Source organism: Streptomyces sp. NPDC055287 (assembly GCF_053646035.1).
This window is the reverse complement of sequence record NZ_JBSHNE010000007.1, coordinates 57,672-113,280: the sequence shown is the minus strand read 5'-3', so window position 1 is coordinate 113,280 and position 55,609 is coordinate 57,672. Positions and strand designations below refer to the sequence as shown.

The window sequence follows — 55,609 nt, the reverse complement described above, 5'->3', positions numbered from 1 at the left end:
CTCGCTCTTCCCCCGCGACACCTACAAGGGCCGGCCGAACGGCCTGCGCAAGGACCTCGCCCAGAAGATCGCCGCCCTCAAGCCCGGCTTCCTGCGCTTCCCCGGCGGCTGTCTGGTGAACACCGGCAGCCATGAGGCGTACGAGGCACCAAACTTCGAACGCCGGCGTTCCTACCAGTGGAAGGACACCCTCGGCCCGGTCGAGCATCGCCCGGTGAACGCCAACTTCTGGGGCTACAACCAGACGTACGGCCTGGGCTACTACGAATACTTCCAGTACGCCGAGGACATCGGTGCGATGGCCCTGCCCGTCGTCCCCGCCCTCGTCACCGGCTGCGGACAGAACAAGGCCACCGACGACCCGGAGCTGCTCCGACGCCACATCCAGGACACGCTCGACCTCATCGAGTTCGCCAACGGACCCGCGACCTCGACCTGGGGGAAGAAGCGGGCGGGGATGGGCCACCCCAGGCCCTTCGGCCTCACCCACCTGGAGGTCGGCAACGAGGAGAACCTCCCCGACCAGTTCTTCACGCGCTTCACCGCGTTCCGCGAGGCGATCGAGGCGAAGTACCCGGACATCACCGTCATCAGCAACTCCGGCCCCGACGACAGCGGCGCCACCTTCGACCGCGCCTGGCAGCTGAACCGCGACGCCGGGGTGGCCATGGTCGACGAGCACTACTACAACAGCCCGCAGTGGTTCCTGGAGAACAACGAGCGTTACGACGCATACGACCGCCAGGGCCCCAAGGTCTTCCTCGGCGAGTACGCGTCACTCGACAACCGCTTCGCCAACGCCCTCGCCGAAGCCGCCTACATGACCGGCCTCGAACGCAACGCGGACGTCGTCGAGCTCGCCTCGTACGCCCCGCTCCTCGCCGACACCAACGACGCGCAGTGGCGGCCGAACATGATCTGGTTCGACAACACCGCCTCGTGGGGCAGCGCCAGCTACGAGACGCAGAAGCTCTTCATGAACAACGTCGGTGACGAGGTCGTACCGAGCCGGGCGTCCGGCACCCCCGCGGTCAGCGGCCCCGTCACGGGCGCCGTCGGCCTCTCCACCTGGGCGACCGCGGCGGCGTACGACGACGTGCGCGTCACCTCGGCAAGCGGCGCGAAGCTCTTCGCCGACGACTTCTCCGGCGACGACAGCCGGTGGACCAGGGCGGCGGGTACCGGCTCCTGGTCCGTCAAGGACGGCGCGTACGTCCAGTCCGACACCGCGGCCGAGAACACGCTGGTCACCGCGGGCGACCCGGCCTGGCACGACTACGACCTCGAGCTGAAGGCCACGAAGCAGTCCGGCAAGGAGGGCTTCCTCATCGCCTTCGGGGTCAAGGACACCGGAAACTACTACTGGTGGAACCTCGGCGGCTGGAACAACACCCGTTCCGTCGTCGAGAAGGCCGTCGGTGGCGCCAAGCAGACCCTCGTGGAGCGCGGTACGACGATCGAGAGCGGCCGTACGTACGACGTCAAGGTCCAGGTACGCGGCCGGCAGGTGACGCTCCTCCTCGACGGCCAGGAATGGGGCAGTTTCACGGACGACAAGGTGGCCGAGCCCTTCCGCCAGGTCGTCACCCGTGACAAGGCCACCGATGAGCTCGTCGTCAAGGTCGTCAACGCCCAGGGCGCGCCCGCCCGTACGAAGATCGACCTCGGCCGGGACACCGGCATCGCGTCGTCCAGGGCGAGGCTGACGACGCTCGCGGGTGTCCCTGACGCGGTCAACACCCCCACCGACCAGCCGATCAGGCCCCGTAGTTCCACCTTCGACGGGGTGGCCAACACCTTCACGTACACCTTCCCCGCGCACTCCGTCACCTTCATGTGCATCAAGACGGACTGAGCGCGGACGGACACCGAAGCCCCCTGCCGCAGCCGGCAGGGGGCTTCCCTCACGTGTCGTCAGCGGGCCGAGAAGGTGTGCACCGTGGTGGAGCGGTACGTCGCTCCCGGGCGCAGCACCGTCGACGGGAACGACGGCTGGTTGGGGGAGTCGGGGAAGTGCTGCGACTCCAGGCAGAGTCCGTCGCCCTGGCGGTACAGCAGGCCCGACGTTCCGGCGAGCGTGCCGTCGAGGAAGTTGCCGCTGTAGAACTGCATGCCCGGCTCGGTCGTGTACATCTTCATCACCCGGCCCGACCCGGGGTCGGTGAGCGTGAGCGCGTACCCCGGCGCGGACGTGATGCCCTTGTCCAGCACCCAGTTGTGGTCGAGCCCCTTGCCGTACAGCACCTGCTGGTGCGGGACCCGGGCCCGCTCACCGATCGCCTTCGCCCGCCGGAAGTCGAAGGGCGTTCCCGCGACGCGCGCCAGCTCTCCGGTCGGTATGAGCGTGGCGTCGACGGGGGTGTAGCGGGCGGCGGCCAGCTCCAGCGTATGGCCGTCGACGGATCCGCTGCCCTCACCCGCGAGGTTGAAGTACGTGTGGCTGGTGAGGTTGGCGACCGTCGTCCGGTCCGTGGTGGCCTCGTAGTCGATGCGCCAGTCGCCGCGCGCGGTGAGCGTGTAGGTGACCTTCACCTTGAGCGTTCCGGGGTAGTCCATCTCGCCGTCCGGGCTGATCCGTCTGAGGACGAGCCCCCGGTCGGACCTCCGGCTGAAGGGCTCCACGTCCCACACCTGCTTGTCGAAGCCCTTGTCACCGCCGTGCAGGCTGTTCGGCCCGTCGTTCACGGGAACCTGGTACGTGCGCCCGTCGAGCGTGAACCGGCCCTTGGCGATGCGGTTGCCGTAGCGCCCGATCAGCGCGCCGAAGTACGGCGATCCGGCGACGTAGTCGTCGAGGTTGTCGAAGCCCAGCGAGACGTTCGCGGTCGCGCCGCGGCGGTCCGGGATCTCCAGGGACTGCACGATCCCGCCGTACGAGAGAACCTTCAGCCGGGTGCCGCCGTTGGCGACGGTCCAGCGGTGGACCTTCGTGCCGTCGGCCAGCCGGCCGAAGAGCTCCCGCGAAGGGGACTTGCCGGTGGGGGCGGCGAAGGCCGTCCCCGAGCCGCCCAGGCCGGCTGCTGCCGCTCCGGCCGCCGCGCCCGCCAGTACCGTGCGTCTGCTCGTGCTCATCTCTATGACTCCTTCAGGAAGTGGTGCACGGAGTTACGAACCGACCTTGCGCTTGTTCCACACGTCGAACCCGACTGCCGCGAGCAGCACCAGACCCTTGATGACCTGCTGGTAGTCGGTGCCGATGCCCACGAGCGACATGCCGTTGTTGAGTACGCCCAGCACCAGGCCGCCGATGATCGCGCCGAAGACCGTGCCGACGCCGCCGCTCATCGACGCGCCGCCGATGAACGCCGCCGCGATCGCCTCCAGTTCGAAGTTCACGCCGGCCTGCGGCACACCCGCGTTCAGCCGGGCCGCGTACACGACTCCGGCGAGGGCGGCGAGCACGCCCATGTTCACGAAGACCAGGAAGGTGACGCGCTTGTCCTTGACACCCGACAGCTTCGCCGCCGCCTGGTTGCCGCCCAGCGCGTACACATGCCGGCCGACGACCGCGTTGCGCATCACGAAACCGAAGCCGATGAGCAGCACCGCGAGCAGCAGGAGCACCACGGGCACGCCCCGGTAGCTCGCCAGCGTCAGCGTGAACGCGAGGACGGCCGCTGCCATCGCCACGCACTTCGTCAGGAACAGTGACCGCGGCAGCACGTCGAGGTCGTAACTCAGCTGCCTGCGCCGGTCGCGCACCTCCTGCGCCAGCGCGAAGACGAGCAGGAGCAGCCCCAGGAGCAGGGTGAGGTTGTGGTAGTTGGTGTCCGGGCCGAGGGACGGGAGGTACCCCGTGGAGATCTTCTGGAAGCCCTCGGGGAACGGACCGATGGAGCGCGAGCCGAGGAAGATCTGCGTACCGCCGCGGAAGAGCAGCATGCCCGCCAGCGTGACGATGAACGACGGGATGCCGACGTACGCGATCCAGAAACCCTGCCAGGCGCCGGCGACGGCCCCGATGACGAGCGCGATCACCGTCGCGAGCACCCACGGAATGTCGTGCTCGACCATCATCACCGCGCACGCGGCGGACACGAACGCGGCGAGCGAGCCGACCGACAGGTCGATGTGGCCGGAGATGATGACGATCATCATGCCGATGCCGAGGACCAGGATGTAGCTGTTCTGGAGGACCAGGTTGGTGACGTTGTTCGGCTGGAGGAGTACGCCGTCGGTCCAGATCGCGAAGAGTACGACGATCAGCGCGAGGGCGATGAGCATGCCGTACTGGCGCATGTTGCGGCGCATGGTTTCCAGCAGCAGCGTGCTGACCGCGGAACCGCGCGGGCCGGGCGGAGCGGTGTGCCGCCCCGGCTTCTCGGTGGTGACCGGGCTGCCCATCTCACTTACCTCTTGTCCATGGTCATGTGGCGCATCAGTACTTCCTGGGTCGCGTCGGCGCGCTCGATCTCGCCGGTCAGCCGGCCGGCGGCCATCGTGTAGACGCGGTCGCACATGCCGAGCAGTTCGGGGAGTTCGGAGGAGATGAAGACGACGGCCTTGCCTTCGGCGGCGAGGCGGTCGATCACGCTGTAGATCTCGAACTTGGCGCCGACGTCGATCCCGCGCGTCGGTTCGTCGAGGATCAGCACCTCGGGACCCGCGAAGATCCACTTACTGAGGACGACCTTCTGCTGGTTGCCGCCGGACAGTCGGCCGACCTGCTCGAAGACCGTCGGCGCCTTGATGTTCATGCTGCGGCGGTACGACTCGGCGACCCGGGTCTCCTCGTGCCCGTCGACGATGCCGCGCCGGGCCACCTTCGGCAGGGCGCTGAGGGTGATGTTGCGGCCGATGGTGTCGATGAGGTTGAGGCCGTAGTGCTTGCGGTCCTCGGTGACGTACGCGATGCCGTGGGCGACCGCCTCGGGGACGGTCTTCGTCCGGATCTCCTTGCCGTCCTTGAGGACGGTGCCGCTGATGTTCCGGCCGTACGACCGCCCGAAGACGCTCATCGCGAGCTCCGTACGTCCGGCCCCCATCAGCCCCGCGATGCCTACGATCTCGCCCCGCCGGACGTGGACGGATACCCCGTCGACCACCTTGCGCTGCTGATCGATGGGATGGTGGACGGTCCAGTCGCGCACTTCGAGCGCGGGGTGGGCGCCGGGGTCTCCGGCGTACGCCGTCCGCTCGGGGAAACGGTGGTCGAGATCGCGGCCGACCATGCCGCGAATGATCCGCTCCTCGGTGGTCTCCGCCGCCTTGACGTCGAGGGTCTCGATCGTCCGGCCGTCGCGGAGGATGGTGACCGAGTCGGCGACCTCCGCTATCTCGTTCAGCTTGTGCGAGATGATGATCGAGGTGATTCCCTCTTCCTTGAGTTCCAGGATCAGCTGGAGCAGCTGAGCCGAGTCGTCGTCGTTGAGCGCGGCCGTCGGCTCGTCGAGGATCAGCAGCTTCACCTCCTTGGCCAGCGCCTTCGCGATCTCCACGAGCTGCTGCTTGCCGACCCCGATGTCCGCGACCCGCGTCTGCGGATGCTCGCGGAGCCCCACCCGCCTGAGCAGCGCCGCCGCGTGCTTGAGGGTCTCGTTCCAGCTGATGACCCCCCGCCGGGCGTGCTCGTTGCCGAGGAAGATGTTCTCGGCGAGGGAGAGGTACGGCACCAGGGCGAGCTCCTGATGGATGATCACGACGCCGTGCGCCTCGCTGGCCCGGATGTCCTTGAAGGCGCAGTGCTCGCCGTCGAAGAGGATGTCCCCCTCGTAACTCCCGTGCGGATGTACGCCGCTGAGGACCTTCATCAGCGTCGACTTGCCCGCGCCGTTCTCCCCGCAGACGGCATGGACCTCGCCGCGCGCCACGGTCAGCGTCACGTCGGAGAGCGCCTTGACACCGGGGAACGTCTTGACGATCGAGCGCATCTCCAGGACGGGCGGCGGCGCTGTCGGACCCGCCATCAGAGGTCGCTCGCCTTGATGTAACCCGAGTCGACGAGAACGGACCGGTAGTTGGTCTTGTCGACACTGACCGGGTCGAGGAGGAAGGACGGCACGACCTTCTTCTCGTTGTTGTATGTCTTGGTGTCGTTGACCTCGGGCTTCTTGTCGTTCAGTACGGCGTCGGCCATCTGCACGGCCTGCTTGGCGAGCGCCCGGGTGTCCTTGTAGACGGTCTGCGTCTGCCGGCCCGCGATGATCGACTTCACCGAGGCGACCTCGGCGTCCTGACCGGTGACCACGGGGTACGGCTTGGCCGCCGTACCGTAACCGTCCGACTTGAGGGCGGACAGGATGCCGATGGATATGCCGTCGTAGGGGGAGAGGACGGCGTCCACCTCTTCGGAGCCGTACGCCTTGGTCAGCAGGTCGTCCATGCGCTTCTGGGCGGTCCCACCGTCCCAGCGCAGCGTCGTGACCTGGTCGAGCTCGGTCTGGCCGCTGCGGACGACGACCTGCTTGCTGTCGATGTACGGCTTCAGGGTCTTCCAGGCGCCCTGGAAGAAGTAGCTGGTGTTGTTGTCGTCGGGCGAGCCGGCGAACAGCTCGACGTTGAAGGGCCCCTTCTTGCCGCCGTCCTTGAGCCCGAGCTTGTCGATGATGTACGTCGCCTGGAGGACGCCGACCTTCTCGTTGTCGAAGGAGGCGTAGTAGTCGACGTTGGGGGTACCGAGGATGAGGCGGTCGTAACTGATCACCTTGACGCCCTGGTCGGCGGCCTGGCGCAGTACGTCCCCCAGGGCGCGGCCGTCGATGGCGGCGACCACCAGCACGTCGACGCCCTTGGTGATCATGTTCTCGATCTGCGAGACCTGCTGGTCGACGTCGTCCTCGCCGTACTGGAGGTCCGTCTTGTAGCCGAGCTTCTTGAACTGCTCGACCATGTTGTCGCCGTCGGCGATCCACCGCTCCGAGGATTTCGTCGGCATCGCGATGCCGATGGTGCCGTCCCCCGCGGACTTCTTCTCCTTGCTGCCGCCTTCGGCGTTCTGGCCGCAGGCGGCGAGGGCGAGGGCGAGCGCGGTGGTGGTGAGGGCGGTTGCGGCCCGGGATGTGCGACGCGTCATGACGGATCAGTCCTTTGCGGGGGTGGTGGGTGTGGCGGTGGCGGTGAGGGCGGTGGTGGTGGCCGGGAAGCGGTGGAGGGGACCGGGCAGCCGGGAGCCGAGCGGGGACATCCCGCCGGCGGCGCCGTGCCGGGCGAGCAGGTCGAGTACGAGGCGTCCGCGGCGTACGCGTTCACGGGCACCGGCCAGGGCGGTGTCGCGCAGTTGGGCGCCGTACGGATAGATGCCGGGGGACTTGGACAGCCCGAACTTGAGGTAGAGGGGCGCACCGCGCCGGATCAGCTCGGCGGTCTCGTACATGCGGATGTAGCCGCCGAGGTCGTCGGGTGCCTCCACGTAGAGGTCCATGGGGGCGCGGCTGGCCCGGCGGATCTCGGTGAAGTGGGCGAGGGTGAGGTCGGAGGGGATGTTGACGGAGTCGGCGCCGAGCCGCTCGTACACGGCGTACGAAGCCGGATTGACCGGGCCGATGAGCGCGGACACCTTGAGGGTGGTGTCGGCGGGCAGCAGCCCGTCGGCGCGCAGCCGGTGCAGCGTCCACAGCACACCCTCGTCGGCGACGAGCAGGCACCTCACCCCGAGTGAGGTGGCCCGCAGCGCGTCCTCGACGCATCCGGCGAGCGCGTCGTGCCCACGGGCACGCAGTCCGGCTCCGCCCGAATCGGTGCGGGTGGCTGCGCCGATGTCCCAGGTGCCGCGCGGGCCGGTGAACAGGCAGAGCTCGATGTCGCGTTCGGCGCAGGACTCCACCATCTCGGTGATGTCGGAGTCGGTGAGCATCCAGACGCCGCTGCCCTGGCTGATGCGGTGGACGGGGACGTCGAGGCGTGAGCTCTCCTTGAGTACGACGGCGAGCGCCTCGGGCCCTTCGACGGAGGGGATCTCGGTGCGCCAGGTGCCGCCGTCGGGGAAGGCGTGCGGGGAGGCGTCGGCGGGGTTGTCGTCCGGCGCGCGATGCCCGATGCGGGCGAGGGCTTCGGCGCCGGGGCGGCGGGGTATCGACGGGGACGGGGGTGTCACGGGACTCCTTGGGGGTGGTTCGGCAGTTCGGTGGTTCGGTATTTCGAACGAAGTTCGGGCGATTGGGTGCGGTGAGGCGCGGTCGTGGCGCGCGGGGCTGTCACCCGCCCGCCCTTCCGGAACAGGCGGGGCAGCCCTCCGGTCCCCGTATGCCTGACGGGTAGGCGACCATGGCGGGCCGGTCAACCAGGCGACGCCCAGCGGCCTTTCGCCGTACTGAAAGCCCTCTCGGGGCCAGGTCCGCCGTCCGCCGCCCCTGTCCAGGCCGTCCGGTGCCCGAGGGACGAGGTCCGGGGCGGAGCCCCGCTTCGGGTAGGGGCGGGGTGGGGAAGGCGCACGCGCCCTGGCCGGACCTACGGCCGGAGCAGCACCTTCCCGGTCTTCGGATCGCCGCCACCGACCAGCGTCACCGCATCCCCGAACCCCTCCAGCGGAAACTCGTGTGTGATCAGCGGCCCGGGGTCGATCAGTCCGGCCCGGAATGCCCGCACGGCGAACGACCAGGCCGACGACGGCGCCCCGAACACGGACCGCACACTGAGCTGGCTCAGCGACAGATGCACGGGATCGATCCCCGTCGCCCCCGGTGCGAACATGCCGGCGATGACCACCCGGCCGCCCCGGCGGGCCAGCAGGCAGGACGACGCCGCGGTGGAAGGCGCTCCGGCGGTCTCGATCACGAGGTCGTACCGTCCCGCCAGCCCCACGGCCTCCTCAGGCGCAAGGGCATCACTCGCCCCGAACTCCAGCGCCCGTACGCCTCGTTCCTCACGGGGGTCCACAACCGCCAGTTCACGAGGGCTTCCGGCGGCCAGCAGCTGCACCGCCAGCAGGCCGAGCGTGCCCGCCCCCACCACGGCCACCCGTTCGCCCGCCTCCGCCCGCCCCGCCCGCACGGCGGCGGCCACCACAGCGGCCGGCTCCAGCAGCGCGGCGGCGCGCAGATCCGCGTCCTCGGCGAGCGGGTGCAGCAGCCGGGCCGGGACGACCACATGGTCGGCGAAGGCGCCGGGCCGGGTGAAACCCGTCTCGTCGTACCCGGCCGAGCACAGCGACGTGTCACCGCACCGGCACCGCTCGCACGTGTCGCACGCCCGGAACCCCTCGGCCACGGTCCGGCGCCCGACGAGCTCCGCGCCGACCCCCTCGCCCACCCCCTCGACCGTCCCGGACCACTCGTGCCCGGGAACGACCGGATAGCGTACGTACGCCGCGTCACGATGGCCGTCGTACACCTCGCGGTCGCTCATGCAGATCCCGGCAGCGGCCACCCGCACCAGCACCTCACCGGGGCCAGGCCCGGGCGGTGGCCCCGTCACCAGCCGGTGAGCGCCGGGCCGCTCAATCACGATCGAACGGCTGCTCACTTCGGCCGCCTCTGCTCCCAGCCCTCGGCCCACAGGTCGAACCTCGCCTGCTGCTGCGGGAATTCGGCCGCCGCGTCCACGTCGAGCTCGACGCCGAGACCCGGTGCGTGGGACACCTCGAAGTACCCGTCGGCCACCTCCGGCGCCCCGCGCACCACCTTCTTGATGTCCGCGTCCGCGAAGTCGTTGAAGTGCTCGAGGATCTTGAAGTTCGGTGTACAGGCACCCAGTTGGAGGCTCGCGGCGGTCAGTACCGGGCCGCCCACGTTGTGCGGGGCGATCTGCACGTAGTGCGTCTCGGCGGTCGCGGCGAGCTTCCTGGCCTCCAGGATGCCGCCGATGTGGCCGAGGTCCGGCTGGATGATGTCGGCGGCCTGCGACTCGAACAGTTCACGGAACTCGATCCGGTCGTGGATCCGTTCCCCGGTGGCGATCGGCATGTCCACCTTGGCGGCGACCTTCTCCAGCGCCTTGAGGTTCTCCGGCGGGACGGGTTCCTCCAGCCAGGCGGGGTGGAACGGCGCCAGCTCGCGCGCGAGCCGCACCGCCGTGGCGGGGGAGAAGCGCCCGTGCATCTCCAGCATCAGCTCGGTGTCCGGGCCGATCGCGTCCCGCACGGCCTCGATCAGCGACACCGCGTAGAGGGTTCCGGCGTGGTCGAGCTCGTAGTGACCGGTCCCGAACGGGTCGATCTTCAGGGCGCCGTAGCCCCGCTCGACGACCGCCTGCGCCGCCTTGTGGTATGCCTCGGGGGTGCGCTCCGTGGTGTACCAGCCGTTGGCGTACGCCTTGACCTTGTCGGTCACCTTGCCGCCGAGCAGCTGCCAGACCGGCACTCCGAGCGCCTTGCCCTTGATGTCCCAGCAGGCCATCTCCACGACGGCGATGCCCGACATGACGATCTCGCCGGCCCGCCCGTAGTCGCCGTACTTCATCCTGCGGACGAGGTCTTCGACGGCGAACGGGTCGGATCCCGCGATGTGGTTGGCCTCGGCCTCGCGGAGGTAGCCGAGCAGCGCGTCGGTGTGGCCGAGCATTCGGGTCTCGCCGACACCGGTGAGGCCTTCGTCCGTATGGACGACGACATAGGTGAGATTGCGCCAGGGTGTCCCGACGACATGCGTGCTGATTCCCGTAATACGCAAGGCAGTTGCCCCTTGGAGGTGTTCGAGATTTCGTCACACGTTCGAAATGCTGGCGTGACCGTAATCAGCACCTCCTGGGGGTGTCAATGGCTTGCGCGGCGTGAAGCGATGCCCATTGCCGGGCGAACGGGCCTGTGGTTAGCCTGTGTTCGTCATACCGGCCAATGGTCGGAGTTTCGAACGGAAGGGGTGGGTGGCCGATCATGGGACGACTGGTCCCGGCGGTGACGAGGTCGCTGGACATACTCGAGCTGTTCCTGGAAGGGGACGGCACCCTGTCCGCGCCCGATGTCACGCGCAAGCTCCGGCTGCCGCGCACCACTGTGCACGAGCTGCTCACCACGCTCGCCGCGCGCTCCTACGTGGTGCCGGTGCCTGACCAGCCCAGCCGTTACCGGCTCGGTGTGCGCACGTACCAGCTCGGCAGCCGGTACGCGGAACAGCTCGACCTCGCGGCGGAGGGTCAGCAGGTGGCCCGCGAAGTGGCCGAGACCTGCGACGAGACCGTCCATGTCGCCATCCTCGAGGACGCCGACGTCATTTACATCGCCAAGGTCGACTCGACCCACGCGGTCCGGATGGTGTCCGCCGCCGGCCGCAGGCTGCCCGCCCACTGCACCTCCGTCGGCAAGATGCTGCTCGCCTCGCTGCCGGAGGCGGAGCTCGACGCGCGCGTCGAGGGGCGGTCCTTGACCGCCATGACGCCCAACAGCATCACCGATCCGGACCATTTGCGCACCGTCCTCGCCGAGATCCGTGAGCACGGCCTGGCCTTCGAGCACCGGGAGTCGAACCCGGACGTGAGCTGTGTGGCGGCGCCGGTGCGCGACAGTGCGGGCCGGGTGGTCGCCGCGCTCTCCATCTCGGTACCCATGATCCGGTGGAGCGAAGCGCGGGAGGCGGAGCTGGCCGAGCTGGCGGCGAAGGGGGCGGGCGACCTTTCGGTCCGCCTCGGCCACCGGGTCCGGCCGTGACACCGCAGGGCGTGCGCGTCGCGGTACGGGAACGGGCGTCGCTCGGTGAGGGGCCGACGTGGGACGCGGCGGCGGGCCGGCTGATCTGGGTGGACATCCTGTCCGCCCGCGTACACACCTACGATCCGGCGACCGGCCGCCGTACGGTCATGGCCACCGAGCAGCATGTCGGCGCGGCGAAGCCGCGGGCCGGGGGTGGCCTGGTGGTCAACCTCCGTGACGGAATCGGCCTGTACGGGCCCGACCCGGCCTTCTCCTGGCTGGTGCGCGACCCCGTGCCGGGCCGCCGGGGCAATGACGCGGCCGTCGCCGCCGACGGGGCGCTGTGGGCGGGCACCATGCGGTACGACGAAGCGCCGGGCGGCGGAAGCCTGACCCGGATCGCGCCGGACGGCACGACGGCCCGGGCGGTGACCGCCGCTGTCAGCAATGGCGCGGGCTGGAGCCCGGACGGGCGCCTCATGTACTACGCGGACTCGCCCACCCGTCGTATCGACGTCTTCGACGTGAGCGGCGAACACGTCCTGAACCGGCGCCCGTGGGTGACGATCGAGGAGGCCGCGGGCTACCCGGACGGCTTGACCGTCGACGCCGAGGGCTGTGTCTGGGTCGCGCTGTGGGACGGCGCGGCGATCCGCCGGTACACGCCGGACGGACGGCTCGACCGTACCGTCCCACTCCCGGTGCGCCGCCCCACGGCCTGCGCCTTCGGTGGCGCCGGCCTGCGCGATCTGTACGTCACCACCGCCCGCACCGGCCTCGTCCGCCCGCACCCGCTCTCCGGCTCCCTGCTGGTGCTCCCGGACGCGGGCCGGGGCCTGCCGAGTGCACCGTTCGGGGGCTGACCGGACTCGTTGTACGAAGGGCTTCGTAATTTCACGTTCTTCGTAGTACGGTGCGTGTCGTACTAGCGCGGTCGATCCAGCTGCACCAGCTGAACGGAGTCCTTCTCGTGAGCGCCCTCTTCGAGCCCTACACCCTGCGATCGCTGACCATCCCCAACCGCATCTGGATGGCGCCGATGTGCCAGTACAGCGCGGAGGTGTTCGGGCCGGACGCCGGAGTCGCGCACGACTGGCACTTCGCCCACTACGCCGCCCGCGCCACCGGCGGCACCGGCCTGATCCTGGTGGAAGCCACGGCGGTCAGCCCCGAGGGCCGGATCAGCCCTGCCGACCTCGGCATCTGGAACGACCGCCAGGCCGATGCGTTCCGCCGCATCACCGCCTTCCTGGAGAGCCAGGGCACGGTCCCGGGCATCCAGCTGGCGCACGCCGGACGCAAGGCGTCCACGGACCGCCCCTGGCGCGGCGGCGCGCCCGTCGTGGCCGGCCCCGAGGCCTGGCAGCCCGTGGCGCCGAGCCCGGTGGCGTACGGAGAGGACCACCCGGTCCCCACAGAGCTCACCACCGCGCAGATCCAGGAGGTCGTCGGCCAGTTCGCCGACGCGGCGCGGCGGGCACTCGCGGCCGGTTTCAAGGTCGCCGAGATACATGGCGCGCACGGCTACCTGATCGGCGAGTTCCTCTCCCCGCACAGCAACCGCCGCACCGACGAGTACGGCGGTTCCTTCGAGAACCGCACGCGGTTCGCCCTGGAGGTGGTGGACGCGGTGCGCGCGGTGTGGCCCGAGGAGCTGCCGCTGTTCTTCCGGATCTCCGCGACCGACTGGCTGACCGAGAACGCCGAGGACGAGCGGAACGGCTGGACCGGCGACGACACCGTCCGCTTCGCCCGCGAGCTGCGGGCGCACGGAGTGGACCTGCTCGACGTCTCTACGGGCGGGCTCGCGCCGCGCGCGCGGATCCCCGTCGGCCCCGGCTACCAGGTGCCGTTCGCCGAGCGGGTCCGTACCGAGACCGGACTGCCCGTCGCCGCGGTCGGCCTCATCGCCGACGCGGTGCACGCCGACAAGATCCTCGCCGACGGGCAGGCGGACGCAGTACTGCTCGGCCGGGAACTGCTGCGCAACCCCTCGTTCGCCCTGCATGCCGCGCGCGAACTGGGTGGCGAGGTCCGCACGCCCGACCAGTACGGATGGGCGATCTGAGCACCTCCCGCGCCGGCGGGCGCGCCGGGGCCCGCCCGCCCGCCGAATTACGATGAGCGTCGTACGAGCCGTACCATGGGCACCCCGGACGAACTGGAGACGCCGTGAACACCGCCACGAGTACGCGTGAACTCGCGCACCCCACGCGTGACGAGATCCGCCTCGAAGGGGTGCTCCACGCGCTCTCCGACCCCATGCGGCTGCTCATCGTGCGGGAGATGGCCGTGGCCGACTCCGACCTGGCCTGCTCGTACTTCACGCTTCCCATCACCAAGTCCACGACCACCCACCACTTCCGCGTACTGCGCGAGAGCGGTGTCATCCGGCAGGCCTACCGGGGCACGGCCAAGCTGAATGGCCTGCGCCGTGAGGACCTGGACGCGCTCTTCCCCGGCCTGATCGAGCGCGTACTGGAAGCGGCCGCCCTGGAGGCGGACCGGCTCGGCACCGACAGCTGACGGGGCAGGCCACGGGCCCCGCCCCCTCGGCGGCCTTCAATTGCCGCCGTGCGCGGCGGCCAGCAGTCCCGCCCAGTCGTGGAGTTTCACCGAGCGGCGGCCGAGCGAGATGCCCAGGGCCGCCTCCGCCGCCTCGATCGCGCGCCAGTCGTTCCACACCACCGGGTGGACGCCCGACTCCCGCAGTGCGGCGAGCGGGTCGTCCACGAGCGGTCGCAGGGCGAGCCCCGGCGCGTCCGCGAGGAGTGAGGCGACCGTCTCCTTGGCGCACGGCCGGTTGGTGCCGATGACGCCGGTCGGGCCCCGCTTGATCCAGCCGGCGACGTACTCGCCCGGCGACGCCACGCCGTCCCGCAGCACACGCCCGGCGGCGTGCGGAACCGTGCCGTTGCCCCGGTCGAACGGCAGCCCGGGGAGCGGAGCCCCCCGGTAGCCCACCGACCGCAGCACCAGCTGGGCGTCGATGTCCTCGTACGTCCCCGTGCCGCGCACGCCGCCGCTGCCGTCGGGCGCCGTGCGCTCGAAGCGCACCCCCGCCGCCCGCCCGTTCTCCTCCAGCACCTCCACCGGCCGCAGGAAGAACCGCACGTGGATGCGGCGCGCCCGCTCCCCTCCGGCGCCCGCCGCCCAGCCCCGCAGCACCTCCACATTGCGCCGGTTCACGGCGGGCAGTGCCATGGCGGCGGCGGACTCGGGATCGGCGTACGCGGGGTCCAGGGCGAGCTCCTCGGGCCGTACGACCACGCCCGCGTCCGGCAGCGTGCCGAGCTCCCGCAGTTCCTTGGTGGTGAACTTCGCCTGCGAGGGGCCGCGCCTGCCCACCATGTGCACATCGCGCACCTGGCTGTTGGCCAGCACGTCGAGCGCCGGCTGGGGCACATCGGTGGGCCGCAGCTCGTGGGCGCCGCGCGCCAGGATGCGGGCCACGTCCACCGCCACGTTGCCCACGCCGATGACGACGGCCGAACGCGCGGCCAGCGCGAAGCCGTTCGCGGACGCGTCCGGATGCGCGCTGTACCAGGAGACGAAATCGGTGGCCGAGTAGCTTCCCGGCAGATCCTCGCCGGGAATGCCGAGCCTGCGGTCGGTCGCGGCCCCGACGCAGTACACCACCGCGTGGTAGAGCTCCAGCAGCCGCGCGCCGGTGAGACCGGCCGCTCCCACCTCGGCATGGCCGACAAAGGTGATCCGCTCGTGCTCGAGAACGGTGCGCAGGCTGCCCTGGAGCGACTTGATCTTCTCGTGGTCCGGTGCGACGCCGTAGCGCACCAGCCCGTACGGACAGGGCAGCCGGTCCAGAACGTGCACGTGCACGTCGGGTACCGCGTCCTGTTGCACCAGGGCCTGCGCGGCGTAGACCCCGCTGGGACCTGAACCGACGACTGCGACTCGAAGCACGGCGGGGGCTCCTTCCCGCAAGGGTCTCCAGCATGGCACCGATCCGCGGGCCGGGGGAGATGCTCTGAGGGGGTTCCTTACGGCGTACCCGCGTGCGCGCCGTGGCGAGCCCCGCGCGGGCTGGGGTTACCTTCCCGCCGTGCTGGAAAGTACCTTTTTGAAGTTAATAACCATTATGAACCGAATGGGGCGGCGCCGGAACGGCCGGCCTGGTTCAATGTCCGGCTCACCTTCGCCGACGGCGCCAGGATCGACGTGCTGGCCGCGATGTCCGCGCAGCGGATCACCGTCGAGGAGGTGCGCGCGGATCTGCCGCTCGACGGCTTCGCGACGGCCGCCGAGTGGGTCGAGGGGCCGCTCGGCGGTGGCTGCCGGGTGGTCACCGAGACTCAGCGTCCGGCTGGTCCGGCCCGTCCGCCCCGTGTGGCAGCCGACGCATGTCCGAGCCGAAGCCGTCGCCCGTCAGGCGCGCCCGTCCGGCCTGGCCCGGCGGCCTGGCCGGACGGCGCATCGCGGCGGAGGCGTACCGGGCCGTCCAGCAGTCGGGACAGGGCCCGGTGCTCGCGGTGAGGTGCGCGACGGGGCGCAGCCGGCGGCGCAAGTCGCTCCGGCTGATCGCGAGCGCGCGGGACGAGGGACACCTGCCTCCCCGCCACAACCGCCGTTAGGCGCACTCCGCCGCGCTTACAGCATGTCGCGCATCCTGCCGATCTCGGCGGTCTGCTGGGCGAGCACGTCCGTCGCCATCTCCTCGACCTGGACGTTGTTCCCCTGCGCGAGGACCTCGGTCGCCATGGTGACCGCGCCCTCGTGGTGAACGGTCATCAGGTTGAGGAACAGCCGGTCGAAGTCCTTGCCCTCGGCCTCCCGCAACCGGGCGAGCTGCTTGTCCGTGGCCATCCCCGGCATCGCGGCGTGGTCGTGGCCGCCCTTGTGCTTCGTGCCGCCGTTGTTGTCGAGCCAGCCCCGCATGGCGTCGATCTCCGGGCGCTGGGCCGCCGTGATCCGCTCGGCGAGACGCTTGACCTGCGTCGACCCGGCCCGCTTCGGAGCCAGTTCCGTCATCACGAGTGCCTGGCCGTGGTGCTCGATCATCATGCGCGCGTAACGGAAGTCCGCCCCGTTGGGCGAGCCGTCGGGCAGTGCCTTCGCGGCCTCCTGGGCCGACATGGTCTTCGCGGGCTCACCCGGCTTGCCCGGCGCGACCACCGAAGGCCCCGCGACCGGCTTCGACTTCGGCGTGGTCCCGCCTCCCGCGTCGCATGCGCCGAGGCCCAGTGCGGCGGCCACGGCCAGCGTTGTCGCGACCGCCGGGCGCGCGACGGCGGGCTTGCGGGCGCGCGTGAACGGGGGGCGAATCAACACGGCGACCTCCTGGGGCACATGGGACGATTGATGTCCGTTCTTAGCACGCTTCCGCACAGCAATGATCAAAAACTTTCATTACGTCTTCGTTGCCATCTGTTGAGATGTGCATGCAAACGACGATACTGCCGGGGTGTATGAACCGTTCAACTAAGAACGGATACAAGGGAGGACGCAGTGACCTCGTTGCACATCACCCGCGTGCGGCGCAGACGCCTGGGCGTGGCAACAGCCGCGGCAGGGCTCATCGCTACGCTGCTGACGGCCGGGCCCGCGGCCGCGACCCCCGACCCGGGAGACGCGCCCGCGAAGAAGGAAGGCCTGACCACCTCACAGCAGGCCGAAGCCAGGGCCGCCATCGAGAGCGGCGAGATACCCGGCGTGGACGAGATCGTCCACAGCAAGAACATCGAGCACCTCGTGAACGTCCCCAAGGACGCCATCAAGGGCACCAATTCGGACCTTGCGTTCCAGGGCAAGTACGCCTTCTCCGGGAACTACGACGGCTTCCGCATCCTCGACATCAGCAACCCGAAGGCCCCGAAGACGGTCTCCCAGGTGCTGTGTCCCGGTTCGCAGAACGACATCTCCGTCTCCGGGGACCTGCTCTTCCTCTCCACGGACTCCTCGCGCAACGACAACTCGTGCGCGAGCACGTCGCAGCCCGCGACGGAGAAGTCCTCCTGGGAGGGCATGAAGATCTTCGACATCAGCGACAAGAGCAACCCGCAGTACGTCGCCGCTGTCGAGACCGCGTGCGGCTCGCACACCCACACCCTCGTGCCCGAGCGCCGCAACGTCTACGTCTACGTCTCCTCGTACTCGCCGAGCGACACGTTCCCCGACTGCAAGCCGCCGCACGACGGCATCTCGATCATCAAGGTGCCGCGCAGCGCCCCGGAGAAGTCCGCGATCGTCGACTTCCCGGTGCTCTTCCCGGACGGCGGGAACCCGGGCGCGCCCACCAACCCGGGCGTCTCCAAGACCACCGGCTGCCACGACATCACCGTGCTGCCCTCGAAGGACCTGGCCGCCGGCGCCTGCATGGGTGACGGCATCATCTTCGACATCGAGGACCCGGAGAAGCCCAGGGTCATCGACCGCGTCCAGGACAACGTCAACTTCGCGTTCTGGCACTCGGCGACGTTCAACCAGAAGGCCAACAAGGTGGTCTTCACCGACGAGCTCGGCGGCGGCGGCGCCGCCACTTGCAACGAGGCCACCGGCCCGAACCGCGGCGCCGACGGCATCTACGACATCACCGGCAAGGGCGACCAGCGCAAGCTGGTCTTCAAGAGCTACTTCAAGATCGACCGTCACCAGGCCGCCACGGAGAACTGTGTCGCTCACAACGGCTCCCTGATCCCGGTCAAGGGCAAGGACATCATGGTCCAGGCCTGGTACCAGGGCGGCGTCTCCGTCTGGGACTTCACCGACTCGGCCAAGCCGAAGGAGATCGCCTTCTTCGAGCGCGGTCCCGTCAGCGCGACCTCCCAGGTCACCGCCGGCTCCTGGTCGGCGTACTACTACAACGGCTACATCTACTCCAACGACATGGCGAAGGGCTTCGACGTCCTGAAGCTCAACGACAAGCGCACCGACGGCGCAAGGAAGGTGCGGCTGCACGAGCTCAACGTGCAGACCCAGCCCGACTACCGCCGCTGATCCACGGTCCGTACGCGTGTGCCGCCGGGCGGGTCTCCGCCCGGCGGTACGCCGAGTTCCCAGTCCAGCCCGTACCGCTGGAACAACTCGGCCCGCAGGCTGGAGAGCGGCATCGGGGCCCCCGGCAGGAGTACGGCGAACACCGCGCCCATCAACAGGGCGCGCAGCAGTGGATAGTCGGCGTCCACATCCGGCGATCCGTGGCGCACGACAGCGCCCCGCAACAGCGCGGCCAGCCGCTGCTGTTCGGGACACTGCACAAAGCCGTCCGCCTGGAGGATGCCCGCCATGTGCGTGCGCATGAGCACCGGGTGGTCGCAGGCGAGACCCAGTACGGCGTCGATCGCGCGGGCCAGCAGTTCGCTGCCGTCCTCGGTGCGCGGCTCGCGCTCCAGGGCCGCTTCGAGCGTCCGGTGCATCAGCCGGTGAACGGCCGACTGGAGCAACTGCCGCTTGCCGGGGAAGTAGTACGAGACAAGTCCGCGCGCCGATCCGGCGCGGTCCGCGATGTCGCCGAGCGTCGTCGCCTCGTAGCCGCGCTCCGCGACGAGCTCCACGGTGGCCTGCAGCAGCCGTTCCCGGGAACGGCGACGCAATTCTTCATTGACCGATGCGCTGCGCGGGGACATGCTGTAACTCCTGCGTTGACTGGCCCGGAGCCAATATACTCAGTGGTCCCACGACAGGCGCCTTGCCGGGCCTGTTCTGTGGGCTTGCCGTCTGTATCCGGCGGCGCGGGGGACCGCCGGATACAGACGCTTTCGCATGTCATCTGTGAGCTGTCTGGTGAGCTGTCAGCCGTGAGTTGTCCCGCTGCTGGTTGTCCCGCCGAGACCTCGGCCCAGGAGCCCCAGCACCGGGCGCAGCCCCGATGGCCGTTCCTCGGCCGGCAGGTGGTCCACGAAGTGCACGGCGCACCCCAGTTCCGCCGCCCCGCCGTCGGCGCGGGGGTCGTCGCCGACCATCAGGATGTCGCGCGGATCGTGGCCGAGCGCCTCACAGGCCACCCCGAAGAGCCTCGGATCCGGCTTCTGGACGCCGTACTCGTACGACAGGACGTAAGCGTTCACCCACACGTCCAGGCCGTGCGCCCGGAAGACGGGCCGCAGGTCCCACCCGATGTTGCTGACGACGGCGACGCCGATGCCCCGCCGCCGAAGTTCACCGAGCACCTCGGCGGCGTCCGGGTACGGGCGCCAGGCGGCCGGAGTCATGTGGCGCTCGTACAGTGCGTCGTACAGGCGCGCGTCGGGCAGCGCGACCTCGCGGGCGAGACCCGTGTACGCGGCGCGGTGCCGCTCCGCGCTCTCGTCGCGCGTCGCCCACAGCTCGGCCAGATGTGACGGCACCCGCCGCGGGTCGGCCCCGCCGGGCAGCGCCCCCGCCGCCTCCAACTGCTGTGCGCACCGGGCGAAGTCGTCCGGCGGGAGGGACAGTCCCTGCTCGTCGAGAGCGGCGCGAAGCCACACCTCGGTCGGCTCGATTCTGAGCAGCGTGCCGGAGAAGTCGAAGAGCGCGCCCTTGAACGTCATACGGATGATCCTTCCCGGGAAGCGACGAGGCGACCGTACGCCACCGCGGAGAGCGCCACGAGGGCCGCTCCCAGCAGCCAGCCGCCCACCACGTCGGACACCCAGTGCACCCCCAGATAGAGCCGCGTGACACCGACCCCGATCCAGGACGCCGTCCCCACCACCAGAATGGCGGTGCGCAGTCCGGGAGCCGCGCCGCGCAGCGAGAGCAGCCACACCATCAGCCCGCAGGTGACCATCGCCGTCATCGCGTGGCCGGAGGGCCAGGCGGAGAAGTGCGCGGTGTCGACCGGATCCGGCCACACGGGCCGCTCACGGCCGACCGCTCCCTTGAGGACCTGCTGCACGAGCGTGCCGACCGCACTGGTGGCGGCGATCCAGAGCGCCAGGAGCCGTTCCCCCCGGCGGAGCAGCCACAGGAAGGCGACGGCCACCAGCGCACGCATCGTCCACGGGTCCCACACCCAGTCGGACAGAATCCGGTTGGTCCGGGTGACGGCGGGATGACCGACGGCCGAGTCGTGCAGGGTGTCACCGACCGAGCGGTCGAGCGAGATCAGGGGGCGCCACTCGACCACGACGAGCAGCAGAAGGAGGACGGAGAGGGCGGTGAAGACGACTGCCGCGAGTACGGGCGCGGGACGGGCGGGGCGGGACGAGGGGGCCGGCTGGGAGGAACGCATGGAAAGATCCTCGCCCACGGCCGTACTCCGGGGCCAACCTCCCGCTTGTCGCACGGCCGCTAGCCGCTCAGCGCGCTGAGCCCCGGCACGAACGCGACCAGCAGCGGTACGGCGGGGACGAGGGACGCCGCGGCCGTCAGCCGCAGCCTGTGGCCGGCGGTGAGCCGGGGAGCCGCCGCCAGCAGCCGGTCGACACGCAGCGGCAGTTCGGCGTGCGGTGTGGGACACGGGCCGAACACACCGCGGTCCTCATTGAGTTCGACCAGGGCCAGGGCGATCGTCAGCCGCCCGAAGCGCCGAGAGGCCACGTCGTCGGCGGCCAGCTCCACCAGCCGGTGCATCTCGTCGCGGAACGCCGCGAACACTGGAACCTGCGGGAAACCGATCGCGAGAGCGGACGCACAGTGCAGCAGCCAGTCGTGCCTCGCCCGCACATGCCCCTGCTCGTGCGCGAGTACGGCGTCGAGCTGGCGCCCCTTCAGGCGCCGCAACGCGGCCGTGGTGAGAACCAGCCGGGGCGCGGCGCCCGGCAGCCACCACGCGTCAGGGCGCTCACCCTCGAGTACGACGAGCCGGTCACTGCCGGGCTCCTCACCGGGCAGCAGCGGGGCGCGCACGAGCAGTTCCGCCCGGCCCCGCGCGCGTCGTACCCGCGTCCTGCGGATCTCCCGGGTCAGCATCGCCGCCGTCCACGCGCCGCCGCAGGCCAGCAGCACCGCGATGACCGCGGACCAGGGCCCGTACGCGGCAAGGGCGTACGCCTCGACCACTCCGTGCGGGGCGGGTGCGAAGACGTGGCCCCGCACGGCCTGCCAGGCGGCGGCGGCACTGAACGTCATCGAGAGACCGAAGCACAGCAGCACCCCCGCCACCACGCACTGCCACACCCACAGGGCCACCACGGGCTCGCGGTCCCGCCAGTCGGCACGCGACATCAGCCGCGGGGCCGCGACGGCGGCGACGACACCGAGCAGCAGAAGCGCGAGGGAGACCGTCATGGCTGCCAGCCTATGAGCGCGACCCTACTCCCGGGTATGGTCTCGGCGCGCAAGTGACGCAGGACACCGTTCTGGCCCGGCGCCTCAGAGCGTGAGCAGCATCGCGATCATGCCGATGCCCATGGACAGCCGGCACGCGAGTGCCAGCTCCGGCCGGGCGCCACAGCCGACCTCACTTGTCCCGCCCACGCCCGCGCCCGCGCCCGCTCCCGCTGTCCGCGCGGCCACCGGCATGAGCCGCACTCCCGAGCGCAGGACGTACGCGGCGTAGTAGAGCAGCAGCGCGCCGGTCAGCAGCGGGATCCCGCCGGCCGGGTAACCGGCCGCATGGCCCGTGTGCACGGCGCCCGCGCTGCCGGGTGCCATCACCCACGCCATGTAGACCATGGCCAGCGACCCTATGAGGTGGTGGGCGCGGTGCCCGTGAACGGCGCTGCCACGGGCCTTCCAGAGCGCCCACAGGGCGGCCCCGCCGAAAACGGCGGCGTACAGCATCCATCCCCACACCGGTGGCGCGAGCACAGCGGCGGGCACGGCCATCGCCGCCATTCCGAACCCCATCAGCGCCTCGCCGGCCGCTCCCTCGCGGTGTTCCCCTCTGCCGCTGCGCAGACGCAGCAGGCAGTACGCGCCGGTCGCGGCGCACAGCGCCACGAGCAGCCAGCCGGACATCGTCTGTCCGTGCACGGCGTACCTCCCCGGATCGACGGTGTCCTCCCGTCGATGCCCGCCCGTGCACCCCCGTACGCGAGCGCACGGGGGTGCACGGGGGGCACGCCGGGGTCAGGGGCGGTAGCGCAGCGGATGGTCCGCAGGCACCTCGACGACCGCGATGCGCACCCCGTCGGGGTCGGCGATCCACATCTCGATCAGCCCCCACGGCTCCTTCACGGGCGGGCGCAGCACGTCGACGCCGCGCACCGACAGTTCGTCGTACGCCGCCGCCGCGTCCGCGACCTGGAGCCACAGCTGGAGGGCGGGGGAGGGAGGGGCGTCGGAGCGGCCGGAGACCTCCAGGAAGCCGCCGCCGAGGAAGTACACCGTCCCGCGCTCCGGGCCCGTGCCGAATTCGCGGTACACGGGAAGCGCCAGGGCCTCGCCGTAGAACGCGCGGGAACGCTCGGGATCCGTAGGCCGCAGAAGCGTCCTGCTGCTCAGTACATGCACCATGCACCCGGACCTTAGCGCGCGTTAGGCTCGGGGCGCCCGACCCGAGACGTACAGATCTGGAGAGCGCCCCTATGGAGACCACCCCGCGCCCGGCCGCCGCCGAGCTCACCTTCCGCGACGCGACAGAGGCCGACACGGAGGCGCTCGTCGCGCTCATCGAGTCGGCGTACCGGGGGGACACGAGCCGGGCGGGCTGGACCACGGAGGCGGACATCCTCGAAGGGCAGCGGACCGATCCCCAGGGCGTCCTCGATGTGATCAAGTCGCCGGACAGCCGGCTGCTGACGGTCGAACGGGACGGCACGCTCGTCGCCTGCTGCCAACTCGAACACCGGGGGGCGGCGGCGTACTTCGGCATGTTCGCGGTCCGCCCCGAGATGCAGGGCACGGGCCTCGGCAAGGTGATCATCGCTGAGGCGGAGCGGACCGTCCGCGAGAGCTGGGGCGCGAATGAGATGCACATGACGGTGATCTCCGTGCGCGACGACCTCATCGCCTGGTACGAGCGGCGCGGGTACCGCCGTACGGGGCGGATGACTCCGTTCCCGTACGGCGACGAGCGCTTCGGCGTTCCGCAGCGCGACGACCTGGAGTTCGAGCTGCTGGTCAAGGCACTGGGCTAGGCGGGCGCTGGTGCGGCCACGCGCCGTCCGTACTCCGCGCGCCGTACGCCGCCCTCCGCGCTGTGCGGTGAAGCGGCCCCGTGGCTATGCGGTGAAGCGGCCCGTGCGGCGGATCTCCGGGTAGTCCGTCGTCGCGCCGTCCAGCTCCAGTGCCCGCACCAGCCGCAGGTGGTCCTGCGTGTTCACCACCCAGCCGATGACCCGCAGCCCCTTCGCGTGCGCGCGTTCCACCGTCTCCAGAGTCAGCCTGCGGATGTTCAGGGCGAGCGTCGCCGCGCCCACCGCCTCGGCGCGGTCCACCACGTCGTTTCCGTACCGGCTGGCGATCAGTACCGTCCGTACGCCGGGGACGAGCGAGGCGATCTCGGCGACGGCCTCGTCGTGGAACGACGACACCTCCACGCGGCCCGCCAGATCGCGCCGGAGCATGACGTCGGCGAGCGCCCGCGCCGCCGCACTGTCCTTGATCTCCGCCTGGAGCGGCGACTTCACCGCGTCGAGGACCTCTTCGAAGAGCGGGACGCGCTCGCCCTGCCCGGCGTCGAGTCCCCGCAGTTCCGCGAGGGTCAGGTCGGCGATCGCGCCACGCCCGTCGGTTGTACGGTCCACTTCGGCGTCGTGCATCACGACGACCGCGCCGTCCTTGCTCAGATGCAGGTCGAGCTCGATGGCGTCCATGCCGGCCTGCTCGGCACGGACGAAGGAACGGAGGGTGTTCTCCGGCTCGACACCCATGACCCCACGGTGACCAATGGTGAGGAAACTCAAGGCAATCTCGCTTCCGTCGACAGCGGCTCCCGGGCAGCCTAACGGCCCGCCTCCAAGAGGGAACCCGTCTCGCGCGGGGAAGCGGAGTGCTCGGCTCGGGCGCCGGCGATGCCGAGGATCAGACCGGTGATCAGGGCGGCGACAAGGACTGCACGGGTGCTCACGCGGTACGGCTCCAGGGGATCGGAGAGGACCGGCCGAAGACCGGAGGCCGTTCGGAGGCCGGTCGGAGGCGGATCGGAGCGGGCGGCTCCCCCTCCGTCCTACCGCCACGGGGTGGTCATCCGCGACCCGCATCACTCGTGCGTGGGCGCGCCCTGGGCGTGTTGACGCGGCGCCGCACCGCCCAGTCGCTCCAGATCGGCCAGCATCGCCCCGGCCAGTTCCAGCTCGGCCAGATGCTGCCGCTCGCTCCAACGAAGCGCCACCTGAGGGTGCGCCCACTCCGCCACTCCTTCGGCGTGGGCGAGAGCGTCCCGTACCTCCTTCAAGTCGCCTCTCGTACGGGCGATATGGTCCGCCACGCGCGCGTGCAGGCGCTGCGGGTCCGCCAGATGCCCCAGCCAGACGCGCAGTACGAGAGAGTGCTTGAGAACGGGCGGGCCCGCGTCCCCGGAGCCGTCCGCCCATTCGGCGAGCGCCGCGCGGCCCGTTCCCGTGATCGCGTACCGGCGCTTCGCGCGCGGCTCCTCGGGGCCCGAGCGCCGGGAGGCCGCGTAACCGAGCGACTCGAGCCGGCGCAGCTCCGCGTAGATCTGGCTGATCGCGGGCGACCAGTAGAAGAAGCGCAGTGAGGCGTCCGCCCACTTCTTCAGCTCGTAGCCGGTCCGCTCGCCCGGAAAGGAGAGGAGGCCGAGGACCGCCCAGGCGGTGGGCGGGAGTTCGGGGTCTTGCTTCTTTGGCACCTGACGACTAGTCATATGCCTAATTGAAATAGGCGCAGCCCTCTGGACGCAACCCCTGGACGCACCCCGTGGAGGCACCGTGAAGTTCTCCGTCATCTTCGAGGCCCAACTGGCCGATCCCACCGTCGAGCGCGAGCACCAGGTCATCCGCGACAGCGTCGAACAGGCGGTGCTCGCCGAGCAGGTGGGCTTCGACCGGATCTGGGCCGTCGAGCACCATTCCCTGAAGTGGTACGCGCACATGTCCGCCCCGGAGATCTTCCTCACCTGGGTGGCAGCGCAGACCACGGCCATCCGCATCGGCCACGGCGTCGTCTGCATGCCGTTCAACTTCAACCACCCCGCCCGCGTCGCCGAGCGCGCCGCGATGCTCGACCTGCTCTCCGGCGGGCGGCTCGACCTCGGGGCCGGGCGCGGTGGAACGGAGCAGGAGACCTCACTGTGCGGCGTCGACCGGGACCGCACGGCGCAGGAGGTGGAGGAGGCGCTGCGGATCATCGGCAAGGCGTGGCAGGAGGACGAACTCGAGTACCACGGCGAGCTCATAGACATTGCCCCGCACCCGATCCTGCCGCGCCCCCGGCAGACCCCGCACCCTCCGCTCTTCCTCGCGTGCAGCCGTACCGAGACCCTCACCCAGGCCGCCGAACTCGGTGTCGGAGCACTGGTGATGGGCTTCGCGGGACCCGAGTCGATCGCACGGATGCGCACGGCGTACGACGCCGCGCTCGCCGCCCGCACCCCGGAGCGTCTGGTCTCGACCGTCGTCAACGATCACTTCTCGGTGCTCTGCCCGACGATCGTGCTCGACGACCGCGACGAGGCCCGGCGCATCGGGACCCGCGGCCAGCGCTTCTTCGCCCAGTCCATCGGGCACTGGTACGGCGGCGCGGGCCTCCCGGACGAGGCGGTCGTCGAGGGCGCCGACGAGGCGGCCGAGATGCGCAAGGCCGCCGAGCAGGTCGTCGCACGGCTCCATGAGCACCACATCCCCGTACGCCCCGCCGCCACGGACACGTTCAACGCCGACCACGCCTACGGCACGGCCGACGACGCCATCGCCTACGCCGAGCGTCTCCGCGACGCCGGCGCCGACGAGATCATGTGCCTGATCCAGATGGGCACCGTCCCGCAGGAGGCGTGCCTGGAAACGCTCCGGCAGTGGGGCGAGAAGGTCATCCCGCACTTCAGGGAGGGTGGACGATGACCACCGGACCCGACCGCGGCACACCCGGAACCGGACCCGACCGCGGCACACCCGGAACCGGCCCCGACCGCGGCACACCCGGAACCGGCCCCGACCGCGGCACACCCGGAACCGGACCCGACCGCCGCACGCCCGAAACCGGCACCCCCGACGGCCGCACGCCCCAAGCCGGCACCCCCGACCGCCTCACCCCCGAGGCCAGGGCCCTGGCCGACCTCCTGGCTGCCGCCTTCCCGGACCTGGGCGGGGCCGTGACCGACGCCGTCGAGGCCCGGCGCGTCATCGGCGCGATAGCGAGGCCGCCGGTGGAGCCGCCGCCCGTGGGCTCGGTGGAGGACCGCACCGTCCCGGGTGCCGAAGGCGCTCCGGACGTACCGGTGCGGATCTACCGGCCCGGTCCGCCCGCCGAGCCCGGCCGCCCCCGCCCGACCGTCGTTCACTACCACGGGGGCGGCTGGGTCCTCGGCGGTCTGGACACCCACGACACGTCCGTACGCGAGCTCTGCCGCGCCTCGGGCGCGGTGATCGTCTCCGTGGACTACCGCCCGGCGCCGGAGGCCCGCTTCCCCGCCGCTGTCGACGACGCGTACGCCGCCCTGCTGTGGGCCGCGGACCGCGCCGGGGAGCTGGGAGGTGATCCGCAGGCCCTCGTCGTCGCGGGCGACAGCGCGGGCGGCACCCTCGCCGCCGTCGTGGCGATCGTCGCGAAGGAGCGCGGCGGTCCCGCCCTCGCCCTCCAGGTGCTCGTCTATCCGGCGACCGACGCGGGGCAGGAAACCGGCTCCTACCGCGCGAACGCCACCGGCTACTTCATGGAGGCCGCGGCACTGCGCTGGTTCTGGGAGCAGTACCTGGGCCCGGGCGGTGACGGTGGTCACCCCCACGCCTCACCGCTGCGGGCGGCCGACCTGTCAGGCCTGCCGCCCGCGCACATCGTCACGGCGGGCTGCGACCCGCTGTGCGACGAGGGACGGGCGTACGCAAGGCGGCTGCGGACCGCCGAAGTGCCGGTCACCGAGAGCCATTACGCCGGAATGTTCCATGGGTTCTTCGCCTTCCCGGCGCTCCTGGCGGACGCCCGGGACGCGCTGAGCGGCGTGGCAGAAGCAATCGCCCGTACGGCAAAAGACAGGAAGAATGGCGGCGATCACGGGGGCTCGGCAGGATAATTTACTGAGACTGGGCTTGAATGGGAGAGCTGAAGACCTATACGGTGCCTTGACGCGAGGTTCTCCCGTGGAGGAAGTGACATGACGGAAATTCTTGTGCAGGACACAGTCGCCGACGGCATATCCGGTGCCCGGCGCGTGGTCGAGCACGCTGCCTGGCTCGAGCTCAAGAATGCCGTGGAGGCGATCCGGCCCTGGCAGTCGGCGGACGGCTCCATCGACTTCGACGCCGATGGAGCACCGACGCGCGCCACGGCGGAGGCGACCGTCGACCGCGTGATCAACGCGGTCGAGGAGCTCGCGCCGCTGCTGCCGCACAACGCGGCGTACCACAGCGCTCTCGTCGCCGACCTCCGCAAGTGGGCCGCCGACGGCTTCGTCGTGCCCGACTTCCTGGACTCGCTGCTCGCCTTCCAGCCCGCCCAGCAGCGCGCGGACGGCCTCGAGCACCTGGTCGTCTTCCCCATGTACACGCAGAACGGCAACCCGGACCGCAACTTCGAAGCGGTCGTGCTCCGTATGGTGTGGCCCGAGTGGCTCTCGGAGCTGGAGCGCACCCGCTACGACAACCCGCTGTTCCTCGGCATCACCTTCGAGGACTTCACCCCCGGGTACGACACCCACTCCGCCGTGCTCTTCCCCGAGACGATCGCCGTCCGGGAAGCCCCCGAGCGCTTCACCTGGGGCGGCATCTTCTGTGACCGCGAGGCGGCCCGTTTCCGCCGTGTCACCGAGGCCTCCGTCGACATCCTGGGTCTCGAGCTGCCCGACGACATCCGCGCGATGGTGTCCGACCAGCAGCGCTGCCAGGACGCTTTCGTCCTGTGGGACATGGTCCACGACCGCACCCACAGCCACGGCGACCTGCCCTTCGACCCGTTCATGATCAAGCAGCGCCAGCCGTTCTGGATGTACGGCCTGGAGGAGCTGCGCTGCGACCTCACCGCCTTCAAGGAGGCCGTGAAGCTGGAGGCCGAGGGCAACGCGCACGGCCGTGACGTCCAGTACGCCGTGCTGTTCGACCGGATGTTCCGCTTCCCGGTCAGCGGTGACCGCAACCGCAACTACGACGGTCTCGGCGGCCAGCTGCTCTTCGCGTACCTGCACAAGCACGACGTGGTGCGCTGGACCGACAACACGCTCAAGATCGACTGGGAGCGGGCCCCGCAGGTCACCAACCAGCTCTGCGCCGAGATCGAGGACCTCTACCGGGCCGGCATCGACCGCCCCAAGCTGGTCCACTGGTTCGCCGCGTACGACCTGGTGTCGACGTACCTCGCTCCGCACCCCGGATCCCGCTGGGCCAAGGGCCCCGACGCCCTGGACCTGTCGCTGCCGCCGCGCAAGCTCGTGGACGATGTGCTTCCGGACGAGTTTCCGCTGAGCATGTTCTATGAGGCCCTTTCCAAGAAGCTGAAGAACGTGATCGCCTCCACCAAGGGGATCACCGCGGCGAGTGCCGAGCGGGTGGCCGCGTGAGCCATCGCGACCAGGAGGCGACGACCATGACAAGCAGCATCGGCAACAGCAACGGCGGGCCGCTGGAAGGCGCCGTGATCGCGGTGGCCGGAGCGGGCGGGCCGGCCGGTCGCGCGACCCTGCTCAGGCTGGCCGAGGCAGGTGCGATCGTGGTCGGCTCCGACGCGAACCCGGCGCGCCTCGCCGAGGCCGTCGACGCCGCGCGGTACGCCCACGGGGGCGCCACCGTCACCGGTGACACCGTGGACCTTCTCGACCTCGCCGCCACCCGTGAGTGGGCCGACAAGACCGAGAAGGAATTCGGCCGGATCGACGGCATGGTCCACCTCGTCGGCGGCTGGCGCGGCAGCGCGACCTTCGCCGAGACGGACCTGGCCGACTGGGACCTGCTGGAGAAGCTGCTGATCCGTACGGTCCAGCACACCTCCCTCGCCTTCCAGGCGCCGCTCCTGCGCAGCGACCGCGGCCGTTACCTGCTGATCAGCGCGGCAGGCGCCTCCAAGCCCACCGCGGGCAACGCCGCGTACTCCGCGTCCAAGGCCGCGGCCGAGGCGTGGACCCTGGCGCTCGCCGACGCGTTCCGCAAGGCGGGGGGCGAGGATGGCCCCCGTGCGGCGGCTGCCATCCTGGTCGTCAAGGCACTGGTGCACGACGCGATGCGCGCCGAGCGCCCGAACGCGAAGTTCGCGGGCTTCACGGACGTCAAGGAACTGGCCGAGGCCATTGCCGGGGTCTGGGACCAGCCCGCCAGTGAAGTGAATGGACAGCGTCTGTGGCTGACTCCCAAGCCGTGAATCCGGACCCGACGCACGCGGCGAAGACCGACGCGCGACGGCACCACGACCCGCGGGTGCGCGGTTTCGCGAGTGACAACTACGCGGGAGCCCACCCCGAGGTGCTCGCCGCTGTCGCCCTCGCCAACGGCGGCCACCAGGTGGCCTACGGCGAGGACGACTACACGGACAACCTCCAGCGGATCATCCGCAGCCACTTCGGCGGCCGGGCCGAGGCCTTCCCCGTCTTCAACGGGACCGGCGCCAACGTGGTCGCCCTCCAGGCGGTCACCGACCGCTGGGGCGCGGTCATCGCCGCCGAGACCGCCCACATCAACGTGGACGAGGGTGGCGCCCCGGAGCGGATGGGCGGCCTGAAGCTGCTGACCGTACCGACGCCGGACGGCAAGCTCACGCCCGAGCTCATCGACCGGCAGGCGTACGGCTGGGAGGACGAGCACCGCGCGATGCCGCAGGTTGTGTCGATCACCCAGAACACCGAACTCGGCACGGTCTACACGCCTGCCGAGATCCGGGCGATCTGCGAACACGCGCACACGCACGGGATGAAGGTGCACCTCGACGGGGCCCGGATATCCAACGCGGCGGCCTCGCTCGACGTACCCATGCGGACCTTCACCAACGCCGTCGGCGTGGACATCATGTCCTTCGGCGGGACGAAGAACGGCATGCTGTTCGGTGAGGCGATCGTCGTCCTCAACCCGGACGCGGTACGCGCCATGAAGCACCTGCGCAAGCTGTCGATGCAGCTCGCCTCCAAGATGCGCTTCGTGTCGGTGCAGCTGGAAGCGATGCTGGCCCGCGACCTGTGGCTGCGCAACGCCCGCCACGCCAACGCCATGGCCCAGCGGCTCGCCGACGGCGTCCGCCAGGTGGACGGCGTCGAGATCCTCTATCCGGTGCAGGCCAACGCCGTTTTCGCGCGGCTGCCGCACGACGTGAGCGAGCGGCTCCAGCAGCACTACCGCTTCTACTTCTGGAACGAGGCCGCCGGCGACGTCCGGTGGATGTGCTCGTTCGACACCACCGAGGACGACGTGGACGGCTTCGTGCAGGCGCTCAAGGAAGAGATGGCCGGGTAGCCGGACCCACGGCACTCATTGAATAAGTATGCGATCGACCGAAAATTCATTGACTGGCGGTCGGTCGCATACTTACGCTCCGCACCATGGAGCTGATCCAGGAAAACCCTGACCTGGCCGCCTACTTGGCCGCCGACGACGTCATCGACCATGAACACCCACTGGTGCGGAAGACGGCGGACCGGCTGAGCCCCGGGGCGCCCAGTGCATACGCGACACCATCCCGCACTCCCACGACGCGGGCGACACACGCGTCACCTGGCGCGCCTCGGACGTGATCGCGCGGCGCACCGGGATCTGCTACGCCAAGGCCCACGCCCTGACCGCGCTGCTGCGGGCGGAGGGCATCCCGACCGCCCTGTGCTACCAGCGGCTCGCGGACGACGACGGCTCGAACCCCGCGGTCCACGGCCTCGTGGCGGTCAGGCTTCCCGGGCACGGCGCCTGGCTGCGCCAGGACCCACGCGGCAACAAGCCGGGCGTCGACGCCCGGTTCTCGGTGGACGGCGAGCAGCTGGCCTTCGCCGTACGTCCGGAGCGCGGCGAAGCCGACTACCCCGTGCTGTACGCCGCACCCCATCCGGCGGTCCTCGGCGCTCTGCGGGCCGCCCCGGACCGGCCGCACCTCTGGCGGACGCTCCCCGCCGCCCTCTGACCCGCTCGGTCAGCCGGCCTCGCGCACCTGCGCGGCGGTCGGCGCCGTACCGCCCAGGTGCGCCGGCACCCACCAGGTGTCCTCGGCGTTCTTCGGGCGTACGGGATACGCGCGCTGGGCGGCCTCGAGCAGCTCCTGCACGCGGCCGCGCAGCCGGCGCGTGATGGCGCCCGCGAACTCGTCCACGGGTGCTTCCATCGGCTCGCCGACCCGTATGGTCACGGGGATGTGGTTGCGGCCGAAGTTGCGCGGCTTGCCCTTGGTCCAGATGCGCTGGGTGCCCCACAGCGCCATCGGGATCAGCGGAACGCCGGCCTCCTGGGCCATGCGCGCCGCACCCGACTTGAAGCTCTTGAGCGTGAACGACTCGGAGATCGTCGCCTCCGGGAAGACGCCGATGATCTCGCCCGAGCGCAGCGAGTCGAGGGCGTGCGCGTACGCCGCCTCGCCGCGCTTGCGGTCCACGGGGATGTGCTTCATGCCGCGCATCAGCGGTCCGGAAATCTTGTGGCGGAAGACCGAGTCCTTCGCCATGAAGCGCACCAGGCGCTTCTGCGGCAGCGCGCCGAGTCCCGAGAAGATGAAGTCCAGGTAGCTGATGTGATTGCTCACCAGCACGGCGCCACCGGTGCGCGGGATGTTCTCAGAACCCTGCGTGTCGATCTTCAGGTCCAGCGCCTTGAACAGGGTGAGTGCGGCACCGATGACCGGTCGATAGACGAGTTCTGCCATGTCAGGGGTGACCCTTCTGTGCCCGGGGAGGGCTCTCCCGGCGAGGTTACGCAGCCGTAGGTTTAGCGGCGTTGGGCAGATCGTGCCCCATGAGAGGCCGAGTAGCCAGTCCTGGCGGCGTTCATACGCGAGATTCTCGTCACGTACGGAAACATCAGGAATCGTCTGTCTGTGGTGAACGCTGGAACAAAGACGCGGGAAGAGGCAGAGATCAACGGGAGGCGGAACGTGCCAGGACGCGACGGCGGTACGCGGCTGGGGGCGGCCGAACTGGGCGCGGAACCGGGGGAGCGGGCGACCCTCGTGCAGTTCTCGAGCGCGTTCTGCCAGCCCTGTCGCGCGACCCGCAGGACCCTCGCCGAGGTGGCGGACATGGTCGAGGGCGTTGCCCATGTGGAGATCGACGCGGAGGCGCGACTCGAGCTCGTACGCGAACTCGGCATCGTCGCCACGCCCACGGTGCTCGTGCTCGACGCGGGCGGCCGGATCGTACGAAGAGCCTCCGGACAGCCGCGCCGCGCCGACGTCATCGCCGCGCTCGGTCGCGCCGTATGAGCGCAGTGACACGCGTCCCATCGTCCGGAACCGGCTTGACTGCACCGGCCACGCATCGCCAGGCTGACCGTGTGCCGTCAGAACTCCTTCTCCCCGGGCGGGCCCCTGCCGACCTGGCCCGCGACGCGAGTGCGCGCTGTCCCGGTGCCTGAGCACCGACGGGCCCGCATCCATCCGCCACGGAAGGACACCGAGGACAGCCCCATGACGGTTTCACCCGATCTCGCCGTGCCGCGCCGTGCCGCGCCGCAGCCGCTCGAAGGCTCTCCCGAGCTGTTGCGCTCGGTCTTCCGGCAGCACGCCGCCGGCGTCGCGGTGATCACGGCGCAGGGCGTGCGCCCCGTCGGTTTCACCGCCACCTCGCTCAACTCCGTCGCCGCCGATCCGCCGATGATCTCCTTCGGCGTGGGCACGGGGTCCTCCAGTTGGCCGGTCCTGGCCGAGGCGGAGCACATCGGCGTCCACGTACTCGCGGAGGATCAGCAGGACCTGGCCGCGACGTTCGCCCGCAGTGGCGCCGACCGTTTCGCGCCGCCGACCCGGTGGCGTACGGGACCCGAGGGGGTGCCCGTGCTCGACGGCGTACTGGCGTGGCTGGTGTGCCGTGTGGTGGCACGGGTGCCGGCGGGGGATCATCGGATCGTGCTCGGCCAGGCTGTCGCCGGAGACCCCGCCGGAGGCGGTCGGCCGCTGCTGTACCACCAGGGACGCTTCAACGCGCTGAGGGACTGAGAGTTCCCCGTGTCCGCCGATTACACAGCGTTGGCAAGGTCACAGTTCAAAGCGCTTGCTTACAGGGAATGCACTGGATGTACTGACGAGTAATATTCCAGTCGGAGCGGGGTTGGCCCCGACCGGGAACCGCCCCTTCAGGCGCCTATGCTGCCTGCAACGAGGCAGTCAAGAAATAGACGATGCAGTAGGAGAGCCGGCGTGAGCTTGAGGATCGTTGTCTGTGTGAAGTACGTGCCCGACGCCACCGGCGACCGGCACTTCGCCGATGACCTGACCGTCGACCGCGACGACGTCGACGGCCTGCTGTCGGAGCTCGACGAGTACGCCGTCGAGCAGGCGCTGCAGATCGCCGACGAGGCCGACGACGCGGAGATCACCGTGGTGACCGTCGGTCCCGAGGACGCCAAGGACGCCCTGCGCAAGGCGCTGTCCATGGGTGCCGACAAGGCCGTCCACGTCGAGGACGACGACCTGCACGGCAGTGACGTCATGGCCACCTCGCTGGTGCTCGCCAAGGCCATCGAGAAGACCGGTTACGACCTGGTCATCGCAGGTATGGCGTCGACCGACGGCACCATGGGTGTCCTCCCGGCGATCCTGGCCGAACGCCTGGGCGTCCCGCAGGTCACGCTGCTCTCCGAGGTCTCCGTCGAGGACGGTGTCGTCAAGGGCCGCCGTGACGGCGACGCCGCGAGCGAGCAGCTCGAGGCTTCCCTGCCGGCCGTCGTGTCCGTGACGGACCAGTCGGGCGAGGCCCGCTACCCGTCCTTCAAGGGCATCATGGCCGCCAAGAAGAAGCCGGTGGAGTCCCTGGACCTGGACGACCTGGAGATCGACGCCGACGAGGTCGGCCTCGCGGGCTCCTGGACCAAGGTCGACTCCGCCACGGAGCGCCCGGCACGCACCGCGGGCACGATCGTCAAGGACGAGGGCGAGGGCGGCAAGCAGCTGGCCGAGTTCCTCGCGGGCCAGAAGTTCATCTAGGCCCGCGCGCCCCCCAGCTGACCCCATCCTTCTTCTTCGCACTCGCAGGAGAGCATTCCCATGGCTGAAGTTCTCGTCTACGTCGACCACGTGGACGGCGCCGTCCGCAAGCCCACCCTCGAACTGCTGACGCTCGCCCGCCGCATCGGCGAGCCCGTCGCCGTCGCCCTCGGCGCCGGCGCCGAGGCCACCGCCGCGGTGCTCGCCGAGCACGGCGCCGTCAAGGTCCTCACCGCTGACGCCCCCGAGTTCGCCGACTACCTCGTCGTACCGAAGGTGGACGCGCTCCAGGCCGCGTACGACGCCGTCTCCCCGGCCGCCGTGCTCGTGCCGTCCTCCGCCGAGGCGAAGGAGATCGCGGCCCGCCTCGCGGTCCGTATCGGCTCCGGCATCATCACGGACGCCGTCGACCTGGAGGCCGGCGACGAGGGCCCGGTGGCCACGCAGGCCGTGTTCGCCGCCTCGTACACCACCAAGTCCCGCATTTCCAAGGGCACCCCGGTCATCACCGTGAAGCCGAACTCGGCGCCCGTCGAGGCCGCCCCGGCCGCCGGCACCGTCGAGGCGCTGTCCGTCTCCTTCGGCGAGAACGCGACCGGCACCAAGGTCGTCTCGCGCACCCCGCGCGAGTCCACCGGCCGCCCCGAGCTGACCGAGGCCGCGATCGTGGTCTCCGGCGGCCGCGGTGTCAACGGCGCCGAGAACTTCCACGTCATCGAGGCGCTCGCCGACTCGCTCGGTGCCGCTGTCGGCGCCTCGCGCGCCGCCGTGGACGCCGGCTGGTACCCGCACTCCAACCAGGTCGGCCAGACCGGCAAGTCGGTCTCCCCGCAGCTGTACATCGCGTCCGGCATCTCCGGCGCCATCCAGCACCGGGCCGGCATGCAGACCTCGAAGACGATCGTCGCCATCAACAAGGACGCCGAGGCCCCGATCTTCGACCTCGTGGACTACGGCGTGGTCGGCGACCTCTTCGCGGTCGTCCCGCAGCTGACCGACGAGGTCAACGCGCGCAAGGGCTGACCTGCGCAGCAGCAGCGAGCAGCAGTACGCCGGGGCCGTGTGGTGATCTTCACCGCGCGGCCCCGGCCGCTTTCCGGAGACCATTGACGCAGGTCACGACCGGCCGTTAACTTCGCCATGCGGATTGTTGATTCCGTGCAGCGGAAAACTGGAGGGTTGGTAATGGGTCAGCAGGAGAAGGTGGCGACGAGCCTCGCGGGCGCGGTCAGCGAGGGCATCAGCGCCTCCCTCGTACCGGTCGACGAGGAGCTGGCCCGCCGTTACCCGGGAGACCCGGGCACCCGCCAGCCCGTGCACACCGTCTACGTACCCGGTGACGTCTTCGCGGCCGACACCATCCGCTCCTGGGGTGACCAGGCACTCAGGGCGCTCGACGAACACGCCCCCGACGCCGCCTCCTTCGCCGAGGTCCTGGGCCTCTCCGACGACCTCGCGGAGCCGGTGTACGACCGCGTACGCGCCAAGCTGGAGCGCGAGCCCATCGAGGACCTGCGCGTCGACTTCGAGGACGGCTACGGAGGCCGGACCGACGCCGACGAGGACGCGCACGCCGCCCGCGCCGCCCGCCTGATCAGCGAGGCGTACGCCAACGGCACGGCAGCCCCGTACATGGGCATCCGCATGAAGTGCATGGAGGCGGCCGTACGCGACCGCGGCATCCGCACCCTCGACATCTTCCTCACCGGCCTGATGGAGGCCGGCGGCCTGCCCGACGGGCTCGTCCTCACGCTCCCCAAGGTCACCTACCCCGAGCAGGTCACCGCGATGGTGCGGCTGGTCGAGGAGTTCGAGAAGGCGCGCGGCCTGGACGCGGGCCGGATCGGCTTCGAGATCCAGATCGAGACCAGTCAGTCCATCCTCGCCGCCGACGGCACCGCCGCCGTGGCCCGGATGATCGGCGCTGCCGAGGGCCGCGCCACCGGACTGCACTACGGCACGTTCGACTACAGCGCCTGCCTCGGCGTCAGCGCCGCCTACCAGGCCAGCGACCACCCGGCCGCCGACCACGCCAAGGCCATCATGCAGGTCGCCGCAGCGGGCACCGGCGTACGCGTCTCGGACGGCTCGACCAACGTCCTGCCGGTCGGCAGCACCGAGCACGTCCACGAGGCCTGGCGCCTCCACTACGGCCTCACCCGCCGCGCCCTGGCCCGCGCCTATTACCAGGGCTGGGACATGCACCCGGCGCACATCCCGACCCGTTACGCGGCCGTCTTCGCCTTCTACCGCGAGGGGTACGAGCAGGCCGCCGCGCGCCTCGCCGCGTACGTCAACCACGCCGGCGGCGACGTGATGGACGAGCCCGCCACCGCGAAGGCGCTGAGCGGCTACCTGCTGCGCGGCATCGACTGCGGCGCCCTGGACACGGCCGAGGTCGCCCGGCTCACCGGCCTCACCCGCGCGGACCTCGACGGCTTCGCGTCACCGCGCCGCGGAGACCTCACGGCAACGGCCAAGTAACAGCCGCGAACAGCCTCCGTCGCTGTCACGGCTGCCCCGTACTCTGTACCCGGTCTCAGTCGGCACAGTGGAACAGAGGAACGGGGCAGCGGTGGCTACGGGGGAGAACGAGCGGTTGGCCGGCCGCTACCGGGTGGTCGAGCAGCTCGGCAAGGGCGGCATGGGCGTCGTCTGGCGCGCCGTCGACGAGGTGCTCGGCCGCGAGGTCGCGGTCAAGGAACTGCGTACGTACAACGACTCGTCGGCGCCCGAACTGGACGGCCTGCGGATCCGGATGCAGCGCGAGGCGCGAGCCGCCGCGCGCGTGCGCCATCCCGGGGTCATCGCCGTCCACGACGTAGCCGAGCACAACGGCCGCCCGGTCATCGTCATGGAACTCGTCGACGGGCCCTCCCTGGACGACGTACTGAGCGAACGGGGACTGCTGGACCCGCGCGAAGCCGCGTCCGTCGGCGCCAGGGTGCTCGAGGCGCTCGCCGCCGCGCACCAGGCCGGGGTGCTGCACCGCGACGTCAAGCCGGGCAACGTACTGCTCGACCGCAACACCGGACGGGTGGTTCTCACCGACTTCGGGATCGCCGCGATGGACGACCCGGGAGACGGCTCGGCGACGCACCTCACCCGCAGCGGCGAACTGGTCGGCTCCCTCGACTACTTGGCGCCCGAGCGTGCCCAGGGGCAGGAACCGGGGCCCGCGTCCGACGTCTGGGCGCTCGGCGCGACGCTGTACGCGGCGGTGGAGGGCGGCTCTCCGTTCCGCCGTACGTCGACCTGGTCGACGCTGAACGCGATCGTCGTGGAACCGCTGCCCGAGCCCCGTCGCTCGGGGCCGCTCGGGCCCGTACTCCAGCAACTGATGGCCAAGGACCCGGCGCAGCGCCCGGACGCCCGGGCGGCGGCCCGGCTCCTCGCGGCGGTTGCGGCCGGCCAGGACACGCCCGGCCAGGACACGCCCGGCCAGGACACGGTGGCGCTCGGCGGCCGTGTCCGCGGCGGTGGCGTGCCCCGCGAGGGGACGGTGCGCGATGTGCTGCCACACCGGCCGGAGGGATTCGGCCCGGTGGCGAGTCGGCAGCCCGCACAATCGGTCGCACAGCACGCGCAGCCCGCCGCACAGCACGCACAACCGCCCGCACAGCACGCACAGCCCGCCCCGGACGCCGCGCCCGCGGCGTCCCCGGCCGGCCGCCTTCCGGAGCGCGGGCGAGGACGCGGCAGAGCGGCCCTGGTGGCGGCGGGTGTCGCGGCGGTCCTGCTGGCCGGTGGTGGCGTCTCGTACGTCCTCGCCGACCGTACGGAGGCGAAGTCCGGCGAGTTGGCGAAGGGAGCTGCGGAGAGTGAGCCGCCCCGGGGCCTCGACCGGACACCGGCCGGCGACGAGCCGGCCGCCACGAAGAAGCCGGCCGCGGCCGAGCCGTCCGGGGACGCCGACAGGAGCCCGAGCGCGGACGGGAAGAAGCCGGGCGCCGGCGACGACGGCGACGCCGACGGCGGGAAATCCGGTGACTCCGACGGCGATGCGGCCGGGGACTCCGGCAGCGGCACTTCCGGTACGTCCGTCTCCTCCGGCGGTTCGAACACCTCGGGCGGGGCCGATGACCCGGGCAGCGCGGCGATCGGCGGGTCCGGGAGCGGCGGCGCGACGGCCACGGCCGGCGGCGGAAGCGGTGGCGACCCCGCCCCTGAGCCCGTCTGCCACGGCATCGGCGACGGCAAGTACAACTGCACGGTCTGGAAGACCGCGACGTCGTACACGGCCTCCGGCGCCCAGGCCGGTGTCCTGAACGCGGGCACCAACTACTTCTACTGCCAGCAGAATCTAGGCCGCCGGGAGACCTCCGGCGAGTGGACGAACGTCTGGTGGGCGAAGACCGACGACGACAGCGGGAACGCCGGCGTCTTCGTCAGCGACGTCTACATCAAGGGCGGCAGGAACGACGAGCCGGTTCCCGGCCTGCCCCTGTGCTGACCCGGCCGCGCGGCTCTGAGGCCCGGCCGCGCGCCCCTCAGAGCGTCCACGGCGGAATCTCGCCCGACCCGCGCGCGATGAGCCGCGTCGGCAGCTCCACGCGCGCGGGGGCGTCGTTCGCGCCGTCGAGGCGGCGGAAGAGACGGTCGGCCGCGGCGCGGCCCAGCAGGGCGGCGTCCTGTGCGACGACGGTGAGGCCGGGCTGGAGCAGGTCGGCGAGTTCGATGTCGTCGAACCCGACCAGCGCGACGGGACGCTCCCGGGCGGCGAGAACCCGTACCGCCGTCACGGTCACCCGGTTGTTGCCCGCGAAGACAGCGGTGACGGGATCGGGGGCGTCCAGCATCGCGGTGACCGCCTCCCGCACCCGCTCGGGAGCCGTGCTGCCCAGTGACACCCACGCGTCGTCGGTCGGCAGCCCGGCCTCCTCCATCGCGGCGTAGTAGCCGCGGAGCCGCTCGTTGGCGGTGTGGATGCGCGGCTGGTCGCCGATGAAGCCGATACGGCGATGGCCGTGCGCGATCAGATGGGCTACGCCCTCGCGCGCGCCGCCGAAGCTGTCGGAGAGCACCACGTCCGCGTCGATCTTCCCGGCGGGGCGGTCCACGAAGACGGTGGCGACGCCCGCCGCGATCTCCGGCTCCAGATAGCGGTGGTCGTCCCCCGCCGGGATCACGATCAGTCCGTCGACCCGCCGGGCGCACAGGGCGAGCACCAACTCCTGTTCGCGGGCGGGGTCCTCGGCGCTCGATCCGTTGATGAGGAGGGCGCCGTGGGCGCGGGCGACTTCCTCGACGGCGCGGTTCAACGGCCCGTAGAACGGGTCCGCGAGGTCTTCCAGGACGAGGCCGATGCTCGCGGTGCGGCCCTTGCGCAGGACCCGCGCGCTGTCGTTGCGGCGAAAGCCCAGTGCCTCGATCGCCTCCTGGACGCGCTGCTCGGTGTCGGGAGTGACGCCCGGTTCGCCGTTCACGACGCGCGAGACCGTCTTGAGGCCGACACCGGCGCGGGCGGCGACGTCCTTCATGGTCGGCCGGATGCCGTAACGGAGCTCCGGGCGGCTTTCGGTCTCGGCCACAGTGCGATGTCCTGTCGTAGTCGGGTGCGGTCGGCGTGCTAAGGCTGTGGCGTCGAGCATAGGGCCTGGACAACGTTGTCAACTGAATGGAGACTGGCTCTGACCTGCCACACCCCTGCCTCGCCTGGAGACCCGACACCGATGCACACCGACCTCGTCGCCGCTCTCGACATCGGCGGCACCAAGATCGCCGGCGCGCTGGTGGACGGTGACGGCCGGATTCTCCTGCGCGCGCAGCGGCCGACGCCCGCGCAGGAGGACGGCGAGAGCGTGATGGGCGCCGTCGGTGTGGTGCTCGATCAGCTGACCGCGTCCCCCCTGTGGGAGCGCGCCACGGCGGTCGGCATCGGCAGCGCGGGCCCCGTGGACGCCTCCGCCGGCACGGTCAGTCCGGTCAACGTGCCCAGCTGGCGCGACTTTCCGCTGGTCGAGCGGGTGAGCCGGGCGGCGGGGGGCCGGCCCGTCACGCTCGTGGGCGACGGTGTGGCGATGACAGCGGCCGAGCACTGGCAGGGCGCGGCCCGCGGTTACGACAACGCGCTGTGCCTGGTCGTCTCCACGGGCGTCGGCGGCGGACTGGTCCTGGACGGCCGGCTCCGCCCGGGGCCGACGGGCAACGCCGGCCACATCGGCCACATCAGCGTCGACCTCGACGGCGACCCGTGCCCGTGCGGCTCGCGCGGCTGCGTGGAACGCATCGCCAGCGGCCCCAACATCGCGCGCCGGGCCCTCGATCAGGGCTGGCGGCCGGGACCCGACGGTGACGTCACCGCCGCCGCGGTGGCGGCCGCCGCCCGCGCCGGAGACCCGGTCGCCGTCGCTTCGTACCGCCGGGCCGCCCAGGCGCTGGCCGCCGGCATCGCCGCCACCGCGACGCTCGTGGAGATCGAGATCGCCGTTGTCGGCGGGGGAGTCGCGGGCGCGGGCGACGTGCTCTTCGCGCCGCTGCGCCGGGCCCTGCGCGAGTACGCCACACTCTCGTTCGCCCAGCGGGTCCAGGTCGCTCCGGCTCTGACCGGAACCGACGCGGGCCTGGTGGGTGCGGCAGCCGCCGCCGCGCTCGGCGGCAAACCGGGCGGAGCGGCCACGTACGTCGGATAAGCCCTTGCCCGCGTCACCGCGCCCGTGCCAGCGTGGGCCCATGAACGGTGATCAAGAGCGGGACACGGCCCTCTCGCAGGCAGTACGGCTGCGCGAGGACGGCCGGGTCGCCGAGGCCCGCGCCCAGCTCGTGGCGCTGGCCGATCAGTATCCGCAGGACGCCGAGATCGCCTACCAGGCCGCCTGGGCGCACGACGTGCTCGGCCTGGAGCACGAGGCCGTGCCCTACTACGAACGGGCCCTGAGCGTCCCCGGCCTGCCCGCCGAAGACCGCCACGGCGTCTTCCTCGGACTGGGCAGCACCTACCGCGTCCTGGGCCGCTACGAGCCGGCCCTGCGCACCCTGCGCCGCGGCCTGGCGGAATTCCCCCAGGACCCGGCGCTGGAGTCCTTCCTGGCCATGGCGCTGTACAACACAGGCGAAGGCCGCGAGGCCGTACGGACGCTGCTCAGGGCCCTGGCGGCCACGAGCGGCGACCCACGGGTGCGGAGCTACCGCCGCGCCATCGAGCAGTACGCCGACGACCTCGACGCCACCGAGCAGCCGTGAGCGCCACGGCGGCCTAGCCCCGGCCCTGCGAGCCGGCTTCCGCGGCCCGCTGCACCACGACCACCAGGAACGCGTCCGCCTCCAGGTCCATCACGACCTCCGCCGGACACCCCTCCGCCCGCCGTGCCAGGGCGAATTCCTCGGCCGGCCAGCTGCCCCTGGGGCCGCCGGCCGGGAACTGTTCCAACACCATGCGACTCATGCCGCACCCCGCTCCCATGCCTGTCGAACTCTTGCTCCGGTTCCCCCAACGAGACTCCGCGCGCGTGCGTCACGGTTCCCGCATCCCGCCGGGGCACCCTCTCCCTCCGTACGACGCCACCCGTGCCCCGCACCGTTGCCCCTGGCATGCCACAGCATCGGCACGGTTGTGTGCCCAAACGGTCGCGGGCACGATGCGGTGACCCCGGGTTTCCGCGGCACGGTGCCGCGGGCAGGCCACAGGGGGCGACGGAAGAGGGGGAACCGTGATCGTCTGGATCAACGGTGCGTTCAGTGCGGGCAAGACCAGCGCCGCACGCGAACTGATCGATCTGATCCCGAACAGCACCTTCTACGACCCCGAACTGATCGGCGGGGAACTGCGCAACCTGCTGCCGCAGAAGCGGCTCGCGGAGGTCACCGATTACCAGGACCTGCCCATCTGGCGCCGCCTGGTGGTGGACACGGCCGCCGCGCTCCTCGCGGAAGTGGGCGGCGTGCTGGTGGTGCCCATGACGCTGCTGCGTCAGGAGTACCGCGACGAGATATTCGGTGGTCTCGCCGCACGTCGTGTCCCGGTGTGCCATGTGCTGCTGGCCGCCGACGAAACGATCCTTCGGGGACGGATCGCCGCCCGCGAGGAGCTGGTGGACGACCCCGAAGGCAGCGAGCGCGTACGGCAATGGGCGTACGAGCACATCGAGCCGTACCGAGCCGCGCTGTCCTGGCTCGCCGCCGACGCCCACGTCGTCGACACCAGCGCGCTGACGCCCGCCGAGACGGCCGTACGGATCGCCTACGCCGTACGCACCGGGGCCGCCGGGGGCTGCGAGATCGTGCAGACACCCGCACCGACCGCCGAGACCGTCGCCGCGGGCGTTCTGCTCTTCGACGAGGCGGACCGGGTACTGCTCGTCGATCCCACCTACAAGCCGGGCTGGGAGTTCCCCGGAGGGGTCGTGGAGCGCGGGGAGGCGCCCGCGCGCGCTGGGATACGGGAAGTCGAGGAGGAAATCGGGATAGAACTCGTCGATGTGCCGAGGCTGCTGGTCGTCGACTGGGAGCCGCCGCGGCCACCCGCGTTCGGCGGTCTGCGCCTGATCTTCGACGGCGGCAGACTCGACAGCGCCGCGGCCGGCCGGCTGGTGCTCCCCGGCTCCGAACTGCGCGGCTGGCGCTTCGTCACCGAGGAGGAGGCCGCCGGCCTGCTGCCGCCGAACCGGTACGAACGGCTGCGCTGGGCGCTGCGGGCCCGCGAGAGGTCAGCCGTGCTCAACCTCGAGGCCGGAGTCCCGGTCGGCTGATGCCCGCAGCAGGTCCGCCGTGCCCTCCGTCAAGGGGTCGCCGTGGCCGAAGCAGGCGGTGGAGGGGGCGAGCGCCGCCAGTCGGCGGAACGACTCCAGGGCACGCTCCCTGTCGGTGTTGAACACGCCCAGCATGACCTGGCCGACGCCTGCGACGCAGTCGCCCGTGAACAGCACACCGTGGTGCGGGAGATGGACGGCGATGCTGCCGTCCGTATGGCCGGGGGAGTGGACGGCCCGCGCGCCGTCGCCGAATCCCAGCAGGTCGCCGTCCTCGGCCTCCCGGTCCACCCGGGTGGGCGGGGCCGGCGGCACGGTCAGCCCGTGGGCGTACAGCGGCCGCTCCCAGTCCAGCAGTACGGGCTCGGGCAACGGCTGCTCGCCGCGGATCACGGGCGCGTCCAGCCGGTGGGCGACCACCTCGGCGCCGTACCGCCCCGCGAGTTCTCCGGCGGCGCCGACGTGGTCGCGGTGGCAGTGGGTGAGGACGATGCGGCGGAGGTTCTCCGGGCGCAGGCCCAGGCCCCGTATCGCTTCCTCGATGCCGGCCGCCGCGTCCCTGTGGCCGGCGTCGATCAGGGTCAGCTCGTCGCCGTCGCGCCAGAGGTACGCCTGGCCGATGGGGAAGCGGAACATGTGCAGACGGCCGGGGATTACTTCGAGTACGTCGAGATCCATGCGCCGAACATAGGGTCGGCCGCCCGCCCGTCGCACGGATCTACGCTCTCGGCGATCTCCGCTCAGCGCTTAACTCCTGCTTCTAACCCTGCTTGGAACGCGCGTAGTTGGTGAGGAACAGCGCCTCGGCGACGGACAGCCGCTCCAGCTCGTCGGGCGAGACGCTCTCGTTCACCGCGTGGATCTGCGCCTCCGGCTCGCTCAGCCCGATGAGCAGGATCTCGGCCTTCGGGTAGAGCGCGGCGAGCGTGTTGCACAGCGGGATCGAGCCGCCCATGCCGGCCGTCTGCATCTCCTCGCCCGGGTACGCCACGCGCATCGCCTCCGCCATCGAGGTGTACGCCGGACTGCTCACGTCCGCCTTGAACGGCTGGCCCTGACCCACCCGTTCCACCGAGACCCGCGCGCCCCACGGCGTGTGGGCCAGGAGGTGGGCGATCAGCAGCTCGGTGGCCTCGGCGGCGTCCTGACCCGGCGGCACCCGCAGGCTGACCTGCGCCCGCGCGCTCGCCTGGAGCGACGGCGTCGCGCCGACGACCGGCGGGCAGTCGATGCCGATGACGGTGACGGCGGGGCGGGCCCAGATGCGGTCGGCGACCGTGCCGTGCCCGATCAGGCCGACCCCGTCGAGAACCCGGGCGTCCTTGCGGAACTCCGCCTCGGGGTACTCGAGGCCGTCCCACGAGGAGTCGGAGGTCAGCCCGTCCACGGTCGTCGAACCGTCCTCGGCGCGCAGCGAGGCCAGCAGCTGGACGAGCGCGGCCAGCGCGTCCGGGGCGGCGCCGCCGAACTGGCCCGAGTGCAGGTTGCCTTCGAGGGTGTCGACGCGCACCCGCAGCATGGTCATGCCGCGCAGTGTGGCGGTGACGGTCGGCACACCGACGCGGAAGTTGCCGGTGTCGCCGATGACGACCGTGTCGGCGGCGAGCAGCTCGGGGTGCGCCTCGGCGTACTGCTCGAGACCGCCCGTACCCTGCTCCTCCGAGCCCTCCGCGATGACCTTCACCGAAACCGGCACGCCGCCGTTCGCCTTGAGGGCGCGCAGCGCGAGCAGGTGCATGATGAAGCCGCCCTTGCAGTCGGCGGCGCCGCGCCCGTACCAGCGGCCGTCGCGCTCGGTCAGCTCGAAGGGCGGCGAGACCCACGCGGACTCGTCCAGCGGCGGCTGCACGTCGTAGTGCGCGTACAGCAGAACGGTCGGAGCGCCCACCGGGCCGGGCAGGAAGCCGTACACGGACTGGGTGCCGTCGGGGGTGTCGAGCAGGGCGACGTCCTCGAAGCCCTCGGCGCGCAGGGTGTCGGCGCACCAGACGGCGGCCGCCTCGCACTCGCTCTTCGGGAACTGAGCGGGGTCCGCCACCGACCGGAAGGCCACCAGCTCGGCCAGCTCCGTCTTCGCGCGGGGCATCAGCGAGGCGATGGTCTCGGCTATCGGATTGGCGGTCATGGGCACGCTCCTTGTGAGTGCGACGTTGTTGTACGTGTACGTGTATGTGTTCGTACGGGGTGGCCGACAAGCACCGCCCGATCCTCCCACAGCGAGATCGGCGGCTCCTGCGCCGTAGGATGCGTCAGCAGTACGGATCACCGGGCGGATCAGGAGCAGAAGCACATCGTGAGCAGCGAGAACGCAGACGCCGGACGTGAGCACGACGAGCCGGTGTGGGACGTGGTCGTGGTCGGTGCCGGGCCCGCCGGGTCGTCGGCGGCCTATGCGGCCGCGGTCACGGGACGGCGCGTACTCCTTCTGGAGAAGGCGGAGCTCCCCCGCTACAAGACCTGCGGCGGCGGCATCATCGGGCCGTCGCGCGACGCACTGCCACCCGGTTTCGACCTGCCGTTCAGGGACCGTGTGCATGCCGTGACGTTCTCGCTGGGCGGGAAGCTGACGCGGACACGCCGTTCGAAGCAGATGCTCTTCGGCCTCATCAACCGGCCGGAGTTCGACGCCGCACTGGTCGAGGAGGCGGAGAAGGCGGGCGCGGTGGTCCGCACCGGCGTGACGGTGGCGCGCGTCGAGCAGCACGGCGCGGCCGTGCCGGACCGGCGCACGGTGGCCGTCGTCCTGGCGGGCGGCGACACGGTGCTGGCGCGCGCGGTGGTGGGCGCGGACGGCAGCGCGAGCCGGATAGGCGCACACGTCGGGGTGAAGCTCGACCAGGTGGATCTCGGCCTGGAGGCCGAGATCCCGGTGCCGCAGACGGTCGCCGAGGACTGGGCGGGACGCGTGCTCATCGACTGGGGTCCGATCCCGGGCAGTTACGGCTGGGTGTTCCCCAAGGGGGAGACGCTGACCGTCGGAGTGATCTCGGCGCGCGGCGACGGGGCAGCCACCAAGCGGTACCTGGAGGACTTCATCGCCCGGCTCGGGCTGGCCGGATTCGAACCGGCTGTCTCCTCGGGGCATCTGACGCGCTGCCGCAGCGACGACTCGCCGCTGTCGCGGGGCCGGGTGCTGGTGTGCGGGGACGCGGCCGGGCTGCTGGAGCCGTGGACCCGCGAGGGGATCTCCTTCGCGCTGCGCTCCGGGCGGCTGGCGGGGGAGTGGGCGGTGCGGATCGCGGAGGCGCAGGACGCCGTCGACGCCCGTCGGCAGGCACTGAACTACGCGTTCGCGATCAAGGCGGGGCTGGGTGTGGAGATGGGCGTCGGACGGCGGATGCTCGCGCTGTTCGAGCGGCGGCCGGGGCTGTTGCATGCGGCCATAACCGGATTCCGGCCGGCCTGGAAGATGTTCGCCGGGATCACGCGCGGTTCGACGACCCTGGGCGAGATCGTGCGTACGCGCCCGGTCGTCCAGCGCGCGCTGAGCGCGCTGGACAGGCCGTAGGCATCGGGCCCGTACGCCGGCCCGGGGCTCAGGGGGCGACCGTGACGCGGAAGACGGGGTGGTCGGGGGCGATGCGGCGCAGCTCCTCGGCGGAGGAGTCCGGGCCCACGCCGCCGAAGAAGACGCCGACCTCCGCCTTCCAGCGCTCGAGGTAGGCGCGGAGCAGTTCCGGCTTCTCGTCGTCGGGGACCTCGGCGGCGGTGAATGCCTCGGTCTTCCTGCCGAGGTGGAGCTCGCCGCCGCCGGCCGCGCGCATGTTGTGCGTCCACTGGACATGCCCGCGGGGTGCGACGAGGTACATCGCGCCGTCCACGGTCAGCGGGTTGACCGGGGTACGGCGCCACTCGCCGCTCTTGCGGCCGCGCACCGCGAGGACTCGGGAGCCCCGGATGCTGAGCCCCCGGCGCGTGAGCCAGGCGACTGTGCGGTTGAGGACGTTCACCGTGAACCAGCCGGGCTTCTGGACGTGTGCCGACATCGCGTACCCCTTGTTTGTGAGCACTGCTCTCGCTTGAGAGCAGTGTGCACGCGATCGGCGATCCAAAGCAAGAGCAGTGCTCTCGTTATTGGGCGGTGCTCTCAGTCGTGGCAAAATGTTCTTCCATGAGCACCGTGCGAGGAGCCCGAGAGCGAGCCCGGACCGAGGTAACGGCGGCCATCAAAGAGGAGGCCCGCAGACAGCTCGCCGCCGAAGGCGCCGCGAAGCTCTCCCTGCGCGCCGTCGCCCGCGAAGTCGGCATGGTGTCCTCCGCGCTCTACCGGTACTTCCCCAGCCGCGACGACCTCCTGACGGCGCTGATCGTCGACGCGTACGACGCGGTGGGCGCCGCCGCCGAGACCGCCCTCGCCGGCCAGCCCGCCCGCGCCGCCCACACCGCCCGCTGGACCGCCGTCTGCAACGCCGTACGCACCTGGGCGCTCGAGCACCCCCACGAGTACGCCCTGATCTACGGCTCGCCCGTCCCCGGCTACACCGCCCCCACGGCCACGGTCGGCCCTGCCTCCCGCGTGGGCCGGACCCTCATCTCCGTCGTACGCGAAGCCCACCAGGACAACGGCATCGCGGTCCCGCCCCTCGCCGTGGCCCTGCGCCCCGAAGCCCGCCGGATCACCGGGGACGTGGCCCCCGACCTTCCCCCTCCGGTCGTCGCCGCTCTGGTCGCCGCCTGGTCACAGCTCTTCGGCCTGATCTCCTTCGAGCTCTTCGGCCAGTTCAACCGGATCGTCGAGGACCGCGACACCTTCTTCGAACACTCCGCCGTCGGCCTGGCCCACGCCGTGGGCCTGATCGGCGGCAGCGGTCAGGCCGCCAACACCGCCCCCGGCAGCAGAGCCGGGTCCTGACGCAGCACCCGCTGGTGCAGCGAGCGCAGCGCCGGGCCCGGATCGGCGCCCATCGCCCCGGCGATGCGGCGCCGCGTGTCCTCGTAGGCCAACAGCGCGTCCGACGAGCGCCCGCTGCGGTACAGCGTCGGCATCAGCGGCCAGGTGAGCCGCTCGCGCAGCGGGGGCGTCGCCCTCTCAAGGAACTCGGCGTCGGCACGGCGCCGGCGATCCTCGTCGACGCGACGCTCGTCCGGGTCGTGCTGCTGCCCGTCGCGATGCGCCTGGCCGGGCACCCCAACTGGTGGGCGTCCGGTCCGCTGCAGGCTGCACGTCCGCTTCGGCCTGTGCGAGGCTCCGGCGGCGGCCGCTCCCGACGATCAGGTACTACGCGGGGAGTACGTGTGATCACGCCGCCCGGCTGACGCCCCGCCCGCCGCGCCCGGTCTAGCGTGGCCGGTATGAAACCGCAGCATGAACGCTGGTGCGGCGCTCCTCCCTGGAAGCGGGGCGGACCGCCGCGACGGCGGCCCTGGCCGGCCTGGGGGACGACCGGCCGGCTGCCGTGGGTCTCGACGCTCGCCGTGACCGTGTTCGTGCAGCTGGGGTCCCGGTTCGCGGCCGGGGAGCAGCTCGACCGGGAACCGCTCGACCTCTTCGCCCGGCTCCTGCTGTTCGCGGGAGCGGCGCTGCTTCTGCTGCGTCACCGGTACCCCGTGGCCGTGGCGTTCGGTACGTCGGCGGCGGCGATGGTCTACCTGGGCGCGGGCTATCCGTACGGGCCGGTCTTCGTCCCCGCCGCCATGGGCTGCTTCGCCGCCGTCGTCGCGGGCCACCGGCGGGCCGCCTGGTGGGCCCTCGGGATGCTGTGGGCCGGCCATGTCCTCATCTCGCACTGGCTCTACCGATGGCTGCCGCCCGGCGGGGACGAGCCCGCCCCCTGGGGGCAGGAACTCGTCGTCGCCGCCTGGGTGGTGGCCATCCTCGCCGCGTCGGAGCTCGTGCGCCTACGCCGGGAGCAGCGGGCGCGAGAGCGCGTCGAGCGCCAGGTGGCCGAGAAGCGGCGAACCGACGAGGAACGGCTGCGCATCGCCCGCGAACTGCACGACGTACTCGCTCACAGCATCTCGGTCATCAACGTCCAGGCGGGCATGGGGCTGGCCCTGCTCGACTCCGATCCCGAACAGGCCCGCAGCGCCCTGACCACCATCAAGGCCGCGAGCAAGGAGGCGCTCGGCGAAGTACGGCAGGTCCTCGACACACTCCGCACGCCGGGCGACGCACCGCGTTCCCCGGCGCCCGGACTGGACCGGCTTCCGGAGCTGGTGGAACAGGCCTCGGGGGCCGGCCTCACGGTGGAGGTCACGACGGAAGGAGTACGGTCCGCCCTGCCGCCCGGCGCGGACCTCGCCGCCTTCCGTATCGTCCAGGAGGCCCTGACCAACGTGGTCCGGCACTCCGGCTCGCGCACCGCCCGCGTCCGGCTCGCCTACGCGCCGGGCAGCCTCGGCCTGCGGATCGATGACGACGGCCCGGCCAACGGCGGCGACCCGGGCGGCAGCGGCAACGGTCTGGTGGGAATGCGCGAGCGCGCCGCCGCCCTCGGCGGCACGATCGAGGCCGGGCCGCGCCCGGACGGGGGCTTCCGCGTGGAGGCCACGCTTCCGTTCCCCGCCGCGCGGACCTCGCAGGCCTCGCAGAGATCGCAGAAGACGCCGAAGGAGAACTCGTGATCCGCGTACTGCTCGCCGACGACCAGTCGCTGGTACGGGCGGGCTTCCGGGCCCTGCTGGACGCTCAGCCCGGCATCGAGGTCGCGGGGGAGGCCGCCGACGGTGAGGAAGCGGTGCGCCTGGTGCGCGAACTGCGCCCCGACGTCGTGCTGATGGACATCCGCATGCCACTGCTCGACGGTCTGGCCGCCACGCGCCGGATCACCGGCGACGCCGGTCTGGACGGCGTAAAGGTGATCATGCTGACCACCTTCGAGCTCGACGAGTACGTCTTCGAGGCGATCCGTAACGGGGCCTCGGGTTTCCTCGTCAAGGACACCGAGCCGCAGGAGCTGCTGAGGGCCGTACGGGCCGTGGTGGACGGGGACGCGCTGCTGTCGCCCGGTGTGACGCGCAGGCTGATCGCGGAGTTCGCGGCCCGCTCCAAGGAACCGGCGGAGGACGGGGCGCTGGCGGAACTCACCGAGCGGGAGCGGGAGGTGATGGCCCTGGTGGGCATCGGCCTGTCCAACGAGGAGATCGCCCGCCGTCTCGTCGTCAGCCCGCTCACCGCGAAGACGCATGTCAGCCGCACCATGGTGAAGCTGGGGGCCCGCGACCGCGCCCAGCTGGTCGTACTGGCCTACGAGTCGGGGCTGGTGCGCCCGGGCTGGCTCGGCTGAGTCCCGGGTGCGCCGCGGTAGCCCCACAACACGTGCACGACCCGCACGAGGAAGGTGGCCACGGCCAGCACGCAACCGGTCACCAGCATGATGCCGCGCGGACGCGGCGAGACGCCGATGACGTACCAGGGGACGGTGACGGCGGCGAAGGTGACACCTGCGAGAACGGCCGCGCTCAGTACGGCGAAACCGATCTCGATCGTCATCGCGTCGCGCTGGGCCTGCGTCCTTGTTCCCATGTCCGGAAGTCTCACAGCGTGTGCGGCCGGCGGGCAAGAGGCGCCGCCGGCCGCACACGTCCCCCTCGCCGGTCAGTCCAGGGCGCCGACCCGCTCCGGCGCGGCATCGGGCGTCTGCGGTACGGACTTGGCGAGCACGATGGTCTGCTGCGCACGCGGCCGGCGCAGCCCGGTGAGCGTGATGAGCAGCCCCACGGCCGCGACCGCCGTCACCACGACGAGGCCGGGACGGAAGCTGTCCAGCACCGCCTGGGGCGAGCCGCCCTCGCCGCCGCCCGCCGTGATCACGGCGGTCACCACGGCCAGGAAGATCGCTCCGCCCACCTGGACCGAGGTGTTGAGCAGGCCGGACACCATGCCCTGCTCGTTGTCGGCCACGCCGGTGGTGGCCTGGATGTTGAGCGACGGGAAGACCAGTGCGCAGGCCGCGCCGATCAGCAGCATCGACGGGAGGATCACGGCGGCGTACTGCGGAACGAGGCTGACGCGCAGGAAGAGCGCGTAACCGGCCACGAGGAACGTGAGGCCGGCCGCGATGACACGCGGCGTACCGAACCGGTCCACCACATCACCGATCTTGGTGGAGGAGAGCGCGACCAGGACACCGGCCGGCAGGAAGGCCAGCGCGGTCTGGAGCGCGGACCAGCCGAGCAGCGACTGCATGTACTGGACCACCAGGAACTGGAACCCGACGTAACTGCCGAAGAAGGTGGCCGCGCCCAGCTGCGCCCGGATCTGGCTGCCGGAGCGCAGTACGCCGAGCCGGATCAGCGGGCTGGCGGTGCGCCGCTCGATCATCACGAAGACGGTGAGCAGCACGGCCGCCGCGAGGAACGAGAGCAGGGTGCGGGCTGAGCCCCAGCCGGCTTCGGGCGCTTCGACGACGGTGAAGACGAGCAGCAGCATGGAGGCCGTGCCGGTGACGGCGCCCGGCAGGTCGTAGCCGCCGCTGGAGCCGTCGCGGTCGCTGTGCGGGATCATCCTGATGCCCGCGAGCAGGGCGAGCAGGGCGATCGGCGCGGGCAGCAGCATCGTCCAGCGCCAGCTCAGCTCGGTGAGCAGGCCGGACAGGACCAGGCCCATGGAGAAGCCGGTGGCGGCGCAGGTGGTGTAGATGGAGAGCGCGCGGTTGCGCTGCGGGCCTTCCTTGAACGTCGTGGTGATGATGGAGAGGCCGGCAGGGGCGGTGAACGCGGCGCTGAGGCCCTTGATGAAGCGGCTGGCGATCAGGAGCGGGCCCGAGTCGACGAGCCCGCCGAGCAGTGAGGCGAGCGCGAAGACGCCCAGCGCGACGAGGAAGACGCGGCGCCGGCCGAGCAGGTCGGCCGCGCGGCCGCCGAGCAGCAGCAGGCCGCCGTATCCGAGGATGTAGCCGCTGACGATCCACTGCAGGGTCGAAGTGGACAGGTCGAGATCGGTGGCGATGGACGGCAGGGCGACGCCGACCATCGAGACGTCGAGGGCGTCGAGGAACATCGCGGCGCAGAGGACGAGCAGGGTGCCCCACAGGCGCGGGCTCCAACGCTCCTGTGCAGGACGGACGTTGAGCGGAGAGGTCATGGGCAGCACAGTACATGCGCATGCATTGAATGCAAGTGCATTTAATTCCGATGCAACAATGAGGTGGACTCTGCTAACGTGCGCCCATGGCAGCTGAGAAGTCCGAGCGGGTGCTCGGGGAGGCGTGGCGCGACATCCTCGCGCTGCATGCGAGCACGCTCTGCGAGCTGGACCGCGCGCTGCACCCGCACCATCTGGGCGCCAGCGACTTCGAGGTACTGGACGTGCTGGCCGAAGGCACGGCCGAGGACGGCACCTGTGCGTACCGCGTCCAGGAACTGGCGGACCAGGTCCACCTGAGTCAGAGCGCTCTGTCCCGGCTGATCGGCCGGCTGGAGAAGGACGGGCTGGTCCACCGAGGGATGTGCAGCGAGGACCGCAGGGGAGTGAAGGTCGCGCTCACCGACGCGGGCCGGGCGCGTCACGCCGAGGTCAAGCCGCTGCAGCGCGCGGTGCTGTCACGGATGCTGGCGGACCGGACCAAGTAGCGGCGGCCGACCCGGCCGGCTGGCCGCGGCCGGGTGCGTAACGAGCGGGTGCGCGACGACCGAGTGCGTCGCGCTCAGGTGCGGCAGGCTCAGGTGGCAAACGGCCAGGTGTGTCGCGCTCAGGTGCCGCAGGCTCAGATGATGTGGGACTTCTCCTGCCACAGATGCGCGAGCGCGCGGTCGCCGGACACGGTGATCCCGGACATCGGCAGTCTGTTCCACAGGGTCGGGTAGAGCAGCTCGGCGGGACCGCTCACCTCGCAGTCCGCGGGGCCGTCGGTGCTCCGGTCGGTGCGCGGCGGCCCGTCGGAGAGCCGTATCGTCCATACATCGTCCGAGTCCGTCGCCCGTACGCGCAGCAGTCGCGGCTCGGTGGTGCGCACCCGGCTGCGGTCGCGGGCGTGGAACGAGCGCAGCAGCTCGTCTACGCCGTCCGCCGCGAACTCCCTGGGCAGCGAGGCGAATCCGGAGCCGAGCGCCGCCTCGGCGTCCATGCGGTGTATCGCCGTCTCGTGCGCCTGCCGCCGCGCCCAGAAGGCGAGCGGCGACGGCGCGGGCATGAATATCCAGCACTCCAGGTCCTCGGGCGCGGCCTTCAGCGCGGCCACCAGGAGGGTGTGCCCCTCGTGGAACCAGTCGAGCAGCGCGTCACCGTCCAGGTCGGGTTCGCTCTCCTCGGGGTGGAACGTCGTGTGGCCTTCCGCGACGAACGCCGTTGCCCAGCGGTGGACCACACCCGTGTGCCGCAAGAGGTCGCGGATCTGCCAGCCGGGGCAGGTGGGCACGTCGGTGCCGGGACCCGCCTTCCCGGCGGCGGTGGCCAGCAAGCGGCCCTCCTGGTCGAGCAAATCAATGAATCTGGCTGTCTCCATGCGGGAGATTGTGCCAGCCGCCCCCGCAGATGATCACGTGCTGTGCGGGCGGGCGGCGCGGCCGGGCGAGACGTCGCCGAGAAGCCGGGCGAACCAGGCGATCGCGAACGACTGGATGAGCACGGAGAGCGGCAGAGCCGTGTACAGGAACCAGTCGGATTCGGCCACGGCCACCCCGAGCAGGTCCCCGCCGGCGAAGAAACCGACGATCGTCGGCGCGCTCACGAGGAGCAGCGCCAGCCCGGCGAACGAGGCGTCCTCGTGATTCACGAAGAGGGTGTCGACCGTGACGAACACCGCCGCCGCGGCGACGAGTCCGAGGTAGGCCAGCGAGGCGGGGTTGCGGAACGTCAGGCGCGCGATGCTGCTCAGTCGTCGAGAGGCCGTGGTGGTTCCCCGTCCTGTGTTGGTGCCTCCAGGGTGTGCCCGCGGAGCCGGACGCGCCTGAGTGCGCCTACTCGGGCGGGCCCGTGCGACGACGCGTTGCGCGCCGCGTACCCCAGTAGCGCGGCGGCCGCGGCCAGCATCGCCACCGTCGTCAGTGCCACGGGCAGCGAGAACCAGTCGGCGAGGAAGCCGATGACGGGTGGCCCGATGAGCATGCCGCCGTAACCGAGCGTGGACGCCGCTGCCACACCGCTCGGGCCTGCGAGCGCGCCGGCCCGGGCTACCGCGACGGGGAAGATGTTCGCGAGGCCGAGCCCCGTCACGGCGAAGCCGAGAAGCACGGCCCAGGTGGCGGGTGCGAGCGCGCCGAGCAGCATGCCGACCGCGGCGAGCGACCCGCCGGTTACGAGGGTGCGGGTCTGGCCGAGCCGTTCGAGCAGCCTGGTCCCGCTGAGCCGCCCCACCGCCATGGCGAGAGCGAAGAGGGAGTACCCGGTGGCGGCGATGCCCGGGTGGGCGTGGAGGTCCTCCTGGAGGTGGAGGGTGCCCCATTCGGCGAGTGCCCCTTCGCCGTACGCCGTGCACAGCGCGATCACGCCGAAGAGGGCGACGGCTTTGCGGGTCGTTCCCGGGAGCGGCCGCGGGCCGTTCCCGGGCGCCTCGACGGGCCGTTCCGCGGAACGCTCGGGGGAGCGTTCCCCTGCGGGCGCAAGGCAGCGCAGCAGTGCGGGTCCCGCCACGGCGGTGACGACGAGCCCGATGCCCGTCAGGGCCAGCAGATGGGCGGCCGCGGAAAGGTGCCCCGCGACCAGGCCGCCGAGGCCGGCCCCCGCCATGCCGCCCAGGCTGAAGGCGGCGTGGAAGCTCGGCATCACCGGGCGTCGCACGGCCCCCACCAGATCGACCGCGGCGCTGTTCATCGCGACGTTGATGCCGCCGTACGCAGCGCCGAAGGCCAGCAGTACGAGGCCGAGCGCGAGCGTCGAGTGCGTCTGTGCGGGCAGCGCGATGCTCAACGACAGGAGTACACCGCATGCCACCGTCACGGGGTGGCTCCCGAAGCGCCGGCACAGCCGCCCGGTGAGCATCATCGTGATCACCGCGCCCCCGGACACGCCGAGCAGGGCGAGACCGAGGTCGCCGGCGGAGGCCCCCGTCTGTTCCTTGATGGCGGGGATTCGGACCACCCAGCCGGCGAAGAGGAAGCCGTCGAGGGCGAAGAACACGGTCAGCGCGGTGCGGAGGCGGGACAGGGAGGCTGTGGCGGGCTTTCCGCCCTGCCTTCCCGGAACGGCCGTCGTAGTTTGTTTAGGTGCGGCACAAACTCAGAATAGGGGCCACCCTGGATCCGTACAAGACAGGTGGTCAGCGGCATGGGCAACCGGAGCCGGACCCGGACGATCTTCTCGTTCATGGGAGACTCGCCCCCATGAACGGGAAGGCGACCACCATCAGAACGAGGCTGGAGAGAGGCCGGAGCGCGCTCGGGCCCGCCCTGGAACTGGTGCACACGGGACGGGCGCCCACCCGCGCCGTCCTGACCGCCGAGCTCGGCGTCACCAGGGCCACCGCCGGCGCCGTCGCCGCCGAACTGGAGGCCCTCGGGCTGATCCAGGTCGACTCCC

At 71.1% G+C, this 55,609-nt stretch carries 57 protein-coding genes and 2 pseudogenes (2 of these 59 only partly in view); 29 read left to right on the top strand and 30 right to left on the bottom strand.

Features of this window, described 5'->3' with window-relative positions; genetic code table 11:
• On the top strand, positions 1-1,855 hold the 3' portion of the coding sequence (locus tag ACWIHY_RS13935; protein WP_454375873.1) for an alpha-L-arabinofuranosidase C-terminal domain-containing protein. The gene continues 701 nt to the left of window position 1, outside the view; the window shows 1,855 of its 2,556 coding nt (coding positions 702-2,556); the start codon falls outside the window, past its left edge; its stop codon occupies positions 1,853-1,855.
• A gap of 59 nt (positions 1,856-1,914) precedes the next feature.
• Here ACWIHY_RS13935 and ACWIHY_RS13930 read toward each other — a convergent pair whose 3' ends face one another.
• From ACWIHY_RS13930 to ACWIHY_RS13900, 7 genes are all read right to left on the bottom strand, one after another.
• A complete protein-coding gene (locus ACWIHY_RS13930) occupies positions 1,915-3,072 on the bottom strand; it encodes an aldose epimerase family protein (protein ID WP_454375872.1) in 1,158 nt (385 codons plus the stop codon).
• A gap of 33 nt (positions 3,073-3,105) precedes the next feature.
• The gene (gene mmsB, locus ACWIHY_RS13925) at positions 3,106-4,344 is read right to left on the bottom strand and encodes a multiple monosaccharide ABC transporter permease (protein WP_454375871.1); all 1,239 of its coding nucleotides are present in this window, start codon (positions 4,342-4,344) and stop codon (positions 3,106-3,108) included.
• A gap of 5 nt (positions 4,345-4,349) precedes the next feature.
• Positions 4,350-5,906: a multiple monosaccharide ABC transporter ATP-binding protein gene (gene mmsA / locus ACWIHY_RS13920; RefSeq protein WP_454375870.1), complete on the bottom strand. Its 1,557-nt coding sequence runs from the start codon at positions 5,904-5,906 to the stop codon at positions 4,350-4,352.
• On the bottom strand, positions 5,906-7,012 hold the full coding sequence (gene chvE / locus ACWIHY_RS13915; protein ID WP_454375869.1) for a multiple monosaccharide ABC transporter substrate-binding protein: 1,107 nt from the start codon (positions 7,010-7,012) through the stop codon (positions 5,906-5,908). The genes mmsA and chvE overlap by 1 nt, the downstream gene beginning before the upstream one ends.
• Before the next feature lie 6 nt (positions 7,013-7,018).
• A complete protein-coding gene (locus ACWIHY_RS13910; protein ID WP_454375868.1) occupies positions 7,019-8,032 on the bottom strand; it encodes a hypothetical protein in 1,014 nt (337 codons plus the stop codon).
• A 353-nt stretch (positions 8,033-8,385) separates the two neighbouring features.
• Positions 8,386-9,399, bottom strand: coding sequence for a zinc-dependent alcohol dehydrogenase (locus ACWIHY_RS13905; RefSeq protein WP_454375867.1), 1,014 nt, complete (start codon positions 9,397-9,399; stop codon positions 8,386-8,388).
• Positions 9,396-10,544 carry a mandelate racemase/muconate lactonizing enzyme family protein gene (locus ACWIHY_RS13900; protein ID WP_454375866.1) on the bottom strand — a complete coding sequence of 383 codons (1,149 nt, stop codon included), beginning with the start codon at positions 10,542-10,544 and terminating at the stop codon, positions 9,396-9,398. Before ACWIHY_RS13900 ends, ACWIHY_RS13905 begins: the two co-directional genes overlap by 4 nt.
• A gap of 203 nt (positions 10,545-10,747) precedes the next feature.
• On the opposite strand from ACWIHY_RS13900, the gene ACWIHY_RS13895 reads away from it, so the two are divergent.
• From ACWIHY_RS13895 to ACWIHY_RS13880, 4 genes are all read left to right on the top strand, one after another.
• Positions 10,748-11,518 carry an IclR family transcriptional regulator gene (locus ACWIHY_RS13895; protein ID WP_454375865.1) on the top strand — a complete coding sequence of 257 codons (771 nt, stop codon included), beginning with the start codon at positions 10,748-10,750 and terminating at the stop codon, positions 11,516-11,518.
• Complete coding sequence (locus ACWIHY_RS13890) at positions 11,515-12,363, top strand: SMP-30/gluconolactonase/LRE family protein (RefSeq protein WP_454375864.1); 849 nt, start codon at positions 11,515-11,517, stop codon at positions 12,361-12,363. Before ACWIHY_RS13895 ends, ACWIHY_RS13890 begins: the two co-directional genes overlap by 4 nt.
• A 107-nt stretch (positions 12,364-12,470) precedes the next feature.
• Positions 12,471-13,568, top strand: a complete 1,098-nt coding sequence (locus ACWIHY_RS13885; protein WP_454376047.1) for an NADH:flavin oxidoreductase/NADH oxidase — start codon at positions 12,471-12,473, stop codon at positions 13,566-13,568.
• 104 nt (positions 13,569-13,672) lie between these two features.
• Positions 13,673-14,026: an ArsR/SmtB family transcription factor gene (locus ACWIHY_RS13880; protein ID WP_454375863.1), complete on the top strand. Its 354-nt coding sequence runs from the start codon at positions 13,673-13,675 to the stop codon at positions 14,024-14,026.
• A 36-nt stretch (positions 14,027-14,062) separates the two neighbouring features.
• Here the strand turns inward: ACWIHY_RS13880 and ACWIHY_RS13875 are convergent, their stop codons facing one another.
• Positions 14,063-15,424, bottom strand: a complete 1,362-nt coding sequence (locus ACWIHY_RS13875; protein WP_454375862.1) for an FAD-dependent oxidoreductase — start codon at positions 15,422-15,424, stop codon at positions 14,063-14,065.
• A gap of 255 nt (positions 15,425-15,679) precedes the next feature.
• Here ACWIHY_RS13875 and ACWIHY_RS13870 point away from each other — a divergent pair.
• A pseudogene (locus tag ACWIHY_RS13870) lies at positions 15,680-16,092 on the top strand (DUF6214 family protein).
• A 16-nt stretch (positions 16,093-16,108) separates the two neighbouring features.
• Here the strand turns inward: ACWIHY_RS13870 and ACWIHY_RS13865 are convergent.
• Positions 16,109-16,786 carry a DUF305 domain-containing protein gene (locus ACWIHY_RS13865; protein WP_454376046.1) on the bottom strand — a complete coding sequence of 226 codons (678 nt, stop codon included), beginning with the start codon at positions 16,784-16,786 and terminating at the stop codon, positions 16,109-16,111.
• Positions 16,787-16,966: 180 nt separating this feature from the next.
• On the opposite strand from ACWIHY_RS13865, the gene ACWIHY_RS13860 reads away from it, so the two are divergent.
• The gene (locus tag ACWIHY_RS13860) at positions 16,967-18,454 is read left to right on the top strand and encodes an LVIVD repeat-containing protein (protein ID WP_454375861.1); all 1,488 of its coding nucleotides are present in this window, start codon (positions 16,967-16,969) and stop codon (positions 18,452-18,454) included.
• Here the strand turns inward: ACWIHY_RS13860 and ACWIHY_RS13855 are convergent.
• The 6 genes from ACWIHY_RS13855 to ACWIHY_RS13830 all read right to left on the bottom strand — a co-directional run bounded on the left by ACWIHY_RS13855 (position 18,442) and on the right by ACWIHY_RS13830 (position 22,837).
• Positions 18,442-19,083: a TetR/AcrR family transcriptional regulator gene (locus ACWIHY_RS13855; protein ID WP_454375860.1), complete on the bottom strand. Its 642-nt coding sequence runs from the start codon at positions 19,081-19,083 to the stop codon at positions 18,442-18,444. The two genes, ACWIHY_RS13860 and ACWIHY_RS13855, sit on opposite strands and share 13 nt — an antisense overlap.
• Positions 19,084-19,248: 165 nt before the next feature.
• Positions 19,249-19,986, bottom strand: coding sequence for an HAD family hydrolase (locus ACWIHY_RS13850; protein ID WP_454375859.1), 738 nt, complete (start codon positions 19,984-19,986; stop codon positions 19,249-19,251).
• Positions 19,983-20,669, bottom strand: a complete 687-nt coding sequence (locus ACWIHY_RS13845; RefSeq protein WP_454375858.1) for a phosphatase PAP2 family protein — start codon at positions 20,667-20,669, stop codon at positions 19,983-19,985. The genes ACWIHY_RS13850 and ACWIHY_RS13845 overlap by 4 nt, the downstream gene beginning before the upstream one ends.
• A gap of 59 nt (positions 20,670-20,728) precedes the next feature.
• Complete coding sequence (locus tag ACWIHY_RS13840; protein ID WP_454375857.1) at positions 20,729-21,667, bottom strand: M56 family metallopeptidase; 939 nt, start codon at positions 21,665-21,667, stop codon at positions 20,729-20,731.
• Positions 21,668-21,751: 84 nt separating this feature from the next.
• On the bottom strand, positions 21,752-22,354 hold the full coding sequence (locus ACWIHY_RS13835; protein ID WP_454375856.1) for a DUF5134 domain-containing protein: 603 nt from the start codon (positions 22,352-22,354) through the stop codon (positions 21,752-21,754).
• A 96-nt stretch (positions 22,355-22,450) separates the two neighbouring features.
• Complete coding sequence (locus ACWIHY_RS13830) at positions 22,451-22,837, bottom strand: VOC family protein (protein ID WP_454375855.1); 387 nt, start codon at positions 22,835-22,837, stop codon at positions 22,451-22,453.
• A 71-nt stretch (positions 22,838-22,908) separates the two neighbouring features.
• Between ACWIHY_RS13830 and ACWIHY_RS13825 the strand changes: the two genes are divergently transcribed.
• On the top strand, positions 22,909-23,460 hold the full coding sequence (locus ACWIHY_RS13825; RefSeq protein WP_454375854.1) for a GNAT family N-acetyltransferase: 552 nt from the start codon (positions 22,909-22,911) through the stop codon (positions 23,458-23,460).
• A gap of 84 nt (positions 23,461-23,544) precedes the next feature.
• Here ACWIHY_RS13825 and ACWIHY_RS13820 read toward each other — a convergent pair whose 3' ends face one another.
• The 3 genes from ACWIHY_RS13820 to ACWIHY_RS13810 all read right to left on the bottom strand — a co-directional run bounded on the left by ACWIHY_RS13820 (position 23,545) and on the right by ACWIHY_RS13810 (position 25,148).
• Positions 23,545-24,228, bottom strand: a complete 684-nt coding sequence (locus ACWIHY_RS13820) for a glycerophosphodiester phosphodiesterase (protein WP_454375853.1) — start codon at positions 24,226-24,228, stop codon at positions 23,545-23,547.
• Between the two features lie 38 nt (positions 24,229-24,266).
• The gene (locus ACWIHY_RS13815; protein ID WP_454375852.1) at positions 24,267-24,392 is read right to left on the bottom strand and encodes a hypothetical protein; all 126 of its coding nucleotides are present in this window, start codon (positions 24,390-24,392) and stop codon (positions 24,267-24,269) included.
• 132 nt (positions 24,393-24,524) lie between these two features.
• Positions 24,525-25,148, bottom strand: a complete 624-nt coding sequence (locus ACWIHY_RS13810) for a PadR family transcriptional regulator (protein WP_454375851.1) — start codon at positions 25,146-25,148, stop codon at positions 24,525-24,527.
• Between the two features lie 64 nt (positions 25,149-25,212).
• Between ACWIHY_RS13810 and ACWIHY_RS13805 the strand changes: the two genes are divergently transcribed.
• The 6 genes and pseudogenes from ACWIHY_RS13805 (at position 25,213) to ACWIHY_RS13780 (ending at position 31,519) form a co-directional block, all read left to right on the top strand.
• Positions 25,213-26,340 (top strand): LLM class flavin-dependent oxidoreductase, encoded by a 1,128-nt coding sequence (locus tag ACWIHY_RS13805; protein WP_454375850.1) that lies wholly within the window; start codon positions 25,213-25,215, stop codon positions 26,338-26,340.
• Positions 26,337-27,509, top strand: a complete 1,173-nt coding sequence (locus tag ACWIHY_RS13800) for an alpha/beta hydrolase fold domain-containing protein (protein ID WP_454375849.1) — start codon at positions 26,337-26,339, stop codon at positions 27,507-27,509. The genes ACWIHY_RS13805 and ACWIHY_RS13800 overlap by 4 nt, the downstream gene beginning before the upstream one ends.
• An 81-nt stretch (positions 27,510-27,590) precedes the next feature.
• A complete protein-coding gene (locus tag ACWIHY_RS13795; RefSeq protein ID WP_454375848.1) occupies positions 27,591-28,988 on the top strand; it encodes a DUF6421 family protein in 1,398 nt (465 codons plus the stop codon).
• Between the two features lie 26 nt (positions 28,989-29,014).
• Entirely contained in the window at positions 29,015-29,782 is a 768-nt protein-coding gene (locus ACWIHY_RS13790; RefSeq protein ID WP_454375847.1) for an SDR family NAD(P)-dependent oxidoreductase, read from the top strand.
• Positions 29,779-30,864 (top strand): threonine aldolase family protein, encoded by a 1,086-nt coding sequence (locus ACWIHY_RS13785; RefSeq protein ID WP_454376045.1) that lies wholly within the window; start codon positions 29,779-29,781, stop codon positions 30,862-30,864. Before ACWIHY_RS13790 ends, ACWIHY_RS13785 begins: the two co-directional genes overlap by 4 nt.
• Before the next feature lie 86 nt (positions 30,865-30,950).
• Positions 30,951-31,519 (top strand): annotated as a pseudogene (locus ACWIHY_RS13780) (transglutaminase-like domain-containing protein).
• A 9-nt stretch (positions 31,520-31,528) separates the two neighbouring features.
• Here the strand turns inward: ACWIHY_RS13780 and ACWIHY_RS13775 are convergent.
• A complete protein-coding gene (locus tag ACWIHY_RS13775) occupies positions 31,529-32,251 on the bottom strand; it encodes a lysophospholipid acyltransferase family protein (RefSeq protein ID WP_454375846.1) in 723 nt (240 codons plus the stop codon).
• A gap of 228 nt (positions 32,252-32,479) precedes the next feature.
• On the opposite strand from ACWIHY_RS13775, the gene ACWIHY_RS13770 reads away from it, so the two are divergent.
• The 6 genes from ACWIHY_RS13770 (at position 32,480) to ACWIHY_RS13745 (ending at position 38,978) form a co-directional block, all read left to right on the top strand.
• Positions 32,480-32,806: a TlpA family protein disulfide reductase gene (locus ACWIHY_RS13770; RefSeq protein ID WP_454375845.1), complete on the top strand. Its 327-nt coding sequence runs from the start codon at positions 32,480-32,482 to the stop codon at positions 32,804-32,806.
• Positions 32,807-33,010: 204 nt separating this feature from the next.
• Complete coding sequence (locus tag ACWIHY_RS13765) at positions 33,011-33,538, top strand: flavin reductase family protein (RefSeq protein WP_454375844.1); 528 nt, start codon at positions 33,011-33,013, stop codon at positions 33,536-33,538.
• 201 nt (positions 33,539-33,739) lie between these two features.
• Positions 33,740-34,525 carry an electron transfer flavoprotein subunit beta/FixA family protein gene (locus ACWIHY_RS13760; protein WP_454375843.1) on the top strand — a complete coding sequence of 262 codons (786 nt, stop codon included), beginning with the start codon at positions 33,740-33,742 and terminating at the stop codon, positions 34,523-34,525.
• A 60-nt stretch (positions 34,526-34,585) separates the two neighbouring features.
• Positions 34,586-35,548: an electron transfer flavoprotein subunit alpha/FixB family protein gene (locus tag ACWIHY_RS13755; protein ID WP_454375842.1), complete on the top strand. Its 963-nt coding sequence runs from the start codon at positions 34,586-34,588 to the stop codon at positions 35,546-35,548.
• 162 nt (positions 35,549-35,710) lie between these two features.
• Positions 35,711-37,009, top strand: a complete 1,299-nt coding sequence (locus ACWIHY_RS13750) for a DUF6986 family protein (RefSeq protein WP_454375841.1) — start codon at positions 35,711-35,713, stop codon at positions 37,007-37,009.
• Between the two features lie 91 nt (positions 37,010-37,100).
• The gene (locus tag ACWIHY_RS13745; protein ID WP_454375840.1) at positions 37,101-38,978 is read left to right on the top strand and encodes a serine/threonine-protein kinase; all 1,878 of its coding nucleotides are present in this window, start codon (positions 37,101-37,103) and stop codon (positions 38,976-38,978) included.
• Positions 38,979-39,015: 37 nt separating this feature from the next.
• Here the strand turns inward: ACWIHY_RS13745 and ACWIHY_RS13740 are convergent, their stop codons facing one another.
• Positions 39,016-40,056, bottom strand: coding sequence for a LacI family DNA-binding transcriptional regulator (locus tag ACWIHY_RS13740; RefSeq protein WP_454375839.1), 1,041 nt, complete (start codon positions 40,054-40,056; stop codon positions 39,016-39,018).
• Positions 40,057-40,197: 141 nt separating this feature from the next.
• Between ACWIHY_RS13740 and ACWIHY_RS13735 the strand changes: the two genes are divergently transcribed.
• Positions 40,198-41,157 (top strand): ROK family protein, encoded by a 960-nt coding sequence (locus ACWIHY_RS13735; protein ID WP_454375838.1) that lies wholly within the window; start codon positions 40,198-40,200, stop codon positions 41,155-41,157.
• Positions 41,158-41,197: 40 nt separating this feature from the next.
• Positions 41,198-41,707, top strand: coding sequence for a tetratricopeptide repeat protein (locus tag ACWIHY_RS13730; protein WP_454375837.1), 510 nt, complete (start codon positions 41,198-41,200; stop codon positions 41,705-41,707).
• Positions 41,708-41,720: 13 nt separating this feature from the next.
• On the opposite strand, the gene ACWIHY_RS13725 is transcribed toward ACWIHY_RS13730, so the two are convergent.
• The gene (locus ACWIHY_RS13725; RefSeq protein WP_214967020.1) at positions 41,721-41,909 is read right to left on the bottom strand and encodes a hypothetical protein; all 189 of its coding nucleotides are present in this window, start codon (positions 41,907-41,909) and stop codon (positions 41,721-41,723) included.
• Between the two features lie 265 nt (positions 41,910-42,174).
• Between ACWIHY_RS13725 and ACWIHY_RS13720 the strand changes: the two genes are divergently transcribed.
• Positions 42,175-43,212, top strand: a complete 1,038-nt coding sequence (locus tag ACWIHY_RS13720) for an NUDIX hydrolase (RefSeq protein ID WP_454375836.1) — start codon at positions 42,175-42,177, stop codon at positions 43,210-43,212.
• On the opposite strand, the gene ACWIHY_RS13715 is transcribed toward ACWIHY_RS13720, so the two are convergent.
• A complete protein-coding gene (locus ACWIHY_RS13715) occupies positions 43,171-43,890 on the bottom strand; it encodes an MBL fold metallo-hydrolase (protein ID WP_454375835.1) in 720 nt (239 codons plus the stop codon). The genes ACWIHY_RS13720 and ACWIHY_RS13715 overlap by 42 nt on opposite strands.
• A gap of 82 nt (positions 43,891-43,972) precedes the next feature.
• A complete protein-coding gene (locus ACWIHY_RS13710) occupies positions 43,973-45,337 on the bottom strand; it encodes a M20/M25/M40 family metallo-hydrolase (protein WP_454375834.1) in 1,365 nt (454 codons plus the stop codon).
• 168 nt (positions 45,338-45,505) lie between these two features.
• On the opposite strand from ACWIHY_RS13710, the gene ACWIHY_RS13705 reads away from it, so the two are divergent.
• The gene (locus ACWIHY_RS13705) at positions 45,506-46,720 is read left to right on the top strand and encodes a geranylgeranyl reductase family protein (protein WP_454375833.1); all 1,215 of its coding nucleotides are present in this window, start codon (positions 45,506-45,508) and stop codon (positions 46,718-46,720) included.
• Between the two features lie 28 nt (positions 46,721-46,748).
• On the opposite strand, the gene ACWIHY_RS13700 is transcribed toward ACWIHY_RS13705, so the two are convergent.
• Positions 46,749-47,198 carry a nitroreductase family deazaflavin-dependent oxidoreductase gene (locus ACWIHY_RS13700; protein ID WP_454375832.1) on the bottom strand — a complete coding sequence of 150 codons (450 nt, stop codon included), beginning with the start codon at positions 47,196-47,198 and terminating at the stop codon, positions 46,749-46,751.
• 125 nt (positions 47,199-47,323) lie between these two features.
• On the opposite strand from ACWIHY_RS13700, the gene ACWIHY_RS13695 reads away from it, so the two are divergent.
• A complete protein-coding gene (locus ACWIHY_RS13695) occupies positions 47,324-48,064 on the top strand; it encodes a TetR/AcrR family transcriptional regulator (protein ID WP_454375831.1) in 741 nt (246 codons plus the stop codon).
• On the opposite strand, the gene ACWIHY_RS13690 is transcribed toward ACWIHY_RS13695, so the two are convergent.
• Positions 48,022-48,339, bottom strand: a complete 318-nt coding sequence (locus ACWIHY_RS13690) for an AfsR/SARP family transcriptional regulator (RefSeq protein WP_454375830.1) — start codon at positions 48,337-48,339, stop codon at positions 48,022-48,024. The two genes, ACWIHY_RS13695 and ACWIHY_RS13690, sit on opposite strands and share 43 nt — an antisense overlap.
• Before the next feature lie 165 nt (positions 48,340-48,504).
• Here ACWIHY_RS13690 and ACWIHY_RS13685 point away from each other — a divergent pair, with 165 nt between their 5' ends.
• Together ACWIHY_RS13685 and ACWIHY_RS13680 are read left to right on the top strand one after the other, a co-directional pair.
• Entirely contained in the window at positions 48,505-49,776 is a 1,272-nt protein-coding gene (locus tag ACWIHY_RS13685; protein ID WP_454375829.1) for a sensor histidine kinase, read from the top strand.
• Positions 49,773-50,438 carry a response regulator gene (locus ACWIHY_RS13680; protein WP_454375828.1) on the top strand — a complete coding sequence of 222 codons (666 nt, stop codon included), beginning with the start codon at positions 49,773-49,775 and terminating at the stop codon, positions 50,436-50,438. Before ACWIHY_RS13685 ends, ACWIHY_RS13680 begins: the two co-directional genes overlap by 4 nt.
• Here ACWIHY_RS13680 and ACWIHY_RS13675 read toward each other — a convergent pair.
• Positions 50,399-50,677, bottom strand: a complete 279-nt coding sequence (locus tag ACWIHY_RS13675) for a DUF6332 family protein (RefSeq protein ID WP_454375827.1) — start codon at positions 50,675-50,677, stop codon at positions 50,399-50,401. The genes ACWIHY_RS13680 and ACWIHY_RS13675 overlap by 40 nt on opposite strands.
• Positions 50,678-50,749: 72 nt before the next feature.
• The gene (locus ACWIHY_RS13670) at positions 50,750-52,237 is read right to left on the bottom strand and encodes an MFS transporter (protein WP_454375826.1); all 1,488 of its coding nucleotides are present in this window, start codon (positions 52,235-52,237) and stop codon (positions 50,750-50,752) included.
• An 86-nt stretch (positions 52,238-52,323) separates the two neighbouring features.
• On the opposite strand from ACWIHY_RS13670, the gene ACWIHY_RS13665 reads away from it, so the two are divergent.
• A complete protein-coding gene (locus ACWIHY_RS13665) occupies positions 52,324-52,725 on the top strand; it encodes a MarR family winged helix-turn-helix transcriptional regulator (protein WP_454375825.1) in 402 nt (133 codons plus the stop codon).
• Positions 52,726-52,859: 134 nt separating this feature from the next.
• On the opposite strand, the gene ACWIHY_RS13660 is transcribed toward ACWIHY_RS13665, so the two are convergent.
• From ACWIHY_RS13660 to ACWIHY_RS13650, 3 genes are read right to left on the bottom strand one after another with little or no spacing between them, the layout of a single operon-like run.
• Positions 52,860-53,597, bottom strand: a complete 738-nt coding sequence (locus ACWIHY_RS13660; RefSeq protein ID WP_454375824.1) for a maleylpyruvate isomerase family mycothiol-dependent enzyme — start codon at positions 53,595-53,597, stop codon at positions 52,860-52,862.
• Between the two features lie 33 nt (positions 53,598-53,630).
• Positions 53,631-53,951, bottom strand: a complete 321-nt coding sequence (locus ACWIHY_RS13655; RefSeq protein ID WP_454376044.1) for an SCO4225 family membrane protein — start codon at positions 53,949-53,951, stop codon at positions 53,631-53,633.
• A 14-nt stretch (positions 53,952-53,965) separates the two neighbouring features.
• Positions 53,966-55,216, bottom strand: coding sequence for an MFS transporter (locus ACWIHY_RS13650; protein WP_454376043.1), 1,251 nt, complete (start codon positions 55,214-55,216; stop codon positions 53,966-53,968).
• Positions 55,217-55,413: 197 nt separating this feature from the next.
• On the opposite strand from ACWIHY_RS13650, the gene ACWIHY_RS13645 reads away from it, so the two are divergent.
• Positions 55,414-55,609 carry the start of an ROK family protein gene (locus ACWIHY_RS13645; RefSeq protein WP_454375823.1) on the top strand. Its footprint extends 1,037 nt past the window's final position, so the window shows 196 of its 1,233 coding nt (coding positions 1-196); the start codon lies at positions 55,414-55,416; the stop codon falls past the right edge of the window.

Coding starts and splice junctions, on each gene's coding strand:
- ACWIHY_RS13930 (WP_454375872.1), bottom strand. CDS start 3,072: ATGAGCACGAGCAGACGCACGGTACTGGCGGGCGCGGCGGCCGGAGCG.
- mmsB (WP_454375871.1), bottom strand. CDS start 4,344: ATGGGCAGCCCGGTCACCACCGAGAAGCCGGGGCGGCACACCGCTCCG.
- mmsA (WP_454375870.1), bottom strand. CDS start 5,906: ATGGCGGGTCCGACAGCGCCGCCGCCCGTCCTGGAGATGCGCTCGATC.
- chvE (WP_454375869.1), bottom strand. CDS start 7,012: ATGACGCGTCGCACATCCCGGGCCGCAACCGCCCTCACCACCACCGCG.
- ACWIHY_RS13895 (WP_454375865.1), top strand. CDS start 10,748: ATGGGACGACTGGTCCCGGCGGTGACGAGGTCGCTGGACATACTCGAG.
- ACWIHY_RS13855 (WP_454375860.1), bottom strand. CDS start 19,083: ATGTCCCCGCGCAGCGCATCGGTCAATGAAGAATTGCGTCGCCGTTCC.
- ACWIHY_RS13850 (WP_454375859.1), bottom strand. CDS start 19,986: ATGACGTTCAAGGGCGCGCTCTTCGACTTCTCCGGCACGCTGCTCAGA.
- ACWIHY_RS13845 (WP_454375858.1), bottom strand. CDS start 20,669: ATGCGTTCCTCCCAGCCGGCCCCCTCGTCCCGCCCCGCCCGTCCCGCG.
- ACWIHY_RS13840 (WP_454375857.1), bottom strand. CDS start 21,667: ATGACGGTCTCCCTCGCGCTTCTGCTGCTCGGTGTCGTCGCCGCCGTC.
- ACWIHY_RS13830 (WP_454375855.1), bottom strand. CDS start 22,837: ATGGTGCATGTACTGAGCAGCAGGACGCTTCTGCGGCCTACGGATCCC.
- ACWIHY_RS13825 (WP_454375854.1), top strand. CDS start 22,909: ATGGAGACCACCCCGCGCCCGGCCGCCGCCGAGCTCACCTTCCGCGAC.
- ACWIHY_RS13810 (WP_454375851.1), bottom strand. CDS start 25,148: ATGACTAGTCGTCAGGTGCCAAAGAAGCAAGACCCCGAACTCCCGCCC.
- ACWIHY_RS13800 (WP_454375849.1), top strand. CDS start 26,337: ATGACCACCGGACCCGACCGCGGCACACCCGGAACCGGACCCGACCGC.
- ACWIHY_RS13795 (WP_454375848.1), top strand. CDS start 27,591: ATGACGGAAATTCTTGTGCAGGACACAGTCGCCGACGGCATATCCGGT.
- ACWIHY_RS13790 (WP_454375847.1), top strand. CDS start 29,015: ATGACAAGCAGCATCGGCAACAGCAACGGCGGGCCGCTGGAAGGCGCC.
- ACWIHY_RS13775 (WP_454375846.1), bottom strand. CDS start 32,251: ATGGCAGAACTCGTCTATCGACCGGTCATCGGTGCCGCACTCACCCTG.
- ACWIHY_RS13765 (WP_454375844.1), top strand. CDS start 33,011: ATGACGGTTTCACCCGATCTCGCCGTGCCGCGCCGTGCCGCGCCGCAG.
- ACWIHY_RS13755 (WP_454375842.1), top strand. CDS start 34,586: ATGGCTGAAGTTCTCGTCTACGTCGACCACGTGGACGGCGCCGTCCGC.
- ACWIHY_RS13750 (WP_454375841.1), top strand. CDS start 35,711: ATGGGTCAGCAGGAGAAGGTGGCGACGAGCCTCGCGGGCGCGGTCAGC.
- ACWIHY_RS13735 (WP_454375838.1), top strand. CDS start 40,198: ATGCACACCGACCTCGTCGCCGCTCTCGACATCGGCGGCACCAAGATC.
- ACWIHY_RS13730 (WP_454375837.1), top strand. CDS start 41,198: ATGAACGGTGATCAAGAGCGGGACACGGCCCTCTCGCAGGCAGTACGG.
- ACWIHY_RS13725 (WP_214967020.1), bottom strand. CDS start 41,909: ATGAGTCGCATGGTGTTGGAACAGTTCCCGGCCGGCGGCCCCAGGGGC.
- ACWIHY_RS13715 (WP_454375835.1), bottom strand. CDS start 43,890: ATGGATCTCGACGTACTCGAAGTAATCCCCGGCCGTCTGCACATGTTC.
- ACWIHY_RS13710 (WP_454375834.1), bottom strand. CDS start 45,337: ATGACCGCCAATCCGATAGCCGAGACCATCGCCTCGCTGATGCCCCGC.
- ACWIHY_RS13700 (WP_454375832.1), bottom strand. CDS start 47,198: ATGTCGGCACACGTCCAGAAGCCCGGCTGGTTCACGGTGAACGTCCTC.
- ACWIHY_RS13695 (WP_454375831.1), top strand. CDS start 47,324: ATGAGCACCGTGCGAGGAGCCCGAGAGCGAGCCCGGACCGAGGTAACG.
- ACWIHY_RS13685 (WP_454375829.1), top strand. CDS start 48,505: ATGAAACCGCAGCATGAACGCTGGTGCGGCGCTCCTCCCTGGAAGCGG.
- ACWIHY_RS13675 (WP_454375827.1), bottom strand. CDS start 50,677: ATGGGAACAAGGACGCAGGCCCAGCGCGACGCGATGACGATCGAGATC.
- ACWIHY_RS13670 (WP_454375826.1), bottom strand. CDS start 52,237: ATGACCTCTCCGCTCAACGTCCGTCCTGCACAGGAGCGTTGGAGCCCG.
- ACWIHY_RS13665 (WP_454375825.1), top strand. CDS start 52,324: ATGGCAGCTGAGAAGTCCGAGCGGGTGCTCGGGGAGGCGTGGCGCGAC.
- ACWIHY_RS13660 (WP_454375824.1), bottom strand. CDS start 53,597: ATGGAGACAGCCAGATTCATTGATTTGCTCGACCAGGAGGGCCGCTTG.